Origin of the sequence: Pseudomonas sp. MWU12-2345 (assembly GCF_023242385.1) — a bacterium.
Lineage (GTDB): Bacteria > Pseudomonadota > Gammaproteobacteria > Pseudomonadales > Pseudomonadaceae > Aquipseudomonas > Aquipseudomonas gingeri_D.
The window spans coordinates 114,067-171,737 of record NZ_JALLJA010000005.1 but is presented as its reverse complement, the minus strand read 5'-3'; the positions used below and the strand labels follow the sequence as shown (position 1 = coordinate 171,737).

Sequence of the window (57,671 nt, the reverse complement as noted above, 5' to 3'; positions counted from 1 at the left end):
CCTGTTGCAGGAGTTCTCCCTGTCGTCCCAGGAAGGCGTGGCGCTGATGTGCCTGGCCGAAGCCCTGCTGCGTATCCCGGACAAAGGTACCCGCGACGCGCTGATCCGCGACAAGATCAGCACCGGCAACTGGCAACCGCACCTGGGCAACAGCCCGTCGCTGTTCGTCAATGCCGCCACCTGGGGCCTGCTGCTGACCGGCAAGCTGGTCGCCACCCATAACGAAACCGGCCTGACCTCGTCCCTGAGCCGCATCATCGGCAAGAGCGGCGAACCGATGATCCGCAAGGGCGTCGACATGGCCATGCGCCTGATGGGCGAACAGTTCGTCACCGGCGAAACCATCGCCGAAGCCCTGGCCAACGCCAGCCGCTTCGAAGCCAAGGGCTTCCGCTATTCCTACGACATGCTCGGCGAAGCGGCCCTGACCGAGCACGACGCGCAGAAATACCTGGCGTCCTACGAGCAGGCCATCCACTCCATCGGCAAGGCTTCCCACGGTCGCGGCATCTACGAGGGCCCGGGCATCTCGATCAAGCTGTCGGCCCTGCACCCGCGCTACAGCCGCGCCCAGTACGAACGGGTGATGGACGAGCTGTACCCGCGCCTGCTGGCACTGACCCTGCTGGCCAAGCAATACGATATCGGCCTGAATATCGACGCCGAAGAGGCCGACCGCCTCGAACTGTCCCTCGACCTGCTCGAACGCCTGTGCTTCGAACCGCAGCTGAGCGGCTGGAACGGCATCGGCTTCGTGATCCAGGCCTACCAGAAACGCTGCCCCTATGTGATCGACTACGTCATCGACCTGGCCCGTCGCAGCCGCCATCGCCTGATGATCCGCCTGGTCAAGGGCGCGTACTGGGACAGCGAGATCAAGCGCGCCCAGGTCGAAGGCCTGGAGGGCTATCCGGTCTACACCCGTAAGGTCTACACCGACGTTTCCTACATCGCCTGCGCACGCAAGCTGCTGTCGGTACCGGAAGTCATCTACCCGCAGTTCGCCACCCACAACGCCCACACTCTGTCGGCCATCTACCATATCGCCGGGCAGAACTATTACCCGGGCCAGTACGAATTCCAGTGCCTCCACGGCATGGGTGAACCACTGTACGAACAGGTAGTAGGCAAGGTTTCCGAAGGCAAGCTGAACCGTCCGTGCCGGGTGTATGCGCCGGTCGGCACCCATGAAACCCTGCTGGCCTACCTGGTCCGTCGTCTGCTGGAAAACGGCGCCAACACCTCCTTCGTCAACCGTATCGCCGACCAGTCCATCTCGATCCAGGAGCTGGTGGCCGATCCGGTGGCCAGCATCGAGCAGATGGCGACCCTGGAAGGCGGCTTCGGCCTGCCACACCCGCGTATTCCGCTGCCGCGTGACCTTTACGGTCGTGACCGGGCCAACTCCGCCGGCATCGACATGGCCAACGAGCATCGCCTGGCATCGCTTTCCTGCGCCCTGCTGGCCAGCGCCCACAATGACTGGAAAGCCGTGCCGCTGCTGGGCTGTGTCGCCAGCAGCGAAACCCCGGTGCCAGTGCTCAACCCGTCGGACCATCGCGACCTGGTCGGTTATGTCCAGGAAGCCACTGCCGAAGATGCCGACAATGCGATCCAGTGCGCCCTGAACGCCGCGCCGATCTGGCAGGCTACCCCGCCCACCGAACGGGCGGCCATCCTGGAACGCGCCGCCGACCTGATGGAAGGCGAGATCCAGCCGCTGATGGGCCTGCTGGTCCGCGAAGCCGGCAAGACCTTCGCCAACGCCATCGCCGAAGTCCGTGAAGCCGTGGACTTCCTGCGTTACTACGCGGTGCAGGCGCGCAACGATTTCAGCAACGACGCCCACCGCCCGCTGGGCCCGGTGGTCTGCATCAGCCCGTGGAACTTCCCGCTGGCGATCTTCAGCGGCCAGGTGGCCGCAGCATTGGCGGCCGGTAACCCGGTACTCGCCAAGCCCGCCGAACAGACCCCGCTGATCGCCGCCCAGGCCGTGCGCCTGCTGCTCGAAGCCGGGATTCCCGAAGGCGTGGTGCAACTGCTGCCAGGCCGCGGTGAAACCGTCGGCGCGCGCCTGGTGGGCGACGACCGGGTCAAGGGGGTGATGTTCACCGGTTCCACCGAAGTGGCGCGCCTGCTGCAACGCAATGTCGCCGGTCGCCTGGATACCCAGGGCCGACCGATTCCGCTGATCGCCGAAACCGGCGGGCAGAACGCGATGATCGTCGACTCCTCGGCGCTGACCGAACAGGTGGTGATCGACGTCGTGTCCTCGGCCTTCGACAGCGCCGGCCAACGTTGCTCGGCCCTGCGTGTACTGTGCCTGCAGGAAGATTCCGCCGACCGCGTGATCGAAATGCTCAAGGGCGCCATGGCGGAATGCCGCCTGGGCAACCCGGAACGCCTGTCGGTGGATATCGGCCCGGTGATCGACGCCGAAGCCAAGGCCGGTATCGAGAAACATATCCAGGCCATGCGCGACAAAGGCCGCACCGTCTATCAGGTGGCCATCGCCGAAGGCGAGGAATGCAAGCGCGGCACCTTCGTGATGCCGACCCTGATCGAACTGGAAAGCCTCGACGAACTGCAGCGGGAGATCTTCGGCCCGGTGCTGCACGTGGTGCGCTACAAGCGCAAGGACATCGACCAGTTGATCGCCCAGATCAATGCCTCCGGCTACGGCCTGACCCTCGGCGTGCATACCCGCATCGACGAGACCATTGCCAAGGTGATCGACAATGTCCACGCCGGTAACGTCTATGTGAACCGCAATATCGTCGGCGCCGTGGTCGGCGTGCAACCATTCGGTGGCGAAGGCTTGTCGGGCACCGGACCGAAAGCCGGTGGGCCGCTGTACCTGTATCGCCTGCTGTCGACTCGGCCAACGGATGCCATCGAACAGTCCTTTGCTCGGGGCGATGCCCTGGCCGCACCGGACCTGCGTCTGCGCGAAGCTTTGCTCAAGCCGCTTCACGCCCTGAAGGCCTGGGCCGAGAGCCAGAAGCTGGCGGACCTCGATGCGCTGTGCGCGGCCTTTGCGGCGCAGTCGCAAAGCGGGATTACCCGAGTGCTCAACGGCCCGACCGGCGAGCGCAACAGCTACGCCATCCTGCCTCGCGAGCATGTGCTGTGCCTGGCGGACATCGAAGGCGACCTGCTGACGCAACTGGCGGCGGTATTGGCCGTGGGCGGCTCGGCGGTCTGGCCGGAAGGCGAATCGGCCAAGGCGCTCTACGGGCGCTTGCCGAAAGAAGTGCAGGCGCGCATCCAGCGTGTGGCCGACTGGACCAAGGACGAGGTGCTGTTCGACGCGGTGCTGCATCACGGCCATTCCGACCAGTTGCGCGGGGTCTGCCAGCAGATTGCCCAACGTAGCGGCGCGATTGTCGGTGTGCACGGTTTGTCCCAGGGCGAAACCGGCATTGCACTGGAGCGCCTGGTGATCGAGCGGGCGTTGAGCGTCAACACCGCGGCGGCGGGCGGTAACGCCAGCTTGATGACCATCGGTTAAGCCGGGCGGAAGGTCTGGCTCCGCAATGGGCGCCAGGCCTGACGACTTCACCCAGCGGAAAATCGCCTTCGCGGGCAAGCCCTGCTCCTACAGTCCCGTGTCGTACACAAAATCAGAGGATGACAAAAAACTGTAGGAGCAGGGCTTGCCCGCGAATAGGCCGGCCCAGACAACACACCTCCCTGAATTCTGCCCCTCCATCACCCACATCAATCTTGCTAGGCACCGCTTATTCAGCCGCCTAGACTCGGCGCACTCCCCCACAGGTAGGCCGCCATGTCCGAGATGCTGCTCAGTTCCCGCAATCTGGCTTTCGAGCTGTACGAAGTCCTCGATGCCGAGGGCCTGACCCAGCGCGAGCGATTCGCCGAACACTCCCGGGAAACCTTCGACGCCGCCATCGGCACCGCCCGCACCATCGCCGAGAAATTCTTCGCTCCGCACAACCGCAAGAACGACGAAAACGAACCGCGCTACGAAAACGGCGAAGCCATCCTGATCCCGGAAGTGAAACCGGCCGTCGACGCCTTCCTCGAGGCCGGCTTTCTCAACGCCGCGCGCAGCTTCGAAGATGGCGGCATGCAACTGCCGACCCTGCTGTCCCAGGCCTGTTTCGCCCACTTCCAGTCGGCCAACGCCGCCTCGACCTCCTACCCGTTCCTGACCATGGGCGCGGCGAACCTGATCGAGAGCTTCGGCAGCGACGAGCAAAAGCGCCGCTTCCTGCAACCGATGATCGACGGCCGCTTCTTCGGCACCATGGCCCTGACCGAGCCCCACGCCGGCTCTTCGCTGTCGGATATCCGCACCCGCGCCGAACCGGCCACCGACGGCAGCTACCGGCTCAAGGGCAACAAGATCTTTATTTCCGGCGGCGACCACCCGCTATCGGAAAACATCGTGCACATGGTCCTGGCAAAACTGCCGGACGCCCCACCCGGAGTGAAGGGCATCTCACTGTTTATCGTGCCCAAGTTCCTGGTCAACGACGACGGCAGCCTCGGCCCGCGCAACGATGTGCTGCTGGCCGGGCTGTTCCACAAGATGGGCTGGCGCGGCACCACCTCCACGGCGCTGAACTTCGGCGATAACGGCAACTGTGTCGGCTATCTGGTGGGCAAGCCGCACCAGGGCCTGAGCTACATGTTCCAGATGATGAACGAAGCGCGGATCGGCGTCGGCATGGGCGCGGTGATGCTCGGCTATGCCGGTTACCTGTATTCCCTGGAGTACGCCCGGGAACGCCCCCAGGGCCGCCTGCCCGACAGCAAGGACCCGAGCACCGCACCGGCTTCGATCGTCCAGCACGCCGACGTCAAGCGCATGTTGCTGACCCAGAAGGCCTACGTCGAAGGCGCCTTCGATCTCGGCCTGTACGCCGCGCGGCTGTTCGATGACACCACCACACTGACCTCCGAGATAGAGCGCCGCCAGGCCCATGAACTGCTCGACCTGCTGACTCCCATCGTCAAATCCTGGCCCTCGGAGTTCTGCCTCAAGGCCAATGAACTGGCGATCCAGATTCTCGGCGGCCACGGCTACACCCGCGAATACCCGGTGGAACAGTACTACCGCGACAACCGGCTGAACCCGATTCACGAAGGCACCCACGGCATCCAGTCCCTCGACCTGCTGGGGCGCAAGCTGGCGCAGAACGGCGGGGCCGGCTTGAAGCAGCTGATCCGACTGATCGCCGACACCGCCAAGCGCGCCGCCGCCTATTCCTCCCTGGATACCCTGCGCCAGCCGCTGGAGGATCTGGTCGCACGCCTGCAAAGCGTGACCCTCGGCCTGCTGACCGACCTGGCCCAGGGCAAGGTCAACAGCAGCCTCGCCAACTCGGCGCTGTACCTCAAGGCGTTCGGCCACACGGTGATTGGCTGGCGCTGGCTGGAACAGGCGGTGCGCGCCGAGGAAGGCCTGGCCAGGGGCAATCCGGCGGACCTGCCCTTCTACAAAGGCAAGCTGCAAGCCGCGCGCTACTTCCTCACCTGGGAAGTCCCGGGCTGCCATCATGAGCTGGCCATTCTCGAAGCGCGGGACGATACCTGCCTGTCGATGCAGGACGCCTGGTTCTAAAGCTTTTGACAGCGGTACATTTCAACAGGTTAGAATCGCTGGCACGCAGACTGCATGGTCAGTCTGCGCCCAGCCTTTGCAAGCTTTCCTGGAGTACTGCCTTTGAATGCGACGACCATCAACAGCCTGTTCTTGATCGGCGCGTTGCTGGTAGGCGCAAGCATTCTGGTGAGCTCGCTGTCCTCGCGCCTCGGCATCCCGATCCTGGTGATCATCCTCGCCGTGGGCATGACCGCCGGCGTCGACGGCGGCGGCATCATCTTCGACAACTACCCCACCGCCTACCTGGTCGGTAACCTCGCCCTCGCCGTGATCCTGCTCGACGGCGGCCTGCGCACGCGGGTCGCGAGTTTCCGCGTGGCGCTCTGGCCGGCGTTGTCGCTGGCCACGGTCGGGGTGCTGATCACCACCGGGCTGACCGGCATGGCCGCCGCCTGGCTGTTCAACCTGAATATCATCCAGGGCCTGCTGATCGGCGCCATCGTCGGCTCCACGGACGCCGCCGCGGTATTCTCGCTGCTGGGCGGCAAGGGCCTCAACGAACGGGTCACCGCCAGCCTGGAAATCGAGTCGGGCAGTAACGACCCGATGGCGGTGTTCCTTACCGTGACCCTGATCGACATGCTCGCCAGCGGCCAGACCGGCCTGCACTGGAGCCTGCTCGGCCATCTGATTCGCGAATTCGGCATCGGCGGCATCATCGGCCTCGGTGGCGGCTGGCTGATGCTGCAACTGGTCAACCGTATCAACCTGGCCAACGGCCTCTACCCGATCCTGGTGATCAGCGGCGGCCTGGTGGTCTTCGCCCTGACCAACGCCCTGCACGGCAGCGGCTTCCTCGCCGTGTACCTGTGCGGCCTGGTGATCGGCAACCGCCCGGTGCGCAGTCGCCACGGCATTCTGCATATGCTTGACGGCATGGCCTGGCTGGCGCAGATCGGCATGTTCCTGGTGCTGGGCCTGCTGGTCACGCCCCATGACCTGCTGCCCATCGCCCTGCCGGCCCTCGGCCTGGCCCTGTGGATGATCCTGTTCGCCCGGCCGCTGTCGGTGCTGGTCGGCCTGCTGCCGTTCAAGGCCTTCCATGGACGGGAAAAGGCGTTTATTTCCTGGGTCGGCCTGCGCGGCGCGGTCCCGATCATTCTTGCGGTGTTCCCGCTGATGGCCGGCCTGCCCCACGCACAGCTCTACTTCAACCTGGCGTTCTTTATCGTGCTGGTGTCGCTGCTGGTGCAAGGCACAAGCCTGCCGTGGGTAGCCAAGCTGCTGAAGGTCACGGTGCCGCCAGAACCGGCGCCGATCTCCCGGGCCGCCCTGGAAGTGCATGTCACCAGCGAGTGGGAGCTGTTCGTCTATCGCCTGGGCGCTGAAAAATGGTGCATCGGCGCCGCCCTGCGCGAGTTGAAAATGCCCGAGGGTACGCGTATCGCCGCACTGTTCCGTGGCCAGCAACTGCTCCATCCGTCGGGTAGTACCACCCTGGAAGTCGATGACCTGCTCTGCGTGATCGGCCATGAACACAACCTCCCGGCCCTCGGCAAGCTGTTCAGCCAGGCGCCGCAGCGCGGCCTCGACCTGCGCTTCTTCGGCGACTTCGTGCTCGAAGGCGACGCCCAGCTGGGCGCGGTCTCGGCCCTCTATGGCCTGAAACTCGAAGGCGTCGACCCGAATACCCCCCTGGGCAGCTTCATCGCCCACAAGGTCGGCGGCGCGCCCATCGTCGGCGACCAGGTGGAGTGGAACAACACCCTGTGGACTGTCGCGGTCATGGACGGGAACAAGATCGGCAAAGTCGGCGTCAGATTCCCCGAAGGAAGTCGCCCGGGTCCGGGTCTCTTCCTCTAAACTGCCCACTTTCTTCACGCTGCTCGACCGGTACTTATGTCTTCCTTGCGCACTTTTCTTGCCATGGCCCTGCTGGGCCTGAGTCTTTCCGTCGGCGCGTTGCAAGCAGCCGAACCGCCCACCAGTGCATCGGTCCAGCAAAGCCTGGACAGGATCGCCGACCGCAAGCTCGCCGACGCCGATCAAAAGGCCCTGCAAGCCGTGCTGCAGCAGACGCTGACCTGGCTGTCGAATCAGGACGACTATGAAAAGCGCCTGGCCGCGACCAAGCAGCAAGTCGCCGACGCGCCGCGCCAGACCGTCGAAAACCAGCGTGAACTGGCGCGCCTGAAAGTCACCAAGGTGATCCCGGTGGCCCAGCGTTATGCCAACCAGTCGGTGTCGCAGCTGGAACAGCTGCTGACCGAGCGCACCACCCAACAGGGCGATCTGCAAAAAGCCCTGGCCGATGCCAACAGCCTGATCATCACCGCCCAGACCCGCCCCGAGCGCGCGCAGTCGGAAATCAGCACCAGCCAGACACGCATCCAGCAGATCAACAACACCCTCAAGCAGGGCAAGGACAACGGCAAGACCCTCAACAGCGACCAGCGCAACCAGCTGACCGCCGAGCTGGGCTCGATCAACGCGCTGATCCTGTTGCGCCGCCAGGAACTGGCCGGCAACAGCCAATTGCAGGACCTGGGCAACAGCCAGCACGACCTGCTGATGGAAAAAACCGCGCGCCTGGAGCAGGAAATCCAGGACATGCAGTCGCTGATCAACCAGAAGCGCCTGGCCCAGTCCCAGCAGACCGTCACCCAGCAATCCATCGAAGCGCAAAAGGCCGGCGACAGCAGCGTACTGGCCACCGAAAGCGCCACCAACCTCAAGCTCTCCGACTACCTGCTCAAAAGCACCGACCGTCTCAACGAACTGACCCAGCAGAACCTGCAGACCAAACAGCAGCTCGACAGCGTGACCCAGAGCGACCAGGCCCTGGACGAACAGATCAGCGTGCTCAAGGGCAGCCTGTTGCTGTCGAAGATTCTCTACAAGCAGAAACAGGCCCTGCCGCGGCTGCAAGTGGACAAGAACCTGGCCGATGAAATCGCCGATATCCGCCTCTACCAGTTCGAGGTCAACCAGCAGCGCGAACTGATCAGCAGCCCGGCCACCTATGTCGACAACCTGCTGGCGACCCAGCCGCCGGACCAGGTCAATGCGCAACTGCGCAGGACCCTGCTGGACCTGGCGGTGACCCGTAGCGACTTGCTCGAGCGCCTGAACCGCGAACTGAGCGCCCTGCTCAACGAATCCATCACCCTGCAACTGAACCAGAAACAACTGCTCAGCACCGCCCAGAGCCTGCGCGCGACCCTGGACGAGCAGATGTTCTGGATCCCGAGCAACAAGCCCCTGGACCTGGACTGGATCGAAAGCGTGCCGGCACGCCTGCAAAAGCAGGTCACCACCCTGCCCTGGGCCTCCAGTTTCAGTGAGCTGACCGACGGCCTGGCCCAGCATCCACTGCTGTTCCTGCCCTTGCTGCTGCTGATCGGTGCCCTGCTGTGGCGGCGCAAGTCGCTGTATGCGCGCCTGAGCAAGGTGCACAAGGATATCGGCCACTTCAAACGCGACAGCCAGTGGCACACACCGCTGGCGATCCTGGTCAACGTCGCCCTGGCGATGCCGGTCGCCCTCGGGCTGGCCCTGTGCGGCTATGCCCTGCAGATCGACGCCCGCGGCCAGAACGCCAGCCTCGGCGCCGCGCTGCTGCAAATCGCCCTGGCCTGGCTGGTGTTCTACACCGCCTACCGGATTCTGGCGCCGGGTGGCGTGGCCGAACTGCATTTCCGTTGGGAAAAACCCCAGGTCGAATTTCTCCAGGGCTGGGTGCGCCGACTCGGTTTCGTGGTCCTGGCCCTGGTGGCCATCGTCTCCGTCGCCGAGCTGCAACCGGCCTCGCTGGCCGGTGACGTGCTGGGGATCGCCGTGGTCCTGACCTGCTACGGCCTGATGGCCTGGCTGCTCAGTCGCCTGCTGCTGGGCACTCCAAACCGCGGCAGTGCCTCGTTGTTCCGCAAACTGGTCGGCGTGATCTTCACCGCCATGCCCATCGCGCTGTTTATCGCCGTGTGCTTCGGCTACTACTACACCGCCCTGAAACTCAGCGACCGACTGATCGAGACCCTGTACCTGCTGATGCTCTGGCTGGTGATCGAAGCGACCTTCGCTCGCGGCCTCGGGGTTGCGGCCCGGCGCCTGGCCTACCAGCGCGCCCTGAGCAAACGCCAGGCGGCCAAGGAGGCCGGCGATGGCGAACCGCTGATCGAAGAGCCGACCCTGGACATCGAACAGGTCAACGAACAATCCATGCGCCTGATCCGCCTGGCCCTGCTCGGCGGTTTCGTGGCGGCGCTGTACTGGGTCTGGGCGGACCTGATCAGCGTGTTCTCCTACCTGGACAACATCACCCTCTACGAATACACCAGCGGCACCGGCGCGACCATGAGCATGGTGCCCATCAGCATCGGCAACGTCATCGGGGCCCTGGCGATCATCGGCATCACCTTCGCCCTGGCGCGCAACCTGCCGGGCCTGCTGGAAGTGCTGGTGCTGTCCAAGCTCGAACTGGCCCAAGGCAGCGCCTACGCCACCACCACCCTGCTGTCCTACGTGATCGCCGGCATCGGCTTTGTCTCCACCCTCTCGACCCTTGGCGTGAGCTGGGACAAGTTGCAGTGGCTGGTGGCGGCGCTGTCGGTAGGCCTGGGTTTCGGCATGCAGGAAATCTTCGCCAACTTCATCTCCGGCATCATGATCCTGTTCGAACGTCCGGTGCGGATCGGCGACACCATCACCATCGGCACCCTGTCGGGCACGGTCAGCAAGATCCGTATCCGCGCCACCACCATCACCGACTTCGACCGCAAGGACATCATTGTCCCGAACAAGACTTTTATCACCGGACAACTGATCAACTGGTCGCTGACCGACACCGTCACCCGCGTGACCCTCAAGCTCGGCGTCGACTACGGTTCGGACCTGGACCGGGTCAAGGAGCTGCTGCTCAAGGCCGCCCGCGATAACCCCCGAGTGTTGAAGGAACCCGAGCCCCACGTGTACTTCCTGAACTTCGGCGAAAGTACCCTGGACCACGAACTGCGCATGCACGTGCGCGACCTGGGTGACCGCAACCCGGTGGTCGACGAGGTCAATCGCTTTATCAACCGCGAGTTCAAGAAAGAGCACATCAACATCTCGTTCCGGCAGATGGAGGTCTACCTCAAGAACCTGCAGGGTCAGGAATACAAGCTGGTGCCGGTGGAAGGCGAAGCGCCTGGGCCCGTGTCAAAGACGCCGGCCGAGCCGGAGCAGTTGCCACCGCCGGACAAGCTTGACTGAAACTCGACCAGCGCGGCGCTCATGCCGTTTGTATGAGGCCGCTGGCGTCTGCCGGCTAATCCCAGCAGAATACTCGGACATTCTGCTGGAGCCGGCCGTTTGAAAGCCCTCGACGAACTGACCTTCGATAACCGCTTCGCCCGCCTGGGCGATGCGTTTTCCACCCATATCCTGCCCGAGCCCCTCGACAATCCGCGTCTGGTGGCAGTGAGTCCGGCGGCCATGGCCCTGCTCGACCTGGACCCGGCCATTGCCGAGGAACCGGTGTTCGCCGAGCTGTTCGGCGGGCACAAGCTCTGGGCCGAAGCCGAGCCGCGGGCCATGGTCTATTCGGGGCATCAGTTCGGCTCCTACAACCCGCGCCTGGGTGACGGTCGCGGGCTGTTGCTGGGCGAGGTCTACAACACCGCGGGCGAGCATTGGGACCTGCACCTCAAGGGCGCCGGGCAAACACCGTATTCGCGCATGGGCGACGGCCGCGCGGTGCTGCGCTCGTCGATCCGCGAGTTCCTCGCTTCCGAGGCCCTGCATGCCCTGGGTATTCCCAGCAGCCGCGCGCTGTGCGTGATCGGCTCCGACACGCCGGTGTGGCGCGAGAAACAGGAACGCGGCGCCATGGTCCTGCGCATGGCGCCCAGCCATGTGCGCTTCGGTCATTTCGAATACTTCTACTACACCAAGCAGCCGGAGCAGCAGAAGCAGCTCGGCGAGCACGTGCTGGCCATGCATTTTCCCGAATGCCTGGAACAGCCGGAGCCGTACCTGGCGATGTTCCGCGAGATCGTCGAGCGTAATGCCGAGCTGATCGCCAAGTGGCAGGCCTACGGTTTCTGCCACGGCGTGATGAACACCGACAATATGTCGATCCTGGGTATCACCTTCGATTTCGGTCCGTTCGCCTTTCTCGACGATTTCGATGCGCACTTCATCTGCAACCACTCCGATGACCAGGGCCGCTACTCGTTCAGCAACCAGGTGCCCATCGGCCAGTGGAACCTCAGTGCACTGGCCCAGGCCCTGACGCCCTTCATCAGTGTCGAGGCGTTGCGCGAGGCGTTGGGCTTGTTCCTGCCGCTGTACCAGGCCCACTACCTGGACCTGATGCGCCGCCGCCTCGGCCTGACCAGCGCCGAAGACGACGACCTGAAGCTGGTGGAAAACCTGCTGCAACTGATGCAGGCCGGCGGGGTCGACTACACCTTGTTCTTCCGCCGCCTGGGGGATGAGTCTGCCGCCCTGGCCACGGCGCGACTGCGGGATGACTTTATCGATCTCAAGGGTTTCGACGCCTGGGCCGACCGCTACAAGGCCCGGGTCGCCCGCGAGCCGGACCAGGATGAATCCCGGCGCAAGGCTCGGATGCACGCGGCCAACCCGCTGTATATCCTGCGCAACTACCTGGCGCAGAAGGCCATCGATGCGGCGGAAAATGGTGACTACTCAGAGGTACGGCAACTTCACGAAGTACTGAGCAAGCCGTTCGAGGAACAAGCGGGCATGGAGCCCTACGCCGAGCGGCCACCGGAGTGGGGCAAGCATCTGGAGATCAGTTGTTCGTCGTGAGCCGGCTCAGATAAAGGTCTGCTCCCGCACCCCAAAACGCTCGGCCAACCAGCGGATCTGGCGCAGGTTGAGCTGACGCTTGCCGCTGAGTATCTCGGAAACCACCGATTGCGGCCCGACCCCGGGCAGGTCGCTCTGGTTCAAGCCATGTTCACGCATCATCTCCCGCAGTACATCGGCCCCACTGGCCACCGGCATCGGCCAGTGCTCCTTGTCATAGGCCTCTATGTAATCACTGATGATGTTCACCAGACTCATGAGCGGGTTCGATTCGTCTTCGCCAATGACGCCCAGCAACTCGTCGAGAATGCCCACCAGGGCATCGTAATCGGCCTCGTTTTTTGGTTTGCGCAGCAGTGGCTCCACGAACGGCCAGTGCTCGGAAGCCTGCTTGATGACAGCATTCATCAACACGTCTCCTTCCATTTACCCTTGTCATATTCGCGATGATCCAGCACATGCTTGATATATAGCTGCTGGGCACCGTAGTGCACACCCGCAATCAGGCGCAGCTTGTTCCCGCCAATATCAAACACATGCAAGCGACCCACCTTGTCTGTCGCTGGGAACATCGCCTTGAGCGCCGAAAAGCTTTCAGGACTGCTCCCCTTGATCCTTCGGCACCAGGCATCCAACGCACTGGCAGTGTCGGGCCATCTTGCCTTGGCTTCCCGAATCCGCTTCTCGGTAATCACACGCATGCAATATCCTTATCGCATCTTGCTATGAAGATTATCCGTCAAACCAGGTTATCGCAATTTGCGATTGTCAAAATCTGACCGACGGCTCATTCCCTGAGGCTAGATCCTGAAGGTAAAACGCGCCGTTTGAATATGTGAGGACATGCAACACACCCTTGGCCCCCTTGATAAAGCGCGCCCCAGACTCCAGTTCAAGTTCATTGGCCACTACCCGGGAACCCTTCCATGTCCGCCCCCCTCTTGATCCCCTGCCCCCGTTGCAACGGCCTCAACCGCATCCCCGCCGAACGCCTGGGCGACCAGCCGAAATGCGGGCGCTGCAAAGCCGCGGTCTTGCTGGACAAACCGTTCGAATTGAAACAGGGCGACTACGTCAGCCAGATCAAGGGCGACCTGCCGTTGCTGGTGGACGTGTGGGCGGACTGGTGCGGGCCGTGCAAATCCTTTGCGCCGGTGTTCGAACAGGCTGCGGCGCAACTGGCCGGCAAATGCCGCCTGGCCAAGCTCGACAGCGAGGCCAACCCGCAACTCTCGGCACAATTGGGGATTCGTTCGATTCCCAGCCTGATCCTGTTCAGAAATGGCCAGGAAGTAGCGCGCCAGAGCGGCGCCTTTCCCCTGCCGCAGTTGATGGCCTGGCTGCGCAGCCAAGGTATCTGAGGCTCGCGCAGCCGGCAGGCGCAAAACGCAAAGGGGCGTTAAGCGTTTTTCTCCAGCAGCGTGTGCAACTCGACGAACTGCTGGGTCAGCTTGTGCCGCGGATCGAAGTGGATCAGCGGCCGGTTGGCTTCATGGGACTCGCGCATCTTCACCGAACTGGCGAGGTACACCGGCAACACCGGCAAGCCCTCGGCGATCAGGCTGTCGAGCATCTGCTGCGGCAGGCTCGCCCGGGCCTGGAACTGGTTGACCACGATCCCTTCCACTTGCAGATCTTCGTTGTGGTCTTCCTTCAACTCTTCGATCTCGGCCAGCAGGCCATACAGCGCCTGACGGGAGAAGCTGTCGCAATCGAAGGGAATCAACACGCGATCGGCGGCAATCAGCGCAGACACCGCATAAAAGTTCAGCGCCGGCGGCGTATCCAGGTAAATGCGGTCGTAATCTTCCGACAACTCGTCCAGCAGTTTGCGCAGCTTGTTGATCTTGTGTTTCGCCTCGAGCTTGGGCTGCAGATCCGCCAGCTCGGCCGTGGCGGTGATCACATGCAGGTTGTCGAAAGGCGTCTCATAGATATCCACCTGGTTTTTCTTCGAGAACGGCCCGGACGAGAGGATCTGCTTGAAGAAGTCCGCGATACCCATGGGAATATCCTCGCCGGTGAGCCCGGTGAGGTATTGCGTGGAGTTGGCCTGGGCATCGAGGTCCACCAACAGGGTCCGATAGCCCTCGCTGGCGCTGACCGCCGCCAAGTTGCAGGCAATGCTCGACTTACCGACCCCGCCTTTCTGATTGAACACCACACGCCGCATGACAAGACCTCCGTGTATCAATGAATCACCGAGTGTAGAGGGCTTGACCGCTGCCGCGCCACCTTGGCAGGACGAGGACTACCTCTCACACCGCAATAACTTCACCAATCCAGGGTATTTTCCCTTTAAGCCGGGAAAGCTCTGACATACGTATCCGAAAAAATACGAATAATAGCCAGTTGCTAGCTCTCCCTTCGCATAACTGCAAATTTAATCGTGCAAAATGTGACCAAAAATTTGCTACAGGCCTTGTGCACCGGGATAATGCGCGCCACTTGGCCATCGCGCCACGCCAGGGTTGGTAGGGGTTCAGGGATCAACCATAGCGTTCAAGGAAGCCCGCAGGGGCGGGAAGACATTCAGTGATCAATTTCAACATCGCCCAATGGCGCGCCTGGGCCCCGGGCCTGGAAAGTGTGGACGACTGGCAGGCCTGGAGCCGCCAGCCCTGCGTGCCCGCGCCCAGCGATGCGGCTCCGGATGTGTCTTTCCTGCCGGCCATGCAGCGCCGCCGCCTCGGCCGTATGGCGCGCATGGCGTTCAGCGTCGGCTGGCCGCTGGCCGAAGGGCACGCGCAATTGCCCCTGGTGTTCATCTCCCGACACGGCGAAACCCCGCGCACCTTCGAGATCCTCAGCGACCTGGCGGCCGATCAGCCATTGTCGCCGACCCAGTTCAGCCTGTCGGTGCACAACGCGGTGATTGGCCTTTGGTCGATCCTGCGTGGCTCGACCTGCGAAATGACCGCCCTGGCCGCCAATGGCGATGGCCTGGAGCACGGCATGCTCGAGGCCGCCGCGCTGCTCGATGAAGGCGCCCCGGCGGTCCTGCTGGTGATCACCGAAGAACAACCGCCCGAAGCCTACCGCCGCTGGATCGACGACGTGCCGTTTCCCTACGCCCTCGGCCTGCTGCTGACCCCGGGCGACGAGTGGCAACTGTCCCTCGCGAGCGCCACGGACGAACAACCGCCGACCGAGTGGCCCCATGCCCTCGATCTGTTGCGTACCCTGCTCGGCCAACACGCCTCCTGCCAACACCAATGGAAGTCCCGGGTATGGAATTGGCAACGCCGACCATGACCAAACCTTGCGACGCCTATTACTGGCGTCTGCTGGCCACCGCCTTGAGCTTCGCCCTGTTCGGGCTGGGCGGCCTGTGCCTGCGACTGGTGATATTCCCCTTGCTCGGCTGCCTGCCGGGCGATGCCGAACGTCAGCGCCTGCGCGCGCGACAAACAGTCAGCCGGCTGTTCTGGCTGTTCATCCGCTTCATGGCCCGCACCGGCGTACTGACCTATGAAGTCGAAGGCGCGGAAAAACTCGGTCGCCCCGGCCAGATGATCATCGCCAACCACCCGTCGCTGATCGATGTGGTGTTCCTGATCGGCCTGGTGCGCCATGCCAACTGCGTGGTCAAGCAGAGCCTCTGGCAAAACCCCTTCACCCGCGGGCCGGTACGCTCCACCGAATACATCAGCAACGACGGCAGCCTGGACATGCTCGAAGCCGCCGCCAGCGCCCTGCGAGACGGCCAGACCCTGATCGTTTTTCCCGAAGGCACCCGAACCACACCGGGCACGGCACCCGCCTTTCATCGCGGCGCCGCCGCGATTGCCCTGCGGGGTGCGAGAATCATCACCCCGGTCGTGATCAAGGTCAGCCCCACCACCCTGACCAAGGCCGAACCCTGGTATCGCATTCCGCAACGCCGGGTGCACTTCAGTTTCAGTGTCGGCGCCGATATAGACCCACAAGGCTTTGCCGCGCAGGGCCCCGCGCCCCAGGCCTCGCGCAAACTCAACGATTATCTGCACCATTACTTCATTAAGGAGCTCGCCTCAGATGAGCGATCCAACCCCCGCCCTGCACCTTGAGATCAAAGAGCTGATCATCGAGGCCCTGGGCCTGGAAGACATCAGCGCGCAAGACATCGGCAACGAGCAAACCCTGTTCGGCGAAGGCCTGGGCCTGGATTCGGTGGATGCCCTCGAACTCGGCCTGGCGATCCAGAAGCGCTACGGCATCAAGATCGATGCGGACGCCAAGGACACCCGCGACCATTTCTCCAGCGTGGCCAGCCTTGCGGCTTTCGTCACGGCAAAACAGGCAGCGTGAGGCCGTACCATGCAAACCCGTGACGACATCTTCAACACCCTGCGCGATGCCTTGGTCGAACTCTTCGAACTCGAACCCGAACGTGTCACCCTGGACAGCAACCTGTACCAGGACCTGGAAATCGACAGCATCGATGCCGTGGACCTGATCGACCATATCAAGCGTCAGACCGGCAAGAAAATCGCCGCCGAGGAGTTCAAGTCGGTGCGCACCGTCAACGATGTGGTCGAGGCGGTCTTTCGCCTGGTGCAACCGGCCGCATGAAACGCCTGATCGGCCTGGGCCTGCTCCTGGCGGGCCTGCTGTACCCCTTTGCGGTGTATTTCGGCATGGAGCACTTTGCCCCCTGGCAGTTCGGGCTGTTGCTCGGCGGCCTGTGGCTGGCCCGGGTCCTGACCGATGAGCGGCGCCCCGGCAGCCTGTGGATGGCGCTCAGTGCCATCGCCTTCTGCGGCTTGCTGGCGTTGCTGAACAGCCCGCTGCTGCTGCGCTGGTACCCGGTGCTGATCAGCGCCTTCATGCTCGGGCTGTTCGGCCTGAGCCTGAAATTCGGCCCACCGATAGTCGAGCGACTGGCCCGTCTGCGGGAGCCGCAGTTGCCGGATGTGGCCATTAACTATACGAGGCAGGTGACCCGCGTCTGGAGCCTGTTCTTTCTCTGTAACGGCCTGATCGCCGCCGCCCTGACCCTCTGGGCGCCGCTGAACTGGTGGATGTTGTACACCGGCCTGATTTCCTATGGGCTGATGGGTTTGCTGTTCGCCATTGAGTGGCTGGTACGACAACGGGTAAGAGGCCGCGCATGAACTGGATAAACCTTGAGCAGTTGTTGCTCAAGTCGCATGGACCGCGAGCGGTCACCCTGGGCCCGTCGCTGGATCATGCCGGGCTGTCACTGCGGGCGTTAAGCCTGGCGGCCGGCTTGCAGGCGCGTGACGTCAAGCATATCGCCGTGCACCTGGAAGATGCCGGGGAACTGGCCATCGCCCTGCTCGGTGCCTGGCGCGCAGGCGTTCGGGTGCTGTTGCCCGCCGACCTGCAAGAGCAGACCCGCCAACGCTGGGCGGCGGATGTCGACCTGTGGCTGACGGATAGCCACACCCTCGAAGCGCTCTGCGGCGAACCCTTGAGCCCGGCCGTGCTCGATCTTGATGATTGCCACCTGAGCCTGTGCACCTCCGGCTCCAGTGGCGAACCCAAGCGCATCGACAAAAGCCTGCGCCAATTGGCCAATGAAGTGCAGGCCCTGGAACAGCTGTGGGGCGCCGACCTCGAGCAGGCCTGCATTATCGGCAGTGTCGCTACTCAACATATCTATGGCCTGCTGTTCCGTGTGCTCTGGCCGCTGTGTGCCGGACGGACCTTTGTGCGCAAGCAATTGGCCTTCCCGGAAGACCTGCAACGCGCCAGCCGTGAACACCCGCAATTCACCTGGGTGGCGAGCCCGGCCCTGCTCAAGCGCATGGGCGACAACCTCGACTGGCCGGCCCTGAGCCAGGTGCGCCGGGTGTTTTCTTCCGGCGGTGCACTTCCGCCCGAGGCCGCGTCCAGTCTGCAACAACGCTTGCGACAATGGCCGACGGAAATTCTCGGCAGCTCGGAAACCGGCGGTATCGCCTGGCGCCAGGGCGATCCGCTGTGGCGCCCTTTTGCCGACGTACAACTGAGCCAGGACCCGGACGGTGCCTTGCAGGTGGCTTCGCCTTACCTGCCGGCCGGTCATATCGAGCAAACGGCGGACGCCGTACGCTTCGAAGCCGATGGCCGTTTTGAACTGCTGGGCCGATTGGACCGCATCGTCAAACTGGAAGAGAAACGCATCTCCCTGCCGATGCTGGAACAGGCCCTGGTGGAGCACGACTGGGTCGCCGAAGCGCGCCTGGGCGTGGTGCAGGAAAACCGCGCCTACCTCGGCGCGCTGCTGGTGCTCTCCGAACAGGGACTGCATATCCTGCGTAACCAGGGTCGGCGTACGCTGACCGAGGCCCTGCGCAAACATCTGCTCGGCCATTGCGAAACCCTGGCGCTGCCGCGCCGCTGGCGGCTACTGCGGCAGCTGCCGCTGAACCCCCAGGGCAAATTGCCCCAAGCCGAAGTCCAGGCCCTGTTGCAGGCGCCGCGCCCCAAAGGTCCGGAAGTGCTTTCGCAACACGAAACAGATGGCGAATGGCTGTTGCAGTTGGCCGTGCCGCCGGACCTGGCCTACTTCAGCGGACACTTCCCGGTCACTCCGGTGCTGCCCGGCGTGGTGCAAGTGGATTGGGCGCTGGAGCTGGGTCGCGAACGACTCGAACTGCCGGAAAAATTCGCCGGCATGGAAGTGCTGAAGTTCCAGCAACTGGTGCGACCGGGCGACCAGCTCGAACTGAGCCTGCGCTTCGACCGTGAGCGCAGCAAACTGCACTTCGCCTTTCGCAATACCAAGGCCGCCTGCTCCAGCGGCCGCATCGTGCTGGAGGCGGCCCATGCATAAGCCCTGCGCCGTTATCCCGGTCTACAACCATGAGGCCGCCGTGCCCGCTGTTCTCGAAGCGGTGCTCGCCGCCGGCCTGCCCTGCGTGCTGGTGGACGATGCCAGCAGCCCGACCTGCGCGGCGGTCCTGGAACAACTCGCCGAACGCGAACACGTTTCCCTGGTGAAACTACCCGTCAACCAAGGGAAGGGCGGCGCGGTCATGAGCGGAATGCGCGAGGCCGCCCGGCTGGGCTTCAGCCATGTCCTGCAGGTGGACGCCGACGGCCAGCACGACCTGCAGGACATCGCGGTCTTTCTCGACGCCTCGCGCCAGCACCCCGAAGCGCTGATCTGCGGCTACCCGCAATACGATGACAGCGTGCCCAAGGGCCGGCTCTATGCCCGTTACCTGACCCATGTCTGGGTCTGGATAAACAGCCTGTCGTTGCAGATCCGCGACTCCATGTGCGGCTTCCGGGTCTACCCGCTGCCACCGGTGCTGGCGCTGATCAATTCGGTGAAGGTGGGCAAACGCATGGACTTCGACTCGGACATTCTCGTGCGCCTGTCCTGGCGCAACCAACCCATGCGCTGGTTGCCGACCAAGGTCCACTACCCCCTGGACGGCCTCTCGCACTTTCGGATGTTCCACGACAACGCGCTGATTTCCAGCATGCACACCCGGCTGTTCTTCGGCATGCTGGTGCGCCTGCCGAGCATCCTCTGGCGACGGTGGCGGGCATGAGCGACGCACAAAAGCATTGGGCCGACCGCCAGGAACGCGGCAGCTTCTGGTTGATGAAACTCACCGCCTTCGGCGTCAAGGTCCTCGGCCGCCGGATGCTCAGCCCGGTGCTGCACGGTATCGTCCTGTACTTTTTCCTGTTCGGCCGCAGCGCCCGGCAGAGTGCCTGGCACTACCAGCAGCGCCTGGCCGACTGGAGCGCTCAAAGCGCCCTGCGGCCGACCCGCATGAATGTCTTCCGGCAGTTCATGGCCTTTGCCGACTCGTTGCTGGACAAACTCGACGTGTGGAACGGCAAGCTGCGCCTTGAGCAGCTCGAGATCGTCGACCCGGCCCGGCTGCGCGATCAACTGCGCGGCGAGCGCGGGCAGATGCTGGTGGGTGCGCACCTGGGCAATCTGGAAGTCTGCCGCGCCCTCGCCGAACTGGGGGAAAAGGTCACCATGAACGTGCTGGTGCACACCAAGCACGCCGAGCGCTTCAACCGCTTGCTGGGCGAAGCCGGGGCGACCAACCTGCGGCTGATCCAGGTCAGCGAACTGAACCCGGCGGTGATGCTGCAACTGAGCCAGCGCCTGGATCGCGGCGAGTGGCTGGCGATTGCCGGCGACCGTGTGCCACTCCATGGCGGACGCCATGTACGAGTGGATTTCCTCGGCCAGCCCGCTGCGTTCCCGCAAGGTCCATGGCTCCTGGCCGGCCTGCTGAAATGCCCGGTCAACCTGCTGTTCTGCGTGAAACTCCAGGGCCGCTACCGCATCACCCTCGAACCCTTCACCGAGGCCGTGCAGTGGAAACGCAACGACCGCGAACAGGTGATCGCCCAGTGGGCCGCCCGTTACGCCGAGCGCCTGGGCCATTACTGCCTGCAGGCACCGTACCAGTGGTTCAACTTCTACCCTTTCTGGAAATCCGATGACAACGCATCCGCTTGAGCCGGTCACCTTCGGCGAACTCCCGCTGCGCATCGAAGACGTGCTGGCCCTGGCCAACCGTCAGGTGCCGACGCAACTGCAAGGCGACCCGGTGTTCCGCCAGCGCATCGCCAAGGGCGCGCAGTTCCTTGATTCGTTGCTGGACAAGGAAGGCGTGATCTACGGCGTCACCACCGGCTACGGCGATTCCTGCGTGGTGGCGGTGCCGCTTCAACACGTTGAAGCGCTGCCGCGTCACCTCTACACCTTCCACGGTTGCGGCCTCGGCGAGTTGCTCGATCCCCAGGCCACCCGCGCGGTGCTGGCGGCGCGTTTGCAGTCGCTGTGCCACGGCGTGTCCGGCGTGCGTGTGGAACTGCTGGAACGCCTGCAGGCGTTCCTCGACCTGGACATCCTGCCACTGATTCCCGAAGAGGGCTCGGTCGGTGCCAGTGGTGACCTGACGCCACTGTCCTACGTGGCCGCGACCCTCTCCGGCGAACGCGAAGTGCTGTTCCGCGGCGAGCGCCGCCAGGCCAGCGACGTGCACCGCGAACTCGGCTGGGACCCGCTGGTACTGCGGCCCAAGGAAGCCCTGGCATTGATGAACGGCACCGCCGTCATGACCGGCCTGGCCTGCCTGGCCTTTGCCCGCGCCGACTACCTGCTGCAACTGGCAACCCGCATCACCGCCCTCAACGTAGTGGCGCTGCAAGGCAACCCGGAACACTTCGACGAGCGCCTGTTCGCCGCCAAGCCGCACCCGGGGCAGATGCAAGTCGCCGCCTGGCTGCGCAAGGACCTCGCCATCGATGCGCCGACCGCGCCGCTGCACCGTTTGCAGGATCGCTACTCGCTGCGCTGCGCACCCCATGTCCTCGGCGTGCTGGCCGACAGCCTGGGCTGGTTGCGTTCGTTTATCGAGACCGAACTGAACAGCGCCAACGACAACCCGATCATCGACGCCGAAGAAGAGCGCGTGCTCCACGGCGGGCACTTCTACGGCGGGCATATCGCCTTTGCCATGGACAGCCTCAAGACCCTGGTGGCCAACGTCGCCGACCTGCTCGATCGGCAGCTCGCGCTGCTGGTGGACGTGCGCTACAACCACGGTCTGCCGAGCAACCTGTCCGGTTCCAGCGCCGAACGCGCGATGCTCAACCATGGCTTCAAGGCTGTGCAGATCGGCGCCAGTGCCTGGACCGCCGAGGCCTTGAAAAACACCATGCCGGCCAGCGTGTTCTCGCGCTCCACCGAATGCCACAACCAGGACAAGGTGAGCATGGGCACCATTGCCGCCCGCGATGCGATCCGCGTGCTGGAACTGACCGAACAGGTCGCCGCCGCCACCTTGCTCGCCGCCAACCAGGGCGTCTGGCTGCGTAGCCAGGCCAGCGATGCGCGGCCGCTGCCGCCGGCCCTGGCGGCGATGCACGAAGCCCTGGCAAAGGACTTCCCCCCGGTCATCGAAGACCGCGCCCTGGAGGCCGAACTGCGCCTGTGCCTGAAACGCATCGCCGAGCAACACTGGAGGCTGCATGCGTAGCCGCGGCGTACTGCATGTCGATACCGAGATCCTGGTGCCGTTTTTCGACGTCGACACCATGCATGTGGTCTGGCACGGCCATTACGTGAAGTACCTGGAAGTCGCCCGCTGCGCGCTGCTGGACCATATCGGCCACAACTACACGCACATGCTCGAATCCGGCTACGCCTGGCCGGTGATCGACCTGCAACTGCGCTATGTGCGCGGCGCGGTGTTCGGCCAGAAAATCAATGTGCGGGCCAACCTGGTGGAGTGGGAGAACCGTTTGAAGGTCAACTACCTGATCACCGACCTGGCCAGCGGCGAACGCCTGACCCGCGCCAGCAGCGTGCAAGTGGCTGTGGATATCCAGAGTCGGGAAATGCAACTGGCCTCGCCCAAGGTCTTCGTCGACGCCGTCGAGAAGGTACTCGCATGAACATTCAGGTACGCCGCAAAACCTGTAGGAGCCGGCTTGCTGGCGATAGCGTCCGCAAGATCACCGCAAGGCTCAAGGGTCTCATAGCCGGCAAGCCAGCTCCTACACGGTTCGCGTGCTTGCTGAGTCTTTTGTTCGGCCTCGGCCTCGGCCTGTCCGCCCACGCCTCGGCCTTCGACCTGCAACAGCTGAGCGAGCAACTGGCCAAGCCCTCGGTGATCCACGGCAGCTTTATCCAGGAAAAACACCTGCGCGCCCTGCCGCAACCGCTGACCAGCAAGGGCACCTTCGTTCTCGCCAAGGACCACGGCCTGCTCTGGCTGCTCAAGACCCCGCTGCAGCAGGACTACCGCATCAGCGCCAAGGGCATCGCCCGACGCGACCCGAGCGGCTGGCAGATGGTCCCGAACAAAAGCGCCGGGGCCGAACAGAACCGCCTGTTCATCGCCGTGCTGCAAGGCGACAGCAGTGGACTGCAACGGGATTTCGAACTGCAACTGCAAGGCGACGCCCAGCACTGGCAACTGACCCTGGTGCCGCGCTCGGTGCTGCTCAAGCAGATCTTCACCCGGATCAATATCGACGGCGGCGAACTGGTGCAACGCATCGAACTGCTGGAAACCCAGGGCGACAGTACGGTCCTGCGCATGCAGGACAGCAGCGCCACCCTGCCCCTGAGCGATGCGGAGCAGCATGACTTTGCCGAGTGAACGCCTGCTCCCGCGCCTGTTCCTGATCCTGCTGCTGGCAGTGCTGGCGCTCGCCGGCTGGCAATGGCGCCATGGCGCGCCGGTGTCGGCCGACCTGATGGAACTGGTGCCGGGCTCGGCGCCCAACGCCCTGGAGCTCAAGGCCGAACAGCGCATGCAGGAACCCTTGAACCGGGAAATGCTGGTGCTGGTGGGCCAGGCCGATCGCCAGAAAGCCATTGCCCTGGCGCAACAGCTGGGCGAGCGCTGGCAGGCCAGCGGACTGTTCGAAACCGTGCAGTGGAGCTTGCAGGCCGACCTGCCGGCCTTGCGCCAACAACTGCTGGCCAGCCGCCTGGCGATGCTGACCCGCGCTGACCGACAGCAACTGATCGACCACCCGGCGGCGTTTATCCAGCAACGGGTCCAGTCGCTGTTCGATCCCTTTGCCGGCATCAGCCTGGTGCCGAGCCAGGACGACTGGCTCGGCCTGACCGGGCGCATCCAGGACAGCCGACCGAAACCCGGCGCAGTGCAATTCGATATCGGCAGCGGCACGTTGATCGCCGAGGCCGACGGCAAAAGCTGGGTGTTGCTGCGGGCCCGGACACGGGGTAATGCTTTTGACATGAAGCTGCCGATACAGGTCGCCGAACTGCTCAAGCACAGCCGCGAGGAAGCCGCCCAGGCCGACGCCCAACTGCTCGCCGCCAGCGGCCTGCTGTATGCCGCCGCCGGCCAGCAACAGGCCACCCGGGAAATCACCTGGGTCGGCGGTGGCGCCACCTTCGGCATTCTCCTGCTGCTGTTGCTGGCCTTCCGCCGTTGGCGGGTATTGCTGGCCTTCGTCCCGGTACTGGTGGGCATGCTGTTCGGCACGGTGGCCTGCGTGATGCTGTTCGGTCATCTGCACGTGATGACCCTGGTGCTGGGGGCCAGCCTGATCGGCGTGGCCGTGGACTACCCGCTGCATTACCTGTCCAAGAGCTGGAGCCTGAAACCCTGGCACAGCTGGCCGGCCCTGCGCATTACCCTGCCCGGCCTGAGCCTGAGCCTGGCCACCAGTTGCATCGGTTACCTGGCCCTGGCCTGGACGCCGTTTCCGGCCCTGACCCAGATTGCCGTGTTCTCCGCTGCGGGCCTGGTGGGCGCCTACCTGACCGCCGTGTGCCTGCTGCCGGCGCTGCTCAAGGGCTCCGACCTGCGTCCGGCGCAATGGCCGCTGCGGGTCTGCGAAGTCTTGCTGAAGGTGCGTGAAGCATTGCTGCGCAAGGTCGGCAGCCGGTTGTTGCTGGCGCTGCTGGTGCTGTTCTGCGCCGGTGGCCTGTGGCACCTGACCAGCAAGAACGATATCCGCCAATGGGTCGGTGCGCCGCCGCAATTGCAGGCCGAGGCCCAGGCCGTCGCAAGGATCACCGGCTACCAGCCCACCAGCCAGTTCTTCCTGGTTCGCGGCGCCGATCAACAGCAGTTGCTGGAGCGCCAGGCCGCACTCGGCGAACGTCTCGATCAACTGGTGAGCCAAGGCAAGCTCCAGGGCTATCAGTCACTGGACCAGGTGGTCAGCCTGCCCCGGGAACAACAACAGTTGCAGGGCTCGCTCAAGCAACTGCCGGGGTTCTGGCAACCCTTGCTCGACCTCGGCGTACCGGCCGCTGCCTTGCAAAGCGAACTGGCACAGCTGCAAGCCCTGCCGATCCAGGATATCGACAGCGCCCTCAAAGGCCCGCTGTCCGAGCCTTGGCGCCTGCTCTGGCTCGGCGTGCAAACCGACGGCGTGGCCGGCATGGTCAGCCTGCGCGGCCTGAACAACGCCGACCTGCTGCGGGCGCAAACCGACGGCCTGCCGGGGGTAAAGCTGGTGGACCGGCTGGGCGAGTTGAACAAGGTCTTCGCTGCCACCCAGGTCAGCGCCGCCGAACTGAAACTGGCGTCCTGTGTGCTGATTGTGCTGTTGCTGATCCTTCCGTTCGGCCTGCGAGGCGCCTTGCGGATCGTCGCCCTGCCGCTGCTGGCGGCCCTGTGCAGCCTGGCCAGCCTCGGTTGGCTCGGCCAGCCGCTGACGCTGTTCAGCCTGTTCGGCCTGCTGCTGGTGACCGCCATCAGCGTCGACTACGCCATCCTGATGCGCGAGCAGATCGGCGGTGCCGCCGTCAGCCTGCTGGGCACCTTGCTGGCCGCCCTGACCACCTGGCTGTCGTTCGGCCTGCTGGCGATTTCCAGCACCCCGGCGGTGAGCAACTTCGGCCTGGCGGTGAGCCTGGGGCTGGCCTTCAGCTTCCTGCTCGCGCCCTGGGCCGCACGCCCAACTGACAAGACCGCGACACCGCAAGCTGATCACTCGGTCACGACTGTCGACCCGAGCCCTATCCCTTCGAAACCTTCGAACCCCGCAAGGAGCCTGTGTGCCAGCGATTGAAATGGAACATCGAGAAGTCGTGGTGATTGGCGCGGGCCCTTCCGGCGCCATCGCCGCCGCCTTGCTCAAACGCAATGGCCACGACGTGCTGATCGTCGAACGCCAGCACTTCCCGCGCTTTTCCATCGGTGAGAGCCTGCTGTCGCACTGCCTGGACTTCGTCGAAGAAGCCGGCATGCTCGACGCCGTCAACGCCGCCGGGTTCCAGTTGAAGAACGGCGCGGCCTTCGCCTGGGGCGAACACTACAGCGCCTTCGATTTCGGCCAGACCTTCAGCAACGGCAAGCCGACCACCTTCCAGGTCCAACGCGCCGACTTCGACAAACTGCTGGCGGACCAGGCCGCCCTGCAAGGCGTGGAAATCCGCTACGGCGAGGAAGTCGTCAGCGTTGATTTCGACCGGCCACAACCGCAGTTGCGGGCCCGTCGCGAAGACGGCAGCGAGTATTTGATCGAAGCACGTTTCGTCCTCGATGCCAGCGGCTACGGCCGGGTGTTGCCGCGCCTGCTCGACCTCGAAGCACCCTCGAGTTTCCCGGTACGCCAGGCGGTCTTCACCCATATCGAAGACCGTATCGAACATCCCGCTTTCGAGCGGGAAAAGATCCTGATCACCACCCACCCGCAACAGCGCGATATCTGGTTCTGGACCATTCCGTTCAGCAACGGCCGCTGCTCCCTTGGCGTGGTCGCCGCCGCCGAGCACTTTGCCGGACGCACCGAGGACCTGGATGCCTGCCTCAAGGGCTTCGTTGCAGAAACCCCGAGCCTGCAAGCCGTGCTGGAAAACGCCCTGTGGGATACCCCGGCGCGGACCATCGGCGGCTACTCGGCCAACGTGAAAACCTTGCACGGCCCGGGCTTCGCCTTGCTGGGCAACGCGGCGGAATTCCTCGACCCGGTGTTCTCCTCCGGCGTGACCATCGCCATGCGTTCGGCGAGCATGGCCGCCGGCCTGCTGCACCGCCAACTGCAAGGTGAAAGCGTCGACTGGCAGACCCAGTTCGCCGAGCCGCTCAAGCGCGGTGTCGAAACCTTCCGCTGCTACGTCGAAGGCTGGTACGCCGGGACCTTCCAGGATGTGATCTTCCATCCCGGCAGCTCGCCGGAAATCCGCGCCATGATCAGTGCGATCCTCGCCGGCTATGCCTGGGACGAGCGCAACCCTTTTGTCAGTGAACCCCGACGCCGCCTGCGGATGCTGTCGGAAATCTGTGCGAGTACCCCGACATGAGCCATCCGTACCTGAGCGACACCTACGTCGCGGAAACCCGCTTCGGCTTCTGGTTCCTGCGCAGCCATACCTGGCAGCACCACGTGCTGCGGGTGGCGATCAACGACCTGCGTGGCCTGTTCAGCGAGGCCCTGCCGGCCAACCCGGTGGTACTCGATGCCGGTTGCGGCCAGGGCAAGTCCTTCCAGTACTTGCAGCAAACCTTCGCCCCGGCGCGACTGATCGGCCTTGACGCCGATCCCCACAGCCTCAAGCTGAGCGGCGAAGAAGCACAACGCCGTGGCCTGGAAGTCGAGCTGATCGGCAGCGACTGCGCGACCCTCGATGTGCCCTCGCAAAGCGTCGATATCCTCTTCTGCCACCAGACCTTCCACCACCTGGTGCAGCAGGATCGCGCCCTGGCCGAGTTCTATCGGGTGCTCAAGCCGGGCGGCTACCTGCTGTTCGCCGAGTCCACCGAAGCCTATATCGACACCTGGGTGATTCGCTGGCTGTTCCGCCACCCCATGCATGTGCAGAAAAGCGCGGCGCAGTACCTGGACATGATCAGCGACCAGGGTTTCGAATTCACACCGCGGAACGTCTCCTACCCGTACCTGTGGTGGAGCCGGTCCAAGGACTTCGGGCTGCTGGAGCGCCTGCGCCTGAAGAGCCCGCCGCCCGTGGGCCGGCGTGAGGAAACCCTGGTCAATGTGGTCGCCCGCAAACCCCTTGGCGAGACCGTCGAATGATCCGCGCCCTGTTGCTCGGCTGCCTCCTGCTGCTGAGCGCCTGCGCCAGCCGCGCGCCGCTGCCCGTGCACGCGCCGACGCTGGCGTTACCGCTGCAATTGCATATCGAGCGTGAACAGGCCGGGCAACGCCAGGACTGGTTGCTGGTGATCCAGCGTGAGGCGCACGGCCTGCGCTGGTCACTGATGGACCCACTGGGCATTCCCCTGGCCCGCCAGCGCCTGCAGGACGGTGAATGGCAGGCCGACGGCTTGCTGCCGCCCAATCCCCAGGCTCGCGAACTATTCGCCGCCTTGCTGTTTGCCCTGACCCCGGATGCCGAGCTCGCGGGCAACTACCCGAGCGCGCAACGCCAAAACGCGGAACGCGTCCTCGACGCCCGCTGGCGAGTCAGCTATCGCCAGCCGCTGGACTTCACCCTGAACCTGCCGGAGAGTCTGCGCTACCGAATCAGTCCGTTGAGCGAGGCTGCCCCATGACCGCCTACCTGAACGCCCTCGGCGTCATCTGCGCGCTGGGCCGCGACAAGCAGAGCGTGGCGCGCAACCTGTTTGCCGGCGACTGCTCGGGTATGCGTCCGGAAAGCGGCTGGGTGCCCGAACGCATCCTGCCGGTGGCCGCCGTGCAAGGCGAACTGGCAGCGATTCCCGCTGAACTGAGCGCCCAGGCCAGCCGCAACAATCAACTGCTGATGGAAGCCACCCTGCAAATCGCCGAGCCGATCCAGCGTGCCATCGACACCTATGGCCGCGAACGCATCGGCATCGTCCTGGGCACCAGCACCTCGGGCATCGATGAGGCCAGTCGTGGCATCGCCAGCTATCTGAAAGAGGGGCACTTCCCCGACGGCTACGACTACCAGCAACAGGAACTGAGCGCCCCGGCGGCCTTCCTCGCCGACTGGCTGCAACTGCGCGGCCCGGCCTACGTGATCTCCACCGCCTGCACCTCCAGCGCGCGGGCCCTGATGAGTGCCCGGCGCCTGCTCGACCTGGGCCTGTGCGACGCAGTGCTCTGCGGCGGCGTCGACAGCCTGTGCCAGCTGACACTCCGTGGCTTCAGCTCGCTCGAAGCCGTGTCGACGCAGCGCTGCAATCCGTTTTCGCTGAACCGCAACGGCATCAATATCGGCGAAGCGGCGGTGCTGTTCCTGATGAGCAAACGCGCCGACGACGGCCCGGCCATTGCCCTGCTCGGTGCTGGCGCCAGTTGCGACGCCCACCATATTTCCGCCCCCGACCCGACCGGCCAGGGCGCCGTGCAGGCCATGGGCAAAGCGCTGAAGCAGGCCGGCCTGCAACCGCAAGACATTGACTACCTGAACCTGCACGGCACCGCCACCCAGCACAACGACGCCATGGAAAGCCTGGCCGTGTCCACGTTGTTCCCGACAAGCCCGCCTTGCTCCTCGACCAAGCCCATGACCGGCCACACCCTGGGCGCCGCCGGCGCGCTGGAAGCGGCGTTCTGCTGGTTGAGCCTGAGTGCCGACAACCCGTCCGCCGCCCTGCCGCCGCACCTCTGGGACGGCCAGGCCGACCCGGCGCTGCCACCCCTGAACTGGGTCAAGCCGGGCGACCGCCTCAAACCCCATCCACTGCGCCGCCTGATGAGCAACTCCTTTGCCTTCGGCGGCAACAATGTCAGCCTGATTATCGGAGACGCCCCATGATCGATTGGCCGCTCGCCGAATTGCTGCCCCATGCCGGGGACATGATCCTGATCGACCAGGTCCTGTCCTGCGACGAAGAACAGATCCACACCCGCCTCACCGTGCGCCCGGACGGCCTGTTCAACCGCGAGGACGGCAGCCTGCCGGCCTGGGTCGGGATCGAACTGATGGCCCAGAGCGTCGCCGCCTATGCCGGTTGCCGCGCCCGTGGCGAAGGCAAACCGGTGGAGCTGGGTTTCCTACTCGGCACCCGTAAATTCGACTGTAATGTGGAACACTTTCCCGCCGGCAGCGAACTGCGCATCCATGCCCTGCGCTCGCTGGAAGACGACAACGGCATGGGCGTGTTCGAATGCCACCTGACCGGTCCCGACATCCATGCCACCGCGCGCCTGAACGTGTTCCGTCCACCCCAGGCCGCCGCTTATCTATCCGAATCACAGGAGTCGCGTCATGACTGAATCCATCCTGGTCACCGGCTCCAGCCGCGGTATCGGCCGTGCAATCGCCCTGCGCCTGGCCCGCGCCGGTTTTGACCTGGTGCTGCATTGCCGCAGCGGCCGCGCCGATGCCGAAGCCGTGCAGGCCGAAATCGAAGCGCTGGGGCGCCAGGCCCGCGTGCTGCAATTCGATGTGTCCGACCGGGAAGCCTGTCGCACCCGCCTGGAAGCCGACGTTGAAGAACATGGCGCCTACTACGGCGTGGTACTCAACGCCGGCCTGACCCGTGACGGCGCTTTCCCGGCCCTGTCCGAAGAAGACTGGGACCTGGTCCTGCGCACCAACCTCGACGGTTTCTACAACGTGCTGCATCCGGTAATGATGCCGATGATCCGTCGTCGCGCCCCGGGGCGAATCGTCTGCATCACCTCGGTATCCGGGCTGATCGGCAACCGCGGGCAGGTCAACTACAGCGCCTCGAAGGCCGGCCTGATCGGCGCCGCCAAGGCCCTGGCCATCGAGCTGGGCAAACGCAAGATCACCGTCAACTGCGTTGCTCCGGGCCTGATCGACACCGCCATGCTCGATGACAATGTGCCGGTGGAAGAACTGCTGAAAATGATCCCGGCGCAACGCATGGGCACCCCGGAAGAAGTTGCCGGCGCGGTGAACTTCCTGATGTCCGCGGAAGCCTCCTACATCACCCGGCAAGTGCTGGCCGTCAACGGAGGCCTGTGCTGATGAAGCGCGTCGTCGTCACCGGCATGGCCGGCATCACCTCCCTGGGCAACGACTGGGCCAGCATCGAAGCCAACTTCCGCGCCAACCGCAGCGGCATCCGCTACATGGCCGAGTGGGAGCGCTTCACCGAACTGAACACACGCCTGGCCGGGCCCATCGATGATTACGCGGTGCCGTCGCGCTGGACCCGCAAGCAACTGCGCAGCATGGGCCGGGTCTCGCGCTTCGCCGTCGGCGCGGCGGAAATGGCCCTGGCCGATGCCGGCCTGCTGGGCAACGAGATCATCCGTGACGGGCGCATGGGCGTGGCCTGCGGTTCGTCCACCGGCAGCACCGACGAGATCAAGGCCTTCGGCATGATGCTGATCAACTCCGTGGCCGAAGGGCTCAACGCCAACTCCTACGTGCGCATGATGCCGCACACCACGGCGGCCAATATCAGCATCTTCTTCGGCCTGACCGGGCGCCTGATCCCCACCTCCAGCGCCTGCACCAGCGGCAGCCAGGGCATCGGCTATGCCTACGAGGCGATCAAGTTCGGGCGCCTGCCGCTGATGCTCGCCGGCGGTGCCGAGGAGCTGTGCCCCACCGAAGCCATGGTGTTCGACGCGCTCTACGCCACCAGCCTGAAAAACGATGCGCCGCAGAGCAGCCCGCGTCCCTACGACAGCGGCCGTGACGGTTTGGTGATCGGTGAAGGCGGCGGCATGCTGGTGCTTGAAGAGCTGGAACATGCCCTGGCCCGTGGCGCGCATATTCATGCGGAAATCGTCGGCTTCGGCAGCAACGCCGACGGCCAGCACGCCACCCGCCCGGAGCAGAGCACCATGCGCCGGGCCATGGAACTGGCCCTGGAAGATGCCGGCCTGACGGCGGACGCCATCGGTTATGTGAACGGCCATGGCACCGCCACCGAGCAGGGCGATATCGCCGAGACCCTGGCCACCAGCAGCCTGTTCGGCAGCCGCATGCCCATCAGTTCGCAGAAGAGTTTCCTCGGCCATACCCTGGGCGCCTGCGGGGCGCTGGAATCCTGGTTCAGCATCGAGATGATGAACCGCGACAGCTACATCCCTACCCTGAACCTCGACCAGATCGACCCGCAATGCGGCGAGCTGGATTACCTGCGCGGCGAATTCCGGCAGATGAGCAACGAGTATGTGATGAACAACAACTTTGCCTTTGGCGGCGTGAACACGTCCCTGGTGTTCCGCCGCTGGCGTTGATTTTTTTAAACCTCTGGAGAAAACGGAATGTCTTCCCTGCTTCGTACCGCACTTGTCACCCTGGCCCTGCTGACCATGGCCGGCTGTACCAGCAAACCCATCGTCAACCCGAGCCGCACCCTCACCCCGCAGGTCCAGGCCAGCCAGGACGAGGTGAAACAAGCGATTGTCACCGCCCTGACCAAACGGGAGTGGACCGTGCAGCGCGTCAACCCGGGCCAGGTCCAGGCCGAGATCACCGTGCGTGAGAAATTCCACGTCGAGATCGACATCAACTATAGCGCCAGCGGCTACACCATCGCCTACCGCGACAGCAGCGGCATGGGTTACCAGGACGGCAAGATCCACCGGAACTACATCCGCTGGGTGAGCTTTCTGGACCAGGACATCCTCGCCGAACTGCGGGCCCATCATGACCACCCGTCGGCACGTGCGATCGGTGTAGGCGAGGCGCAGCCGCTGTCCCAGTAACGGCGCTTAGTCCCTGCATCGCAAGAGTCTGTGGGAGCGGAGCTTGCCCGCGAAGAGGCCCTTGAGGCCGCTAAAAGCTTTACGGGCAAGCTCCGCTCCCACAATATTCGCGTCGTTCAGTAGACTGGTATTCGACGCTCGATTGCTATGGTGGCTGTGCGTGGGAGACCTTCGGGTCTGCCGAGTCCTATATCCTCGGTCTTGCACACCTGCGCACAGCTGCCACCCTTCTGCGTGCAAGCGATGGGTTGCAGTTCCAATTATTGATATAGGGACTCAACCATGAGCAAAACAACTCCCGCACCACCTGTCCAGGATCCCAACGCCTTCCCTTCTGCCGACCGGTTCAAGGATCAGGCCGCCATCCAGCGTGCTCTTGATCACTATCTGCCCAGCCCAACATCTGCATCGCCGGGCGCTATCCGGCTGCCTAACACCAAATCAGGTCGAAGCCTGGAAGAATCCCTGGTTCACGTCTCCGAGTTGCTGACCTGCGCAGCGGCCACCGCCTACGAATCCGGCGATGGTCTCAGCGGCTCCAAGCGGGCGCTGGCGTTCTCGGCCATGCATCTGGTGGAAATGGCGAAAGCCGAGCTGGATCAGTCATTGGATAATCTGCCGCTGCACTAGACGGTTACACCCTTGTGGCGAGCGGGCTTGCCCGCTCGCCACAGGACCGCGCTCGGCTTCAGACCCCCTTAAGCCTGCGGCACCGCTCGACGCGTCAGCAACTCGATAAACGCCTTGGCCATCGGTGACTTCTGGTCCTTGCGCTGGACCAGCCACACCGCCGACACCGCATCCGGATCAAGCAACGGTCGATAGACCACGCCATCAATCCGAATCCTCTGATAAGACGCCGGCAACACCGACACCCCCAACCCCGCCGCCACCAAGCCGATAATGGTCATCGCCTCCCCCGCCTCCTGGGCAAAGTGCGGGCTGAATCCTGCCTGTCGCGCCAAGGTCAGCAACTGCGCATACAAACCACTGCCATAACTGCGCGGGAAAAACACAAAGGGCTCCAGCGCCAGCTCGGACAAATACATCCCGTCCTCGCTGCCGCCGGCCAAGGGATGCTTGGCACTGAGTACTGCCACCAGCGGCTCATGCATCAGTTCCACAACACTCAGCGCATCCGGTAACGACAGAGGCCGCATCAAGCCCACCTCAATGGACTCATCCATCAAACCGTCGGCAACCGTCTTGCTGCTCATCTCCCGCAGGTTCAAATGCACCGCCGGAAATGCCTGGCGAAAGGCAAAGATTGCCTGGGGAATTGTCGAGTTGAACGGCGCCGATGAGGTAAACCCGATCTTCAGTTCCCCCAATTCCCCCAACTGCGCCCGCCGCGCCACATCCGCCGCCTTGTCCACCTGCGCCAGCACCAACCGCGCCTCTTGCAGAAACAGGCGACCCGCCTCACTCAACTCGACCCGACGATTGGTCCGGTCGAACAGCCGCGCCCCCAGCTCCTGCTCCAGTGCCTGGATCTGCTGGCTCAACGGCGGCTGGGAAATCCCCAGCACCTCGGCGGCGCGGCCAAAATGCAGTTCTTCGGCCACCGCGATGAAGTAGCGCAAATGCCGCAATTCCATGAATACCTCATCAAGTCGTAAAACCTATCAAACAGGTCGAACAATATATTGGAAAGAATAGTTAGCCAGCTATATGCTTTTTCCATTGCCTGACCGGCTGCTCCCCCCGAGGTCCCCCGTGAAAACTGCTGTCGCTCCCTTCGCCCACGAGATTCCCCCCACTGCGCTGGACGATGTGGTCGCCCAACTCAACGACACCTATATCGAAAAAGGCACTCCGGCGTTTATGCGCACGGTACTGGCGCTGTTCTCCGGCGGCTTCGCGACCTTTGCCCTGTTGTACTGCGTACAGCCGATGATGCCGGTGCTGTCCAAGGAGTACGGGATCAATGCCGCCCAGAGCAGCCTGATCCTCTCCGTGGCCACCGCCCTGCTCGCCATCGGCCTGCTGATCACCGGACCGATCTCCGACAGCCTCGGGCGCAAGCCGGTGATGGTGGTGGCGTTGTTCGGCGCCGCGCTGTTCACCATCCTCGGCGCGTTGATGCCCAACTGGCAGGGCGTGCTGGTGATGCGGGCCCTGGTGGGACTCTCCCTCAGCGGCCTGGCAGCGGTGGGCATGACCTACCTGAGCGAGGAAATTCATCCCAAGCACATCGGTCTGGCGATGGGCTTGTATATCGGCGGCAACGCCATCGGCGGGATGAGCGGGCGACTGATCACCGGCGTGCTGATCGACTTTGTCAGCTGGCATATGGCGATGCTGGTGATCGGTGTCCTGGCGCTGATCGCGGCGACGGTGTTCTGGAAGATCCTGCCGCCGTCGCGTAATTTCCGCGCCAGCCAATTCAACACCCGCAGCCTGATCGACGGCTTCACCGTGCACTTTCGCGACGCCGGCCTGCCGTGGCTGTTCCTCGAAGGCTTCCTGCTGATGGGCAGCTTCGTCACCCTGTTCAACTACATCGGCTACCGCCTGCTGGCCGATCCTTACAACATGAGCCAGGCATTCGTCGGCTTGCTGTCCATCGTCTACCTGTCGGGCATCTACAGCTCCGCGAAGATCGGCGCCCTGGCCGACAAGCTGGGCCGGCGCAAGGTGCTCTGGGGCATGATCCTGATGATGCTGGTGGGCATCGTCCTGACCCTGGTCACCCCGCTGCCGGTGGTGGTATTCGGCATCCTGCTGTTCACCTTCGGTTTCTTCGGTGCTCACTCGGTGGCCAGTAGCTGGATCGGCCGTCGGGCGCTGAAAGCCAAGGGACAAGCCTCGTCGCTCTATCTGTTCTGCTACTACGTCGGCTCCAGCGTGGCCGGGACCCTGGGCGGGGTGTTCTGGCACTACGGCGGCTGGAACGGCATCGGCCTGTTTATCGGTGCTCTGCTGGTGGTGGCCTTGCTGGTGGCGTTGAAGCTGGCACGGTTGCAGGCGTTGCCGGGTAATGCAACAGCCTAATCAGCACGCCACGCAACCTGCGCCACCAGCAGCTTGTCGCGCTTCTCCAGGCTCAACGACTGCAACACCGCGCCCGATTGCTCGGTCTGGTCCAGCCACTGCAGCAAGGCCAATACATTGCCACTGAGGGTGACCCGCAGTGACTGGCCATCCTGGTCCAGTTGCTGCAACTCCAGCCCTGCCGCCGCCACCGTTTCACTTAGCCGGTTCGACAGGGACCGCGATGGGTTCGAGCGCTGAGCCGTCGGCTGGGCACGCTGTACTTCGGCGGCCAATAACAGACGTTGCTGGTACAGGCGCTCACCCCTTTCCAGACGCTGTTGCGCCGGTTGCCAGCCCCCACTGAACAAACTCACCACCGCCAGGAAAACCCCCAATCCAATCAGCATCCGTCGATCCCGAAGGCCGAGGCCCTGCCACCGTTGCATCAGCGCCGCCGGTACCGCCAATGACCTGATCATCCGTTCTTCTCCTCCAACATCAGCACCGCCTGCACTCGCTCACGGTCCTTGCTGGCGCTGCCCAGCCTGATCGGTAAACCGCTGCCCTGGCCGCGCTCGCGCAAGCGCTCAAGATCGGTGAAGCTGCCGGCCGTCAGCAACAACGTCCAGCCCGAGCCGGCCCGGTATTCGATACGCTGAACCTCAACGCTGCTGCCTCCGATCACCTGTTCGATCAGTTGCACCAGACGGCCCATCTGGCTGCCGGGCTGATCGGTCTGACCCTGCAAGGCCTTGAGCTGGGCCGCCAGATCGACAATCCGGGTTTGCTCGGGATACAAACGCTGGAAGCGCTGCACACTCTGCTCGTACAACTGCCCCGCAGCGCTTTCCAGATAATGGGCACGGGCCAGGGTAAAACCCCAGGACACCGCGAACAGCGCCAACGCCGACAGCACCAGCGTGCCCAATGGCCAACGCGCCCGCACCTGACGAAACTCACCTTGCAGCAAGTCCAGCCCGCGCGAATGACCGGCCACCAGCAACGCCGCGATATCGGCCTGCCGATCAGCGCCCATCCAGCACAACCCATCCGGCAATCGTGATCGCAGTACTTCCAGATCCTCAGGCGACAGCGCAAGTCGGGCCTCGATAGCCCCACCCACCAACCAGCGTCCAGCCCACCAGACGCCATAGGCCTGATCATCCGGCAGCAAGTCCGCATCCACCTTGACGCTTTCCACTTGCAGCCCCGAATCACGCAACAACGCCAGGATCGCCTTGAAGCGCTCCTTGTTGATCGCCAGCAGCGGGTAGCGTGAATCCTTGTCCGCCGCACCGACCGCAAGGTGCAATCCATCCAGCTCCTCGGCCAAGCGCTCCTCGACGGCGTAGGCCAACGCCTGAACCGTGGGCTTGCGTCGACCGGGCCAGGGCTCGCTGCGCAAGCCGCTACAGATTTCCATGGGCAGGATCACCCGCACCGACTGCCCCGACAGAAACGTCGCCGCCTCCGCCAGGGTGACCACGCGGTACTCGCCGCCCGCCTGCCAATAGCCAAACGGCCAGCCGGCGTCACAGCCAGCCAGGCCTTCGGCCGTGAGATAAAGCCAATTGCTCATAACAGGGTTTCACCTTGAGTCGGGGCCAGGAAGCGGCGTTGCAGGACACGCAGGCGAAGGCTGTCGCGAGGCCGCTCCAGATCGCTGACCAGCCGCAGTCGCGCCGCGCCCGCGCCGACCTCGACCGTGACCCGGAACCAGCGGCTGTCGACACCCAGGCCATGGCTGGCAATACCCAACCCATCCAGCCCCGGCGCACGGGTAAATTCATGGGCATCGGCATAACCTTGCGCCGGGCGCTGGGCGACAGCGTCCCGGGCACTGGCCGCCGTCATGCCTTCCAGCGTCGCCAGCAGCGTGGCCGAGGCGGTATTGATGTTCAGCCTGGCCTCGGGCGGCAGCAACGCGACGAAGGGTTGCAGGCGCTGCAAAAGATCCTGGTCGACACCGGGCAACAGGCGCAGCTGGCTGGTGTCGCTGACCTCGGTACCCCGTAGCGACGCCAGGTCGAATGCCGGGATCTCCAGCGCCGCCAGCAACCGGGCCCAGCGCTCCAGGCTGATTTCATCAGCCTTGCCGGGCAGGAGCAGGCGGGTCAGGTTGAACCGCCCGGCCAGGTCTTCGATCTCGATCCGCACCTCGACACCCGGCAGCTCGGACGGCAGCGATGGGCTCGCCCAGGGCTGGGCCAGATGGATGGTCTTCTCCTCAAGCCGATCAGGCTCCTGCAACAACTCCCGCGCCCAACTCTCCGCGGCAATCGCCCACTGACGCAGTTGCACCTGATGGATATGCTGCGCGCTGCTCTGCATGGCCCGCGTATGACTGCGCAAGAGGCCACCGACCACGAACAGGGCCAGGGTCATGATCAGCAGCACACTGATCAGCGCCACGCCACGCTGGCCGGTGCGGTTCATGAGCCCTCCGGCAACAGGATGACGCGACGGATCTGTTCGAAGCGACCAACGGACAGGGTGATTTCCAACGCTCGCGGATGCACCGGGGAACGGCCCGGCGTCGACGCCCCCTCAGCGCGCCAACCGGCCTTGTCCACATACAGACGCCACTGCAAGGCACGCACCTCCTTGAGCACCGGCAGCTTGTGAGTCTCGGGCAGATCAAGGCTACGGCGATAACGCCACAAGGTGCCCTCCTCCAGGCGATAGGCAATCTCCTGGCGCTCGCTGCGGGGCTCATCCAGCGGGTTGCGCGTATTGCCGCGCTGCAGGTTCAACTGTCCCCCGCCCAGTGTCACGGCCACGCCTTCTTTGGGGATAGTCGCCTGCATGACATCGCGCTCCAGCACCGCCATCGCCCGCTGCAGGCCGCGCAAGCCCTGCTCGTGCTCATTGACCCGGGCCTGGGTCAGCAGCACGCCTTCGTACAGGCGATAACTGGCCAGGCCGATCAGGCTGAAAATCGCCAGGGCAATCACCAGTTCGACCAGGGTAAAGCCGGCCTGTCTATTCATTCCGGGCCCGCAACCAGGCATTGGCGTGGTGCAACGGCGGCCCGCCATTGCCCAGCCGCACGATAATCTCGACCTTGAGCAAGCGCGGGTCCGAGGTCGGCGTGACAATCTGCTCCAGGCGCCATTCGCGCTGATCGAAGCGCAGGCTTTGCTGTTGTCGTCCCTTGGCCGGGGGCGCCTGCAGGCGCAGTTCATTCAACTGATTGTCCGCCAGCCAGGTGGCGAACAAACGCTCCTGCAAGGTGCCGCTCTGCTGCACCACGAACTGGCTGGCGGACAGCACGCTGGCCGCCAGCACGGCAAAGATCGCCAGGGCGATCATCACCTCCAGCAAGGTAAATCCCGATTCAGCTTTCATCGATGGCCGGATCACCGAGGCCGTCACCGGACACACTCAACCAGCGCCGCTGCGCGGACTCGTAATGCAGGGTGAAGGCACTCATTTCGTCGCTGCTCAGCACCAGCAATTGCGGCTGGTTCACCCGGTCGCCCAGTTTCAGCGGACGACCCTCCAGCTCCAGGCGAAAATACAGGCCGTCGGGCAAGCGATAGGCCGCCCCCGCCGGGCGCCAGTCGGGCCGTTCGAAGACCATCACCTGATAACCCTCGGCACCGATCCGCAAGCCATATTCCTGACTGTTGACCACCGCGTACTCACGCAACTGTTGCAGCAGGTGCACCAGGGCACCGGCCTCCTGGCGGGCCTGACGCACCGGGCTGGGGTTCATGCTCACGGCGATCATGCCGGCCAGCACGCCGATCACCACCATGGACACCAGCAACTCCAGCAGGGTGAAACCACGGGAACGTGTGGGCATGGATCAATCACTCCAGTTGCCGATATCGGCGGCAAACTCTTCGCCGCCGGACACGCCGTCGGAGCCAAAGGAATAAAGGTCATAACCCTTGGTCCGGGTGCCCGGACTCAGGTATTGGTAGGGCGTGCCCCAGGGATCCACCGGCAGGCTTTTCAAGTAGCCCTGGGGGTTCCAGTTCCGCGGTTCGGGCACGCCCAGCGGCCGCTTGACCAGCGCCTCGAGGCCCTGCTGGGTCGAGGGGTACTGGAAATTGTCGAGGCGGTACATTTCCAGCGCGGTGCCAATGGCTTTGATATCGGCCCGGGCCGCGGTGACCTTGGCCTGGTCCGGGCGGCTCATGAACTGCGGCAGCACCATCGCGCCGAGTACACCGATAATCACCACCACGACCATGATTTCGATCAGGGTGAAACCACCTTGTCGCTGTGTTCCAGAGGTTTTCATAAGATCAGTTCACCAGTTGGTTGAGGCTAAGAATCGGCAACAGAATCGCCATGACGATCAACAGCACGATGACGCCCATCAGCACCAGCATCGCCGGCTCGAACAGGCTCACCACCAGGGCGATCCGCGCCGCGAGGGTTTTCTCCTGCTGTTCGGCGGCGCGGGCGAGCATGCGGTCGAGCTCGCCCGCGCGCTCGCCGCTGGCGATCATGTGCAGCATCAGCGGCGGGATATCGCCGCTGCGCTCCAGGCCACGGGTCAGGGTGCCGCCCTCGCGCACCGAGCGCGCGACCTCGCCCATGCGCGCGCGAATCGGCAGGTTGCCGATCACCGCCGCGGCGATTTCCAGGGCGTCCACCAGGGGCACGGCGCTCTTGCCGAGCAGCGCCAGGGTGCTGGCGAAACGGGACGCTTCCATCGCCTTGAGGACTCCGCCGATCAGCGGCGCCCGCAACAACCAGGCATGCCAGCGCCAGCGCACGGCGGGCCGCGCCAGCACCCAGCGCACCAGCAAGGCCAACGCCACCAGCCCGACCAGCAGCAGCCAGCCGTAACGCTGCAGGCCGCTGCTCAGGGCAATCAGGCCTTGGGTCAGCAGGGGCAGGGCCTGGCCATTGTTGATAAAAACCTTCACCACATCCGGTACCACATAGCCGAGCAATCCAGCGACGATGGCCAGCGAGGCAAACAGCAGGATCATCGGATAGACCAGCGCCATCTGGATCTTCTGCCGGGCCTGCTGGCGGGCCTCGGTGTACTCGGCCAGTTGTTCGAGCACCGGGCCCAGGTGTCCGGAGCGTTCGCCGGCGGCGATGCTCGCGCGGAACATGTCCGGGAACGCCTTGGGGAAACCGGCGAGCGCCGAAGCCAGGTCATAACCTTCCATGACTCGGCTACGCAGCGCCGCCAACAGGTTGCTGACCCGACGTTTTTCGCTCTGCGCCGCCACCGCCCGCAACGCCTCTTCCAGGGGCAGGCCGGCCTGGATCAGGGTCGAGAGTTGCAACGTCAGCAAGGCCAGTTCACTGGCTTTCAAGCCGGCCGAACGATGGGCGCCGTTGCCCGCACCCGTCTGGCCGCGAGCACTTTTCAGCTGCGTGGGCAACAGGCCGCGCTCACGCAGCAACTGGCGGGCATGGCGCGGGCTGTCGGCTTCCTGCTGACCGCGACAGCGCCGACCGTTGGCATCCTGGGCCTGGTAATCGAACGTCGGCATCCTCAGTCCTCCTGGGTCACACGCAGCAGTTCATCGAGACTGGTGCTGCCTTCGAGAACCAGCCGCTGGCCATCCTGGAACAGGCTGCGCGAGGCCGTCCGGGCTTCACGGACCAGCTCGGGCTCACTGGCGCCGTTGTGGATAAGTACCGCCAGGGCCGGGGTGATGCCGATCAGTTCGTAGAGCCCGATACGACCGCGATAGCCTTGCTGGCAGTGCTCGCAGCCCGTGGCCCGGAACAGCCTCGGCGGATGGTTCGAGTCGACACCCAGGCGCCGGCAGGCGGCCGCATCCGCCACATAGGCGCTCCGGCACTCGCGGCACAGGGTACGGACCAGGCGCTGGGCCAGCACCCCGACCAGGGACGAGGCCAGCAGATAGGCATCCACGCCCATGTCCAGCAACCGCGTAACCGCGCCCACCGCGCTGTTGGTGTGCAGGGTCGACAGCACCAGGTGCCCGGTCAGCGAAGCCTGCACGGCGATCTCGGCGGTTTCGCGGTCGCGGATCTCACCGACCATGACCACGTCCGGGTCCTGGCGCAGGATCGCCCGCAAGCCACGGGCAAAGGTCATCTCGACCTTGGGATTGACCGGCGTCTGGCCGATGCCCGGCAGGTGATACTCGATGGGGTCTTCGACGGTGAGGATATTGCGGGTCTGGTCGTTGAGGCTGCTCAGCGCCGCATAGAGGCTGGTGGTCTTGCCCGAGCCGGTGGGGCCGGTGACCAGGAAGATGCCGTGGGGTTTGCCGAGAATATGCCGGAAGCGCTCCAGGGTCTGCGGCGGCATGCCCAGGCGTTGCAGGTCGAGACGTCCGGCCTGTTTGTCCAGCAGGCGCAGGACCACCCGTTCGCCATGGGCCGAGGGCAAGGTGGAAACCCGCACATCGACTTCGTGCCCGGCCAGCCGCAGGGCAATCCGTCCGTCCTGGGGCACGCGCTTCTCGGCGATGTCCAGCCGGGCCATGACCTTGATCCGCGACACCAGCAGGTTGGCCAGCTCGCGCCTTGGCTTGAGCACTTCACGCAGTTGCCCGTCGATGCGCATGCGCACCGACAGGCTGTGCTCGAAGGTCTCCAGGTGTACATCCGAGGCTTTCTCGCGCACCGCTTCGCCGAGCAGCGCGTTGATCAGCCGGATGATCGGCGCGTCGCCTTCCTGCTCCAGCAGGTCGGCGGTCTGCGGCAGTTGCTCGGCCAGGCTCATCAGGTCGAGTTCATCGTCCAGGCCCTGGGCCACCTGCTGCGCGGCGCTATGGCCATCGCTGTAGGCCGCCGCAAGGCGGGCGGCGAATACCGGCTCGTCGAGCACTTGCAACGGCAGTACGCCGGCGATCAGGCGGCGGGCTTCGGACACGGCGGTCAACGGTGTGTCGGCACGAATCGACAGGCACGCGCCCGCGCCTTGCGGTTCCAGCAAGACCCCGTAGCGGCGGGCAAAGCCGAACGGCAGGCGCGGCTTCATGGTGCCCCGACCTTCTGCCGTCGCAGGTCTATCGCCGGCTCGCTGCCAGAACCATCGAACAGTTCCCGGGCCTCGCGCGGCAACAGCAGTGAGTTGCTCTTCCCATCGGCGGGTTGACTGAGCTGGCGCAAGCTGTTGTAGCGCTGCTCGCTGACTTCGGAGATATCCTCTTTGGAGCGGACGATGGTCGGCCGCAGGAATACCATCAGGTTGGTTTTTTCATGCTTTTCGCTGTTCCAGCGAAACAACGCCCCCAGGTAGGGGATATCCCGCAGCAGCGGCACACCGCTTTCCTGGACACGGACGCTGTCCTTGATCAGCCCGCCGATCACGATGATCTCGCCGTCATCGGCGAGGATGGTGCTTTTCAGGGTGCGCTTGTTGGTGATCAGGTCACCGGGAACCACCGTATTCGGGGCGAGTTCGGAGTTTTCCTGTTCGACCTGCAGACGCAGGGTCGCCCCTTCGTTGATATGCGGGCGGACCTTCAGCTTGATCCCGATATCATGGCGCGTGACCGTATTGAAGGGCCGCTCGGTATCCGTACCGGTCTGGTAGGAACCGCTCTGGAACGGCACGTTCTGACCCACCAGGATCTCCGCCTCCTGGTTGTCCAGGGTCAACAGACTGGGGGTGGAGAGCACGTTGTTGTGGGAATTGCTCGCCAGGGCGGACACCAGCATGCCGAAGCGGTCGTTGCCGATGCGCAACACGGCACCATCGGGCAGCTTGGCTTCGGTGCCCTTGAAATCCGACACGGGAATATGGGTTCCGGCAAAGACGACCCCGCCCTGGGCACTCCCGGTATTGGCGCCCCACTGCACACCCAGGGCCTCGTTGATATCGCCGGAAATCTCGACAATGGCCGCATGGATCAACACCTGCGAACGCGGCTGGTCGAGTTGGCGAACAATGTTTTCCAGGGTGCGGATCTGGCTCGGCTCGGCGATCAGCACCAGGGCGTTCTGGCTTTCATCGGCCTTGACCAGGGCCTTGGCGGCAGCCGCGTCCCGGCTGGCGGCAGCGCCGGCTTCCTGAGCAAGTCCCTGGCCCATGGCCTCGAGCACCTCGGCCAGTTGCTTGGCATCGCTGTGACGCAGACGGATCACCCGTGCATTGTCGGTAACGGCCGCCGACGGGGTATCGAGGGAGCGGGCCAGGTCAGCCAGGCGCTTGCGTACGTCCTGGGTGCCGATGATCACCAAACGGTTGTTGCGCGAATCGGCGATGACCTGGCTCCCCGACTCAGCGCCTTGCCGCCCCAGGGATTGCTCCATCATCCGCGCCAGCTCATTCGCCAGCCCGTGACGCAACTGGATGACCTCATGGGCATTCTTCTGCCCGAGGTCCAACTGCCGGACGATCTTCGCGATACGGCGGACGTTGGCCGCGCTATCGGTGATGACCAGGGCATTGGCCGACGCCGACGGGCCGACATAACCGTTGACCGAGACCAGTGGCCGCACCAGCCCGGCGATATCCGCCGCGACGCTGCTGCCCAGCGCCACCACCTCGGTGACGAACTGGCCGCCCTGGGCGCTGGCACTGTCGGCACTGCTGGCGCGGGTGCGGGCATCGGCCACAGGGGCAATAAGAATGCGGTCGCCTTCGTCGATCACCGTGAAGTTATGCGCGTCGAGCACCGAATAGAACAACCGGCGTACCCCTTCACGGTCCAGGGCCTGCTCGGAGAGGACGGTGATCCGCCCCTGCACCCGGGGGTCGAGCACCACAGTGGTGCCGAGAATCGAGGACATTTCCCGCACCACGTCGCGCAACTCGGCATCGTTCATCGCCAGTTGCCATTGCGGCTCATCGGCCAGTGCGCCCGACGCCAGCAGCAGGCTGACGATCAGGCTCAAGAGCTTCAGGCAGCACCGGCCGGACTCGAAAAATCTGTTCATTTACTCACTCTGACGCGGCGTGGCCGTCGGTCGCAGATAAAGGGAAGAAGTCGGGGCGACGGCGTCAGGAACGGGCCCCTTGAGCACCTGCAAGGTGGTACGGCCCGGCGGATCCAGGGCCAACAGCTCCTCGCGACCATTGCGCCAGAGCACCACCCGGCCGCCCTCGATCCGGCGCAGGACGCTGCCGCCCGGCAGGCTTTCACCCACCCGGTAGATCCGCTGGCCCTCGGCCCCCGCCAACAGCGCACGGGAGTCGCCCGTGCTGGAGACAAAGCTGGCCCGCAACTTCAAGGGCTCGGCACTGCGGGCCAAGGCCCCCTGGGCGGCCAGCCCCATCACCGTGGCAACGGCGGCATGATTGAGCGGCGCACGTTCGGCAGGCGCGGCTCGGTTGTTGGCCTGCTCGGTGGGTAACGTCGGCAATGTCTGACGGAAGACCCGCTCGCCCCACAACGACAGCGCGGCATAACCCAGCGGCAACGCACATAGCGCCAGGCTCAGGACACCCATTCGGTCCTTGAAGGTTCGCGCACTCACCACAGCATCCGCCTGAGTATTCGATGACCGGAAACTTCATGGCGGATAACCGCGCCAATATGCAAAACCACCAAGACCGCCAGAACAACGCAGGAAATATCGTGGATTTTTTTGAAAACAGCGATGAGCCCGACACTTTCAACCGGTGCGGGTATCAAGAAAAGATCAAATAGATTGATGGCCCGGTCCATCATCATGACTCCGGTTGCCAATACGATGGCGGTCACCAGATAAATAACTTTATGAACCCAAAAAGCCGTCCACTGCGCAAGTGTTCGGTCAGTCTGTCCTCTCGAAAAAAAAGAAAGAAAAACCCTGATAATAAAAAACGGAATAAACAGCGCCGTGAGAGACACATTAAAAGAACCTACGACCGCTTTAAGCGCCGGCGAAGTACTCAAAAAGGCCATATAAAAGCCACTGATCAGCGCCCATAAAATAACGACGGCTGACAACCAGTGAAGAAAAATTTGCGTTCTAGAGTAAAACAATTTCGCTCACCCAAAACCCGGTAACAATATCGCCCATAAACCGAATACGCCGGGCTGCCCAGCAGCCCGGCGCTGAACGCCAGGGGTTATTTAGCGATCCAGGCATCCGTCCAGCTTGATCCGACACCGGGTACATAGTGATGGCTGTCGATCTTGCACCAGTCACCTACGGGGAGCGGCTTGCATTCGTAGACGTTACCGTCCCTGGACAAGACCTTGGTCCCGGGCTGATAACTTGCAATACCTTGCGGATATTTGAAGTCGTAATCCTGGCTGCCACCCTCACCGCCGAGCTCCACGGATGCCAGATCCTGACGAGTGGTACGGCCATCGACGGTCACGCCGATCAACTTGAGCTGGTGGATACCCGGCTCGCTATGCACGTCCATGTTCAGCCAGGTGCTGCCGGCCTCCACGAGTTGTGTCAGGGTGCCCACTGGAACTGGATTGTTGGCGGCATCGAAGAGCTCGGCCTTGATATCCATTTTACGGTTGGTTAGCACCGGGAAAGGCATCGCCAAGCGTCCTTCCTTGAGCTCAAAATTGGTGCCGATAGCGGAAATCCGCATGCTCGCATCAGCGTCTTCCTGCATCAGCACATCGAGCTCATAACGATTCACACCGCTTTCAGCCTTGGCGAACAGCTGGTTAACACCCTTGATCGGTTCGATGGCACCGTCTTCGCCACGGACACCGGCACGGACCAGCGTCTGGCTCCGGTTGATTTGCTCGGCCAGCTTGAACGACCAATTCTCCGGCTTGCCGTCCTCGCTGTCGGCGATGGTGATTTCAGTGCTGTACTCGGCACTTTCGCCCTCACCGGTCATGGCGCGGGCCTTGACCTTGTCGCCGGCCAACAGGGCCTGGGTCGGTGTGATATTACCGACGGTTTTCCAACCATCCGGCGCCTGTTCCTCGGCCACGATATTCACGTCGACCACGTTGTGGAACGCGCCGCCGGTGTCAGCCACGGTCCACATGCCGAGGATCACGTGATACCCGCTCTTGTCGGCAGGAATCTCGCACGGGTGCTTCTCGCGAGCTGGCCCGTCACTGCCCTGAGGCTGATCGGTGGGCAACCGCCCGCCCGCATCCACGGAGCAGAACGGAGTCAGGTCGAACGAAGCGCGTGTCAGGGCCTGGTTGGCGTTCCAACCGTTCCTTGTGATGAAGTACTCATACTTGGTCGCCGGGTGAGTGGCCCTGTAGTACCAGTCAAAGTTGATCGTACGGTCCGTGATTTCGGTCTTGTACCAGCGGCTCGCCGACTGGATATCCAAGGGCGAGAACAACGCGATCCCACCACTGGCGATCTTGCCGTCAGCCACCCCGCCATTGGGGAAACCCTTGGTGGTTTCACCGACGCTTTGCGGCTCGTACTGCGCTTGACCGCAGTCATTGTTCAAGCCCTTCTGGCAGGCAAACGCCCGGGACGGCGGATCATTCAGATAACCGTGCGCGGCGACATGCTGTGAGGCGACCAGGGTCGCGATCACCGCCAGGGAAGAGACACACCCCGACGCCTTGCCAAGTGCCGACATCTTTCTTTTCATGCGATTCAACTCCAGACTTATCCTGTTTATCGGGTTGCCGGACATCCCTCCAAGATGAACGACTCCCTTTCTACTTCCATCGGTGTTCAATCAATCCGAGCCGCCGTCCTGACTGCAAAGATCAACCGCGAAAGTTCCACGCCCCACCGGCGTCACTTCTTGGGTTTCTTACAAAAACCATTCTTACAAAGACATCCTCGTCCGCCGGACAAACGCCAGCGCCGTATAAACGATTACATTCAAAAATATTGACTATCAGAAATCTGGAGTCTTGAGTGCCGCTCCACACATTGAATGTCGGAGTACGCATTGTACGAACTTACATTTTTTTATATGTAGGAAAGATCCCATGAAGACGCGCGACAGCTCTGCACTTCACTTATTCACACGAGCGCCTCGATTTTGCCTAAGATTCTGTAACTAGACGCGACAAACCTTGAAGACATAGAACAAATATCTCCGTATTAACGTTCAGAAAAAGAATACTCCGACATCTCATGGAAGAAGACGGTATGGCATTTTGACAATCCGACCAGATGTCCGGATGGCGATCCGAATATATGACGCCGAATGAACCGGTAGCATCAGGAAAAGCAAAAACGCGAAGGACTAAACGCAAAAACCCCGCCGAGGCGGGGTCATTGAGAAAACGCGGGGAAGATCAGCGATGGTACTGCGCGGAGAACTCGTGCACCGCGTTGATAAACGCACCGGCATGTTCCGGGTCGACTTCCGGCGTGATGCCGTGGCCGAGGTTGAACACATGGCCGGAACCTTCACCGTAGCTGGCGAGAATACGCGCCACTTCGGTACGGATGGCCTCGGGCTTGGCGTAGAGCACGGTCGGGTCCATATTGCCCTGCAGGGCGACCTGGTGACCGACGCGACGACGGGCTTCGCCCAAATCGCAGGTCCAGTCCAGGCCCAGGGCATCGGCCCCTGCCTCGGCGATGCTTTCCAGCCACAGGCCGCCGTTCTTGGTGAACAGGATCACCGGCACCTTGCGCCCTTCGTGCTCGCGGATCAGGCCGCTGACGATCTTGCGCATATAGGCCAGGGAGAACTCCTGGTAGGCCGCTGCCGAGAGGTTGCCGCCCCAGGTGTCGAAAATCTGCACGGCCTGGGCCCCGGCGAGGATCTGGCCGTTGAGGTAGGAAGTGACCGACTGCGCCAGCTTGTCCAGCAGCAGGTGCATGGCCTGTGGGTTGTCGTAGAGCATGGCCTTGGTCTTGCGGAAGTCTTTCGACGAACCGCCTTCGACCATGTAGGTGGCCAGGGTCCAGGGGCTGCCGGAGAAACCGATCAGCGGCACGCGGCCATTGAGTTCGCGGCGAATGGTGCTGACCGCGTCCATGACATAACCCAGGTCCTTCTGCGGATCGGGGATCGGCAGGGCCTCGATATCGGCCAGGGTGCTGACGACTTTTCTGAAGCGCGGGCCTTCACCGGTTTCGAAGTACAGGCCCTGGCCCATGGCGTCGGGAATGGTCAGGATGTCGGAGAAGAGGATCGCGGCGTCCAGGCCCGGATAACGGTCCAGGGGCTGCATTGTGACTTCGCAGGCGAACGACGGGTTCATGCACAGGCTCATGAAGTCGCCGGCCTTGGCGCGGCTGGCGCGGTATTCCGGCAGGTAGCGACCGGCCTGGCGCATCATCCACACAGGAGTGACGTCCACGGGTTGCTTGAGCAGGGCACGCAGGAAACGGTCGTTCTTCAGGGCAGTCATGTCGGCATCCGGAGAAAAAGTGCGGGCATTTTCTCAGAGCGCGACGCAAAAGGCACGGCAAGAGCCGTGCCTTTTGTCTATCGGGTCAATTTGTCGCGGGCATCAGGCGATGCGCACCCCTGTAGGAGCGAGCTTGCTCGCGATGGTGGCTCAGGCGCCGCGGGGCATCAGGTGCCCCGCGTCATCGTTGACGTCCATCGCGAGCAAGCTCGCTCCTACAGTGGGTCAGGTACCGATCAGAGACCGAGGTAGTCGAGGATCCCTTCGGCGGCATTGCGCCCTTCGAAGATCGCCGTCACCACCAGGTCGGAACCGCGCACCATATCGCCACCGGCAAAAATCTTCGGATTGCTGGTCTGGTGCTTGAACTGGGCCTGCTCCGGAGCCACCACGCGGCCCTGGCTGTCGGTCTCGATGCTGAACTGCTCGAACCATGGCGCCGGGCTCGGACGGAAACCGAAGGCGATGACCACGGCGTCGGCCGGGATGATCTCCTCGGAGCCCGGGATCGGCTCTGGGCTGCGACGGCCACGGGCGTCCGGTTCGCCGAGACGGGTCTCGACCACCTTCACGCCTTCGACCTTGTCTTCACCGACAATCGCGATCGGCTGGCGGTTGTAGAGGAACTTCACGCCTTCTTCCTTGGCGTTCTTCACCTCTTTGCGCGAACCGGGCATGTTCGCCTCGTCACGACGATAGGCACAGGTCACCGACTTGGCGCCCTGGCGGATCGAGGTGCGGTTGCAGTCCATCGCCGTATCGCCACCACCCAGTACCACGACCTTCTTGCCCTTCATGTCGACGAAATCTTCCGGCGACTTTTCAAAGCCCAGGTTGCGGTTGACGTTGGCGATGAGGAAATCGAGGGCGTCGTAGACGCCCGGCAGATCCTCACCGGCAAAGCCGCCCTTCATGTAGGTGTAGGTGCCCATGCCCATGAACACGGCATCGTATTCGGCGAGCAGTTGCTCCATGGTCACATCCTTGCCCACCTCGGTGTTGAGGCGAAACTCGATGCCCATGCCGCTGAAGACTTCGCGACGATTGCTGAGCACGGTCTTTTCCAGCTTGAACTCGGGGATGCCAAAGGTCAGCAGACCGCCGATTTCCGGGTTCTTGTCGAACACCACTGGGGTCACCCCGCCGCGCACCAGCACATCGGCACAGCCCAGGCCCGCAGGCCCGGCACCGATGATCGCGACGCGCTTGCCGGTCGGCTTGACCTTGGACATGTCCGGACGCCAGCCCATGGCGAACGCGGTGTCGGTGATGTACTTCTCCACCGAACCGATGGTCACCGCGCCAAAACCGTCGTTGAGGGTGCAGGCACCCTCGCACAGACGATCCTGCGGGCACACCCGGCCGCAGACTTCCGGCAGGGTGTTGGTCTGGTGGGACAGCTCGGCGGCGGCGAGGATATTGCCCTCGGCCACCAGCTTCAGCCAGTTGGGAATGAAGTTGTGCACCGGGCACTTCCATTCGCAATACGGGTTACCGCAACCCAGGCAGCGGTGGGCCTGGTCGGCCGACTGCTGGGGTTTGAAGGGTTCGTAGATCTCCACGAACTCTTTCTTGCGCTGACGCAACAGTTTCTTCTTCGGATCCTTGCGCCCGACATCGATGAACTGGAAGTCGTTACTCAGACGTTCAGCCATTACAAAAACCTCATCAAACTCTTCAGGCGCATATCACTGCGGGTTCGCACGGATGCTGGAAAGCAACGATTTCAGGTTGGCAGCCTTGGGCTTGACCAGCCAGAAACGACGCAGGTAATCATCAAGGTTTTCAGCGAGGTTGCGACCCCATTCGCTGTTGGTTTCCTCGACGTATTCGTCCAGCACATGCTGCAAGTGGTTGCGATAGGATTCCATCGCTTCGCCGCTGATCCGCTGGATCTCGACCAACTCGTGGTTGACCTTGTCGACGAAGGTGTTGTCCTGGTCGAGCACGTAGGCGAAACCGCCGGTCATGCCCGAACCGAAGTTGTAGCCCGTCTTGCCCAGAACCGCGACAAAACCACCGGTCATGTATTCGCAGCAGTGGTCGCCCGTGCCTTCGACCACGGTGTGGGCACCGGAGTTACGCACCGCGAAACGCTCACCCGCCGTACCCGCCGCAAACAGCTTGCCGCCGGTTGCGCCGTACAGGCAGGTGTTGCCGATGATGGCACTGTCTTGAGTCTTGTAGATGCTGCCTTTAGGCGGAACGATCACCAGCTTGCCGCCGGTCATGCCCTTGCCCACGTAGTCGTTGGCGTCACCTTCGAGGTACATGTGCAGGCCACCGGCGTTCCACACACCGAAGCTCTGACCCGCCGTCCCTTTGAAGCGGAAGGTGATCGGCGCCTTGGCCATGCCCTGATTGCCGTGACGACGGGCGACTTCACCGGAGATCCGCGCGCCGATGGAACGGTCGCAGTTGCAGATATCCAGGGAGAAGTCCGCGCCGCTCAAGTCGTTGATCGCCGGCAGGGCCATCTCGACCATCTTCTCGGCCAGCAGGCCCTTGTCGAAGGGCGGGTTGCGCTCGACCTGGCAGAACTGCGGCTTGTCCGCCGGGATGTGATCGCTGCCCAGCAGCGGCGTCAGGTCCAGGTGGTTCTGCTTGGCGGTTTCGCCTTTGAGGATTTCCAGCAGATCGGTACGCCCGATCAGTTCCTCAAGGGTACGTACGCCGAGCTTGGCCAGCCACTCACGGGTTTCTTCGGCGACGTAGGTGAAGAAGTTCACCACCATGTCGACGGTACCGATGTAGTGGTCCTTGCGCAGCTTCTCGTTCTGGGTCGCAACGCCGGTGGCGCAGTTGTTCAGGTGGCAGATACGCAGGTACTTGCAGCCCAGGGCGATCATCGGCGCGGTGCCGAAGCCGAAGCTTTCGGCGCCAAGGATGGCCGCCTTGATCACGTCGAGGCCGGTTTTCAGGCCGCCGTCGGTCTGCACCCGGATCTTGCCGCGCAGGTCGTTGCCACGCAGGGTCTGGTGGGTTTCGGCCAGGCCGAGTTCCCACGGAGCACCGGCGTATTTGATCGAGGTCAGCGGTGAGGCACCGGTGCCGCCGTCATAACCGGAAATGGTGATCAGGTCGGCATAGGCTTTCGCCACACCGGCGGCGATGGTGCCGACGCCGGCTTCCGCCACCAGTTTCACCGAGACCAGCGCCTTCGGGTTGACCTGTTTCAGGTCGAAGATCAGCTGCGACAAGTCCTCGATGGAGTAGATGTCGTGGTGCGGCGGAGGCGAGATCAGGGTCACGCCGGGTACCGCATAACGCAGCTTGGCGATCAGGCCGTTGACCTTGCCGCCGGGCAGTTGCCCGCCTTCGCCGGGCTTGGCGCCCTGGGCCACCTTGATCTGCAGCACTTCGGCGTTGACCAGGTATTCCGGGGTCACACCGAAACGGCCGGTGGCCACCTGCTTGATCTTCGAGCTCTTGATGGTGCCGTAACGTGCCGGGTCTTCACCCCCTTCGCCGGAGTTGGAACGCGCACCGAGGCGGTTCATGGCTTCGGCCAGGGCTTCGTGGGCTTCCGGCGACAGGGCGCCGAGGGAAATCCCCGCCGAGTCGAAGCGCTTGAGGATCGACTCCAGCGGTTCGATTTCGCTGATCGCCAACGGCGTCTCCAGGGTTTTCACCTGGAACAGGTCGCGGATCATCGACACCGGACGGTTGTCCACCAACGCGGTGTATTCCTTGAACTTGGCATAGTCGCCCTGCTGCACGGCGGCTTGCAGGGTGCTGACCACGTCCGGGTTGTAGGCATGGTATTCGCCACCGTAGACGAACTTCAGCAGGCCGCCTTGCTGGATCGGCTTGCGCGCGCTCCAGGCTTCGCCGGCCAGCAGTTTCTGTTCGGCTTCGAGGTCGACGAAACGCGCGCCCTTGATCCGGCTCGGCACACCACGGAAGCTCAGGTTGACCACTTCCTCGGCCAGGCCGATGGCTTCGAACAGTTGCGCACCACGGTAGGACGCGATGGTGGAAATCCCCATTTTCGAGAGGATCTTCAACAGGCCCTTGGTGATGCCCTTACGGTAGTTCTTGAACACTTCGTAGAGATCGCCCAGCACTTCGCCGGTACGGATCAGGTCGCCCAGCACTTCATAGGCCAGGAACGGATAGACCGCCGACGCACCGAAGCCGATCAGCACGGCAAAGTGGTGCGGGTCGCGCGCGGTGGCGGTTTCCACAAGGATGTTGCTGTCGCAGCGCAGGCCTTTCTCGGTCAGGCGGTGGTGCACGGCACCGGTCGCCAGGGACGCGTGCACCGGCAACTTGCCCGGGGCGATATGGCGGTCGCTGAGGACAATCTGGGTCCGCCCGGCGCGCACGGCTTCTTCAGCCTGGTCGGCGATGTTGCGCACCGCCGCTTCCAGCCCGACGCTCTCGTCGTAGTTCAGGTCGATGACCTGGCGAGCGAAACCCGGACGCTCGAGGTTCATCAGCGAGCGCCACTTGGCCGGGGAGATCACCGGCGAGCTGAGGATCACCCGCGAGGCGTGTTCCGGCGACTCTTCGAAGATGTTGCGCTCGGCACCGAGGCAGATCTCCAGCGACATGACGATGGCTTCACGCAGCGGGTCGATCGGCGGGTTGGTCACCTGGGCGAACTGCTGGCGGAAATAGTCGTACGGCGTGCGCACGCGCTGGGACAGCACCGCCATCGGCGTGTCGTCGCCCATGGAGCCGACCGCCTCGTAGCCCTGCTCGCCCAACGGACGCAGCACCTGATCGCGCTCTTCGAACGTGACCTGGTACATCTTCATGTACTGCTTGAGCTGCTCGACGTTGTAGAACGCCGAACCATGGTCGTTGTCTTCCATGGTCGCCTGGATACGCAGGGCGTGTTTACGCAGCCACTGCTTGTACGGGTGGCGCGACTTCAGGCGGTTGTCGATGGCATCGGTATCGAGGATCTGGCCGGTTTCGGTGTCCACGGCAAAGATCTGCCCAGGACCGACACGACCCTTGGCAATCACGTCTTCCGGCTGGTAGTTCCACACGCCGATTTCCGACGCCAGGGTGATATAGCCGTTCTTGGTGGTCACCCAACGGGCCGGACGCAGGCCGTTGCGGTCGAGCAGGCAGACCGCGTGACGACCTTCGGTCATCACCACGCCCGCCGGGCCGTCCCACGGTTCCATGTGCATGGAGTTGAATTCATAGAACGCGCGCAGGTCGGCGTCCATGGTGTCGACGTTCTGCCACGCAGGCGGAATCAGCATCCGCACGCCACGGAACAGGTCGATACCGCCGGTCACCATCAGCTCAAGCATGTTGTCCATGCTCGAGGAGTCGGAACCGACACGGTTGACCAGCGGGCCCAACTCGTCGAGATCGGGGATCAGGTCGTTGGCGAACTTGGTGCGCCGGGCCTGAGCCCAGTTGCGGTTGCCGGTGATGGTGTTGATCTCGCCGTTGTGCGCCAGGAAGCGGAACGGTTGCGCCAACGGCCATTTCGGCAGGGTGTTGGTGGAAAAGCGCTGGTGGAACACGCAGATCGCGGTTTTCAGGTTCGGGTCGCTGAGGTCCGGATAGAAGGCGGTGAGGTCCGCCGGCATCATCAGGCCTTTGTAGATGATGGTCTTGTGGGAAAAGCTGCAGATGTAGTGATCGGTGTCGGCGGCATTGGCCACCGACGAGCGACGACGGGCACTGAACAGCTTGATGGCGAAGGCCTGGTCACTCAGGCCCTCGCCGCCGATGAACACCTGCTCGATCTGCGGCAGACGCTCCAGGGCCAGGCGGCCGAGGACGCTGGTATCGATCGGCACCTTGCGCCAGCCCACCAGTTGCAAGCCGGCCGCGAGGATTTCGCGATTCATGTGTTCGCGGGCGGCTTCGGCTTTGACCGGGTCCTGGTTGAAGAACACCATGCCCACCGCATATTGCTTGGGCAAATCGCTACCGAATGTCGCTTTGGCGACAGTGCGCAGGAACTGGTCCGGCTTCTGGATCAGAAGGCCGCAACCGTCACCGGTCTTGCCGTCGGCGTTGATCCCACCGCGGTGGGTCATGCAGGTCAGGGCCTCAATGGCCGTCTGCAACAGGTGATGACTGGGTTCGCCCTGCATATGGGCAATCAGGCCGAAACCACAGTTATCCTTGAATTCATCTGGTTGGTACAGACCTGCTTTCATAGACACTTTCTCACCAGGCTGCCTCTTTATCGAGGCAAATTTCTTTTCAATTCAACCGCTTACCATCCACGCCGAACGTACGCCGGCTTTGCAGGGGCAAAAGGGAGGTCATTGTACACACCGACATTCACGCTCACAAATTTAGCGACGAAATGTCGAAAATTCATGTCGCATTTATGAAAGGTTTAAAGCGATATCTCGTGCTAGTCAAAACATTTTTGAATTTTGACCGTGACGACTCAAACCCACTGTGACGCAGACACCACAAGGCACGCGGCTTTGGAAGCAGCATGCCCTTGCGGAAATTTTGAGGTGCCGGGAAGGCGGCCTGGATAAGGCCGCCGATTCTTCAGCGAGTTGTGGCCAGGTCCTGTTGGACGCTGGCGACAGTACGAGGCCAAGGTTTACCAGCCTGAACCTTCGCTGGCAAGGCCTTGATGGCGCTGACGGCCGCATCGCGGCTGCCGAAGCTGCCGTAGGTGATCACGTAAAGCGGCTTGCCGTTAAGTACTTTCTTGAAATAACGGTACTCGCCGCCCTGCTCCTTGACGAAATTCTGCGCGGTGGTCTCGGAACTGGTGCCGAGGATCTGCACCACATAGTTGCCCGGCGCCTGGCCGGTGTACCAGCTGTGGCCGGTCGCGGCAGCCTTGGCTACCACGGCTGGCTTCTCAACGGCCTTCTCCGGCGCCTTGGCGACCGGCTTGGGCACCGGAACCGGGGTCTGGGCCGGTTTGGCGGTCGCTGCCTGGGCCGGCACTGGTTTGGCTACCGGAGTCGGTGTCGGGCCTGCTGGCACGCCGACAGGCGGCGCGGTGGTGGTGACGGTCGGCGGCTTGGCCGGACCACCGTCAACCGGAGGCGCGATGCCATCATCGCCTTCAATACTGCCACCCGCCGCTTCAGCCAGCGGACCGCGCATCACCGGCTGCGACTGGCCGACCAACGGTAGCGGCATCGGCTGCGAATTGCCGGCGAATTCCACCGTCGGATTACCCGAGGCGTTCGGTTTCGGCGCCTGCCCCAATGGCAGCTGCGCCTGCTCGCTGGCGGTTGTGCCGGCGGTGGCCGGCGCCTTGTTGCGCCCCGGAATCATCCAGGCCGCCGCGACGGCAACCACCACCACGGCGGACAACGCCAATACCTGCTTCTTAGGCATCTTGAACCCCATACTTGGACGCTTCACCGCGGAGCGGCTGGCGATCATCGCTTCGATCATGGCGTCACGGGCGACCTGGTTGATGTTGCCAGGCCAACCTTCGGCGCTTTCGTGAATCTCAGTGATCTGCTCAGCGGAAAAAAGTTCGATTCCCTGACCCGCGCCATCAAGACGCTGGGCCAGGTATTCACGTGTTTCTTCTTCGGTGTAGGGCTGCAATTCGATCACGTGGAAGCGTTCTTCCTCCGCGCCGTGCTGCTCCAGCGCCGCGATCAGCGACGATTCACCGAACAGGAAGACATGCGGGCGACCTTCCGGCGCGCCGGCCGCCAGGGCCAGCAGGGCCTCGACAGCGGAGTCGTCGAGCGACTCGGCATCGTCCACCAGCAGGTAGACTTCCTGGCCGGTCAGCGCCAGTTGCACCACCTGCTTGAGGATCTCCTGGATCTCGGCCTGGGCGACATTCAGCGCCTGGGCGATCTGGCGCAGCACACCGCCTGCGTCGCCGGCACCGCGCGCAGAGACCACCACGCTTTGTACCGACTGTTTGTTGGTACTCGCCACCAGCGCCTGGCGCAGCAGGGTCTTGCCGCTGCCCTGGGGGCCGGTGACCACCAGCAGCAACTGGCTGTAGCGGGCCAGGTGGTGCAATTGCCCGAGCACCGGCTTGCGCTGGGCGGGGAAGAATTTGAAGCCAGGCACCCGGGGAGCGAAAGGGTCGTGACTTAACTGGTAATGGCCGAGGAAAGCCTCGTCGGCATGCAAACTGGTCATCGGAATCCTATCAACCTTTAAGCTGAGCCAGAGTGCGGTAGTCCGCCCCCAGCGTGGCCTGTAGAACTTCTTTCGGATAATCGTCGGTTACCACGGCTTCGCCCATTCGGCGCAACAACACCAGGCGCAGGCGACCGTCGATCACTTTCTTGTCAATTGCCATGTGTTCGAGAAAATCGGCTTCGGTCATTTCTTCCGGCGGAATCACCGGCAAGCCGGCACGCTGGAACAGGCGAATACCGCGATCACGCTCCTGGGCACTGATCCAGCCCAGCCGCATGGACATTTCCAGCGCCATCACGGTACCCGCCGCCACGGCTTCACCGTGCAGCCAGACACCATAGCCCATGTGGGTTTCGATGGCATGGCCGAAGGTGTGCCCGAGGTTGAGGGTGGCGCGTACGCCGGACTCGCGCTCATCGGCACCGACCACCGCGGCCTTGGCCGCGCAGGAGCGCTCGATGGCGACGGTCAGGGCACTCTGGTCAAGGGCGCGCAACTGGTCGACGTGCTCTTCCAGCCAGGTCAGGAACGGCTCGTCGCAGATCAGGCCGTACTTGATCACTTCCGCCAGGCCCGCCGACAGCTCGCGCGGCGGCAGGGTGTTGAGGGTGGTGGTGTCGATCAGCACCACATTGGGCTGATAGAAGGCACCGACCATGTTCTTGCCCAGCGGATGGTTGATCCCGGTCTTGCCGCCCACCGACGAGTCGACCTGGGACAACAGGGTGGTCGGCACCTGGATGAAATCCACGCCGCGCTGGTAGCAGGCCGCGGCAAAGCCGGCCATGTCGCCGATCACCCCGCCGCCGAGGGCGATCACGGTGGTGCGGCGGTCATGACGGGCGGTCAGCAGGCCGTCGAAGATCAGTTGCAGGGTTTCCCAGGTCTTGAAGGCCTCGCCATCGGGCAACACCACCGAAACCACGGAATAGGCTGACAGACTGCGGGTCAGACGCTCGAGGTAGAGCGGAGCGACGGTTTCATTGGAGATGATCGCAACCTGCCGACCGGCAATGTGCGGCGTCAGCAGCCCAGGCTGGTCCAGCAGCCCTTCGCCAATGTGAATCGGGTAGCTACGCTCGCCAAGATCGACC

At 63.5% G+C, this 57,671-nt stretch carries 49 protein-coding genes and 1 pseudogene (2 of these 50 only partly in view); 28 read left to right on the top strand and 22 right to left on the bottom strand.

Features of this window, described 5'->3' with window-relative positions; translation table 11 throughout:
• The 5 genes from putA to selO all read left to right on the top strand — a co-directional run.
• Positions 1–3,511: the 3' portion of a trifunctional transcriptional regulator/proline dehydrogenase/L-glutamate gamma-semialdehyde dehydrogenase gene (putA, locus tag M5C71_RS12970; RefSeq protein ID WP_248767982.1), read on the top strand. The gene continues 443 nt to the left of window position 1, outside the view; only the last 3,511 of its 3,954 coding nucleotides appear in the window; its start codon lies off the left edge, out of view; it ends in the stop codon at positions 3,509–3,511.
• Positions 3,512–3,787: 276 nt separating this feature from the next.
• Positions 3,788–5,590 carry an acyl-CoA dehydrogenase gene (locus M5C71_RS12965; RefSeq protein ID WP_248767981.1) on the top strand — a complete coding sequence of 601 codons (1,803 nt, stop codon included), beginning with the start codon at positions 3,788–3,790 and terminating at the stop codon, positions 5,588–5,590.
• A 102-nt stretch (positions 5,591–5,692) separates the two neighbouring features.
• Entirely contained in the window at positions 5,693–7,435 is a 1,743-nt protein-coding gene (locus tag M5C71_RS12960; protein WP_103498018.1) for a potassium/proton antiporter, read from the top strand.
• 36 nt (positions 7,436–7,471) lie between these two features.
• Positions 7,472–10,822: a mechanosensitive channel MscK gene (gene mscK / locus M5C71_RS12955; RefSeq protein WP_248767980.1), complete on the top strand. Its 3,351-nt coding sequence runs from the start codon at positions 7,472–7,474 to the stop codon at positions 10,820–10,822.
• A 99-nt stretch (positions 10,823–10,921) separates the two neighbouring features.
• A complete protein-coding gene (selO, locus tag M5C71_RS12950) occupies positions 10,922–12,385 on the top strand; it encodes a protein adenylyltransferase SelO (RefSeq protein WP_248767979.1) in 1,464 nt (487 codons plus the stop codon).
• Between the two features lie 6 nt (positions 12,386–12,391).
• On the opposite strand, the gene M5C71_RS12945 is transcribed toward selO, so the two are convergent.
• Together M5C71_RS12945 and M5C71_RS12940 are read right to left on the bottom strand one after the other, a co-directional pair.
• The gene (locus M5C71_RS12945; RefSeq protein ID WP_103498015.1) at positions 12,392–12,793 is read right to left on the bottom strand and encodes a transcriptional regulator; all 402 of its coding nucleotides are present in this window, start codon (positions 12,791–12,793) and stop codon (positions 12,392–12,394) included.
• Positions 12,793–13,086, bottom strand: a complete 294-nt coding sequence (locus M5C71_RS12940) for a type II toxin-antitoxin system HigB family toxin (protein WP_248745329.1) — start codon at positions 13,084–13,086, stop codon at positions 12,793–12,795. The genes M5C71_RS12945 and M5C71_RS12940 overlap by 1 nt, the downstream gene beginning before the upstream one ends.
• 225 nt (positions 13,087–13,311) lie before the next feature.
• On the opposite strand from M5C71_RS12940, the gene trxC reads away from it, so the two are divergent.
• Positions 13,312–13,746 carry a thioredoxin TrxC gene (gene trxC, locus M5C71_RS12935; RefSeq protein WP_248767978.1) on the top strand — a complete coding sequence of 145 codons (435 nt, stop codon included), beginning with the start codon at positions 13,312–13,314 and terminating at the stop codon, positions 13,744–13,746.
• 38 nt (positions 13,747–13,784) lie between these two features.
• Here the strand turns inward: trxC and M5C71_RS12930 are convergent, their stop codons facing one another.
• A complete protein-coding gene (locus M5C71_RS12930) occupies positions 13,785–14,558 on the bottom strand; it encodes a ParA family protein (RefSeq protein ID WP_177101458.1) in 774 nt (257 codons plus the stop codon).
• A 362-nt stretch (positions 14,559–14,920) separates the two neighbouring features.
• Between M5C71_RS12930 and M5C71_RS12925 the strand changes: the two genes are divergently transcribed.
• The 21 genes and pseudogenes from M5C71_RS12925 to M5C71_RS12825 all read left to right on the top strand — a co-directional run bounded on the left by M5C71_RS12925 (position 14,921) and on the right by M5C71_RS12825 (position 33,007).
• Complete coding sequence (locus M5C71_RS12925; protein ID WP_103498011.1) at positions 14,921–15,640, top strand: beta-ketoacyl synthase chain length factor; 720 nt, start codon at positions 14,921–14,923, stop codon at positions 15,638–15,640.
• Entirely contained in the window at positions 15,616–16,434 is an 819-nt protein-coding gene (locus tag M5C71_RS12920) for a lysophospholipid acyltransferase family protein (protein WP_103498010.1), read from the top strand. The genes M5C71_RS12925 and M5C71_RS12920 overlap by 25 nt, the downstream gene beginning before the upstream one ends.
• Positions 16,403–16,675, top strand: coding sequence for a phosphopantetheine-binding protein (locus M5C71_RS12915; RefSeq protein ID WP_100940448.1), 273 nt, complete (start codon positions 16,403–16,405; stop codon positions 16,673–16,675). Before M5C71_RS12920 ends, M5C71_RS12915 begins: the two co-directional genes overlap by 32 nt.
• Before the next feature lie 9 nt (positions 16,676–16,684).
• A complete protein-coding gene (locus tag M5C71_RS12910; RefSeq protein WP_100940447.1) occupies positions 16,685–16,939 on the top strand; it encodes an acyl carrier protein in 255 nt (84 codons plus the stop codon).
• The gene (locus M5C71_RS12905) at positions 16,936–17,481 is read left to right on the top strand and encodes a hypothetical protein (protein ID WP_103498009.1); all 546 of its coding nucleotides are present in this window, start codon (positions 16,936–16,938) and stop codon (positions 17,479–17,481) included. The genes M5C71_RS12910 and M5C71_RS12905 overlap by 4 nt, the downstream gene beginning before the upstream one ends.
• Positions 17,478–19,148: an AMP-binding protein gene (locus M5C71_RS12900; protein ID WP_248767977.1), complete on the top strand. Its 1,671-nt coding sequence runs from the start codon at positions 17,478–17,480 to the stop codon at positions 19,146–19,148. Before M5C71_RS12905 ends, M5C71_RS12900 begins: the two co-directional genes overlap by 4 nt.
• The gene (locus tag M5C71_RS12895) at positions 19,141–19,875 is read left to right on the top strand and encodes a glycosyltransferase family 2 protein (RefSeq protein ID WP_103498007.1); all 735 of its coding nucleotides are present in this window, start codon (positions 19,141–19,143) and stop codon (positions 19,873–19,875) included. The genes M5C71_RS12900 and M5C71_RS12895 overlap by 8 nt, the downstream gene beginning before the upstream one ends.
• The gene (locus tag M5C71_RS12890; RefSeq protein ID WP_103498006.1) at positions 19,872–20,810 is read left to right on the top strand and encodes a glycosyl transferase; all 939 of its coding nucleotides are present in this window, start codon (positions 19,872–19,874) and stop codon (positions 20,808–20,810) included. Before M5C71_RS12895 ends, M5C71_RS12890 begins: the two co-directional genes overlap by 4 nt.
• Positions 20,791–22,335 carry an aromatic amino acid ammonia-lyase gene (locus tag M5C71_RS12885; RefSeq protein WP_248745336.1) on the top strand — a complete coding sequence of 515 codons (1,545 nt, stop codon included), beginning with the start codon at positions 20,791–20,793 and terminating at the stop codon, positions 22,333–22,335. The genes M5C71_RS12890 and M5C71_RS12885 overlap by 20 nt, the downstream gene beginning before the upstream one ends.
• Positions 22,328–22,753 (top strand): acyl-CoA thioesterase, encoded by a 426-nt coding sequence (locus M5C71_RS12880; protein WP_248767976.1) that lies wholly within the window; start codon positions 22,328–22,330, stop codon positions 22,751–22,753. The genes M5C71_RS12885 and M5C71_RS12880 overlap by 8 nt, the downstream gene beginning before the upstream one ends.
• Positions 22,750–23,463, top strand: coding sequence for an outer membrane lipoprotein carrier protein LolA (locus tag M5C71_RS12875; RefSeq protein ID WP_248767975.1), 714 nt, complete (start codon positions 22,750–22,752; stop codon positions 23,461–23,463). The genes M5C71_RS12880 and M5C71_RS12875 overlap by 4 nt, the downstream gene beginning before the upstream one ends.
• Positions 23,447–25,741: pseudogene (locus M5C71_RS12870) on the top strand (hypothetical protein); the annotation flags it as partial. The gene M5C71_RS12875 and the pseudogene M5C71_RS12870, both read left to right, overlap by 17 nt.
• A 106-nt stretch (positions 25,742–25,847) precedes the next feature.
• Entirely contained in the window at positions 25,848–27,095 is a 1,248-nt protein-coding gene (locus M5C71_RS12865; protein ID WP_248745337.1) for an NAD(P)/FAD-dependent oxidoreductase, read from the top strand.
• Positions 27,092–27,826 carry a class I SAM-dependent methyltransferase gene (locus M5C71_RS12860; RefSeq protein WP_248767974.1) on the top strand — a complete coding sequence of 245 codons (735 nt, stop codon included), beginning with the start codon at positions 27,092–27,094 and terminating at the stop codon, positions 27,824–27,826. The genes M5C71_RS12865 and M5C71_RS12860 overlap by 4 nt, the downstream gene beginning before the upstream one ends.
• Positions 27,823–28,305: a DUF3261 domain-containing protein gene (locus tag M5C71_RS12855; protein WP_248745339.1), complete on the top strand. Its 483-nt coding sequence runs from the start codon at positions 27,823–27,825 to the stop codon at positions 28,303–28,305. Before M5C71_RS12860 ends, M5C71_RS12855 begins: the two co-directional genes overlap by 4 nt.
• A complete protein-coding gene (locus M5C71_RS12850; RefSeq protein ID WP_103497999.1) occupies positions 28,302–29,498 on the top strand; it encodes a beta-ketoacyl-[acyl-carrier-protein] synthase family protein in 1,197 nt (398 codons plus the stop codon). The genes M5C71_RS12855 and M5C71_RS12850 overlap by 4 nt, the downstream gene beginning before the upstream one ends.
• Positions 29,495–29,959, top strand: a complete 465-nt coding sequence (locus M5C71_RS12845) for a hotdog family protein (RefSeq protein WP_103497998.1) — start codon at positions 29,495–29,497, stop codon at positions 29,957–29,959. Before M5C71_RS12850 ends, M5C71_RS12845 begins: the two co-directional genes overlap by 4 nt.
• Positions 29,952–30,680: a 3-oxoacyl-ACP reductase FabG gene (gene fabG, locus M5C71_RS12840; protein ID WP_103497997.1), complete on the top strand. Its 729-nt coding sequence runs from the start codon at positions 29,952–29,954 to the stop codon at positions 30,678–30,680. The genes M5C71_RS12845 and fabG overlap by 8 nt, the downstream gene beginning before the upstream one ends.
• A complete protein-coding gene (locus M5C71_RS12835; protein ID WP_248767973.1) occupies positions 30,680–31,906 on the top strand; it encodes a beta-ketoacyl-ACP synthase in 1,227 nt (408 codons plus the stop codon). Before fabG ends, M5C71_RS12835 begins: the two co-directional genes overlap by 1 nt.
• 27 nt (positions 31,907–31,933) lie before the next feature.
• On the top strand, positions 31,934–32,377 hold the full coding sequence (locus tag M5C71_RS12830) for a hypothetical protein (protein WP_248767972.1): 444 nt from the start codon (positions 31,934–31,936) through the stop codon (positions 32,375–32,377).
• A gap of 282 nt (positions 32,378–32,659) precedes the next feature.
• Positions 32,660–33,007 (top strand): DUF3077 domain-containing protein, encoded by a 348-nt coding sequence (locus tag M5C71_RS12825; protein ID WP_247263110.1) that lies wholly within the window; start codon positions 32,660–32,662, stop codon positions 33,005–33,007.
• Positions 33,008–33,075: 68 nt separating this feature from the next.
• On the opposite strand, the gene M5C71_RS12820 is transcribed toward M5C71_RS12825, so the two are convergent.
• Positions 33,076–33,975, bottom strand: coding sequence for a LysR family transcriptional regulator (locus M5C71_RS12820; protein WP_248745343.1), 900 nt, complete (start codon positions 33,973–33,975; stop codon positions 33,076–33,078).
• Between the two features lie 118 nt (positions 33,976–34,093).
• On the opposite strand from M5C71_RS12820, the gene M5C71_RS12815 reads away from it, so the two are divergent.
• Complete coding sequence (locus tag M5C71_RS12815) at positions 34,094–35,371, top strand: MFS transporter (protein ID WP_103497994.1); 1,278 nt, start codon at positions 34,094–34,096, stop codon at positions 35,369–35,371.
• Here M5C71_RS12815 and gspM read toward each other — a convergent pair.
• The 18 genes from gspM to aroB form a co-directional block, all read right to left on the bottom strand.
• Positions 35,368–35,832: a type II secretion system protein GspM gene (gene gspM / locus M5C71_RS12810; protein ID WP_103497993.1), complete on the bottom strand. Its 465-nt coding sequence runs from the start codon at positions 35,830–35,832 to the stop codon at positions 35,368–35,370. The genes M5C71_RS12815 and gspM overlap by 4 nt on opposite strands.
• A complete protein-coding gene (gene gspL / locus M5C71_RS12805) occupies positions 35,829–36,932 on the bottom strand; it encodes a type II secretion system protein GspL (RefSeq protein WP_248767971.1) in 1,104 nt (367 codons plus the stop codon). Before gspL ends, gspM begins: the two co-directional genes overlap by 4 nt.
• Positions 36,929–37,789 carry a type II secretion system protein GspK gene (locus M5C71_RS12800; protein ID WP_248767970.1) on the bottom strand — a complete coding sequence of 287 codons (861 nt, stop codon included), beginning with the start codon at positions 37,787–37,789 and terminating at the stop codon, positions 36,929–36,931. The genes gspL and M5C71_RS12800 overlap by 4 nt, the downstream gene beginning before the upstream one ends.
• The gene (gene gspJ, locus M5C71_RS12795; protein ID WP_248767969.1) at positions 37,786–38,343 is read right to left on the bottom strand and encodes a type II secretion system minor pseudopilin GspJ; all 558 of its coding nucleotides are present in this window, start codon (positions 38,341–38,343) and stop codon (positions 37,786–37,788) included. The genes M5C71_RS12800 and gspJ overlap by 4 nt, the downstream gene beginning before the upstream one ends.
• Positions 38,336–38,701 (bottom strand): type II secretion system minor pseudopilin GspI, encoded by a 366-nt coding sequence (gene gspI / locus M5C71_RS12790; protein WP_103497989.1) that lies wholly within the window; start codon positions 38,699–38,701, stop codon positions 38,336–38,338. Before gspI ends, gspJ begins: the two co-directional genes overlap by 8 nt.
• Positions 38,691–39,161 (bottom strand): type II secretion system minor pseudopilin GspH, encoded by a 471-nt coding sequence (gene gspH, locus M5C71_RS12785; RefSeq protein WP_103497988.1) that lies wholly within the window; start codon positions 39,159–39,161, stop codon positions 38,691–38,693. The genes gspI and gspH overlap by 11 nt, the downstream gene beginning before the upstream one ends.
• Before the next feature lie 3 nt (positions 39,162–39,164).
• On the bottom strand, positions 39,165–39,605 hold the full coding sequence (gene gspG / locus M5C71_RS12780; protein WP_152737747.1) for a type II secretion system major pseudopilin GspG: 441 nt from the start codon (positions 39,603–39,605) through the stop codon (positions 39,165–39,167).
• Between the two features lie 4 nt (positions 39,606–39,609).
• A complete protein-coding gene (gene gspF / locus M5C71_RS12775) occupies positions 39,610–40,821 on the bottom strand; it encodes a type II secretion system inner membrane protein GspF (protein WP_103497986.1) in 1,212 nt (403 codons plus the stop codon).
• Positions 40,822–40,823: 2 nt separating this feature from the next.
• Complete coding sequence (gspE, locus tag M5C71_RS12770; protein ID WP_248767968.1) at positions 40,824–42,287, bottom strand: type II secretion system ATPase GspE; 1,464 nt, start codon at positions 42,285–42,287, stop codon at positions 40,824–40,826.
• Positions 42,284–44,191: a type II secretion system secretin GspD gene (gene gspD / locus M5C71_RS12765; RefSeq protein ID WP_103497984.1), complete on the bottom strand. Its 1,908-nt coding sequence runs from the start codon at positions 44,189–44,191 to the stop codon at positions 42,284–42,286. Before gspD ends, gspE begins: the two co-directional genes overlap by 4 nt.
• Positions 44,192–44,731, bottom strand: coding sequence for a type II secretion system protein N (locus M5C71_RS12760; protein ID WP_247263111.1), 540 nt, complete (start codon positions 44,729–44,731; stop codon positions 44,192–44,194).
• On the bottom strand, positions 44,728–45,222 hold the full coding sequence (locus tag M5C71_RS12755; protein WP_103497983.1) for a cytochrome b/b6 domain-containing protein: 495 nt from the start codon (positions 45,220–45,222) through the stop codon (positions 44,728–44,730). Before M5C71_RS12755 ends, M5C71_RS12760 begins: the two co-directional genes overlap by 4 nt.
• 86 nt (positions 45,223–45,308) lie before the next feature.
• The gene (locus tag M5C71_RS12750) at positions 45,309–46,775 is read right to left on the bottom strand and encodes a lytic polysaccharide monooxygenase (RefSeq protein ID WP_152737752.1); all 1,467 of its coding nucleotides are present in this window, start codon (positions 46,773–46,775) and stop codon (positions 45,309–45,311) included.
• A 661-nt stretch (positions 46,776–47,436) separates the two neighbouring features.
• Entirely contained in the window at positions 47,437–48,504 is a 1,068-nt protein-coding gene (gene hemE / locus M5C71_RS12745) for a uroporphyrinogen decarboxylase (protein ID WP_121136088.1), read from the bottom strand.
• A 236-nt stretch (positions 48,505–48,740) separates the two neighbouring features.
• Positions 48,741–50,159, bottom strand: coding sequence for an FAD-dependent oxidoreductase (locus tag M5C71_RS12740; RefSeq protein ID WP_103495026.1), 1,419 nt, complete (start codon positions 50,157–50,159; stop codon positions 48,741–48,743).
• A 33-nt stretch (positions 50,160–50,192) separates the two neighbouring features.
• The gene (gene gltB, locus M5C71_RS12735; RefSeq protein WP_103495027.1) at positions 50,193–54,641 is read right to left on the bottom strand and encodes a glutamate synthase large subunit; all 4,449 of its coding nucleotides are present in this window, start codon (positions 54,639–54,641) and stop codon (positions 50,193–50,195) included.
• Positions 54,642–54,990: 349 nt separating this feature from the next.
• Entirely contained in the window at positions 54,991–56,574 is a 1,584-nt protein-coding gene (locus tag M5C71_RS12730; RefSeq protein ID WP_248767967.1) for an AAA family ATPase, read from the bottom strand.
• A 10-nt stretch (positions 56,575–56,584) separates the two neighbouring features.
• On the bottom strand, positions 56,585–57,671 hold the 3' portion of the coding sequence (gene aroB, locus M5C71_RS12725; RefSeq protein WP_103495029.1) for a 3-dehydroquinate synthase. 14 nt of this gene lie beyond the right edge of the window; 1,087 of the gene's 1,101 nt are visible here — the last part of the coding sequence; its start codon lies beyond the right edge, outside the window; its stop codon occupies positions 56,585–56,587.

What these genes read in the sequence shown, in the direction of transcription:
- M5C71_RS12965 (WP_248767981.1), top strand. Translation starts at nt 3,788, where the DNA reads ATGTCCGAGATGCTGCTCAGTTCCCGCAATCTGGCTTTCGAGCTGTAC.
- mscK (WP_248767980.1), top strand. Translation starts at nt 7,472, where the DNA reads ATGTCTTCCTTGCGCACTTTTCTTGCCATGGCCCTGCTGGGCCTGAGT.
- M5C71_RS12945 (WP_103498015.1), bottom strand. Translation starts at nt 12,793, where the DNA reads ATGAATGCTGTCATCAAGCAGGCTTCCGAGCACTGGCCGTTCGTGGAG.
- M5C71_RS12940 (WP_248745329.1), bottom strand. Translation starts at nt 13,086, where the DNA reads ATGCGTGTGATTACCGAGAAGCGGATTCGGGAAGCCAAGGCAAGATGG.
- trxC (WP_248767978.1), top strand. Translation starts at nt 13,312, where the DNA reads ATGTCCGCCCCCCTCTTGATCCCCTGCCCCCGTTGCAACGGCCTCAAC.
- M5C71_RS12930 (WP_177101458.1), bottom strand. Translation starts at nt 14,558, where the DNA reads ATGCGGCGTGTGGTGTTCAATCAGAAAGGCGGGGTCGGTAAGTCGAGC.
- M5C71_RS12920 (WP_103498010.1), top strand. Translation starts at nt 15,616, where the DNA reads ATGGAATTGGCAACGCCGACCATGACCAAACCTTGCGACGCCTATTAC.
- M5C71_RS12915 (WP_100940448.1), top strand. Translation starts at nt 16,403, where the DNA reads ATGAGCGATCCAACCCCCGCCCTGCACCTTGAGATCAAAGAGCTGATC.
- M5C71_RS12910 (WP_100940447.1), top strand. Translation starts at nt 16,685, where the DNA reads ATGCAAACCCGTGACGACATCTTCAACACCCTGCGCGATGCCTTGGTC.
- M5C71_RS12905 (WP_103498009.1), top strand. Translation starts at nt 16,936, where the DNA reads ATGAAACGCCTGATCGGCCTGGGCCTGCTCCTGGCGGGCCTGCTGTAC.
- M5C71_RS12900 (WP_248767977.1), top strand. Translation starts at nt 17,478, where the DNA reads ATGAACTGGATAAACCTTGAGCAGTTGTTGCTCAAGTCGCATGGACCG.
- M5C71_RS12895 (WP_103498007.1), top strand. Translation starts at nt 19,141, where the DNA reads ATGCATAAGCCCTGCGCCGTTATCCCGGTCTACAACCATGAGGCCGCC.
- M5C71_RS12890 (WP_103498006.1), top strand. Translation starts at nt 19,872, where the DNA reads ATGAGCGACGCACAAAAGCATTGGGCCGACCGCCAGGAACGCGGCAGC.
- M5C71_RS12885 (WP_248745336.1), top strand. Translation starts at nt 20,791, where the DNA reads ATGACAACGCATCCGCTTGAGCCGGTCACCTTCGGCGAACTCCCGCTG.
- M5C71_RS12880 (WP_248767976.1), top strand. Translation starts at nt 22,328, where the DNA reads ATGCGTAGCCGCGGCGTACTGCATGTCGATACCGAGATCCTGGTGCCG.
- M5C71_RS12875 (WP_248767975.1), top strand. Translation starts at nt 22,750, where the DNA reads ATGAACATTCAGGTACGCCGCAAAACCTGTAGGAGCCGGCTTGCTGGC.
- M5C71_RS12860 (WP_248767974.1), top strand. Translation starts at nt 27,092, where the DNA reads ATGAGCCATCCGTACCTGAGCGACACCTACGTCGCGGAAACCCGCTTC.
- M5C71_RS12855 (WP_248745339.1), top strand. Translation starts at nt 27,823, where the DNA reads ATGATCCGCGCCCTGTTGCTCGGCTGCCTCCTGCTGCTGAGCGCCTGC.
- M5C71_RS12850 (WP_103497999.1), top strand. Translation starts at nt 28,302, where the DNA reads ATGACCGCCTACCTGAACGCCCTCGGCGTCATCTGCGCGCTGGGCCGC.
- M5C71_RS12845 (WP_103497998.1), top strand. Translation starts at nt 29,495, where the DNA reads ATGATCGATTGGCCGCTCGCCGAATTGCTGCCCCATGCCGGGGACATG.
- fabG (WP_103497997.1), top strand. Translation starts at nt 29,952, where the DNA reads ATGACTGAATCCATCCTGGTCACCGGCTCCAGCCGCGGTATCGGCCGT.
- M5C71_RS12835 (WP_248767973.1), top strand. Translation starts at nt 30,680, where the DNA reads ATGAAGCGCGTCGTCGTCACCGGCATGGCCGGCATCACCTCCCTGGGC.
- M5C71_RS12830 (WP_248767972.1), top strand. Translation starts at nt 31,934, where the DNA reads ATGTCTTCCCTGCTTCGTACCGCACTTGTCACCCTGGCCCTGCTGACC.
- M5C71_RS12825 (WP_247263110.1), top strand. Translation starts at nt 32,660, where the DNA reads ATGAGCAAAACAACTCCCGCACCACCTGTCCAGGATCCCAACGCCTTC.
- M5C71_RS12820 (WP_248745343.1), bottom strand. Translation starts at nt 33,975, where the DNA reads ATGGAATTGCGGCATTTGCGCTACTTCATCGCGGTGGCCGAAGAACTG.
- gspM (WP_103497993.1), bottom strand. Translation starts at nt 35,832, where the DNA reads ATGATCAGGTCATTGGCGGTACCGGCGGCGCTGATGCAACGGTGGCAG.
- gspL (WP_248767971.1), bottom strand. Translation starts at nt 36,932, where the DNA reads ATGAGCAATTGGCTTTATCTCACGGCCGAAGGCCTGGCTGGCTGTGAC.
- M5C71_RS12800 (WP_248767970.1), bottom strand. Translation starts at nt 37,789, where the DNA reads ATGAACCGCACCGGCCAGCGTGGCGTGGCGCTGATCAGTGTGCTGCTG.
- gspJ (WP_248767969.1), bottom strand. Translation starts at nt 38,343, where the DNA reads ATGAATAGACAGGCCGGCTTTACCCTGGTCGAACTGGTGATTGCCCTG.
- gspI (WP_103497989.1), bottom strand. Translation starts at nt 38,701, where the DNA reads ATGAAAGCTGAATCGGGATTTACCTTGCTGGAGGTGATGATCGCCCTG.
- gspH (WP_103497988.1), bottom strand. Translation starts at nt 39,161, where the DNA reads ATGCCCACACGTTCCCGTGGTTTCACCCTGCTGGAGTTGCTGGTGTCC.
- gspG (WP_152737747.1), bottom strand. Translation starts at nt 39,605, where the DNA reads ATGAAAACCTCTGGAACACAGCGACAAGGTGGTTTCACCCTGATCGAA.
- gspF (WP_103497986.1), bottom strand. Translation starts at nt 40,821, where the DNA reads ATGCCGACGTTCGATTACCAGGCCCAGGATGCCAACGGTCGGCGCTGT.
- gspE (WP_248767968.1), bottom strand. Translation starts at nt 42,287, where the DNA reads ATGAAGCCGCGCCTGCCGTTCGGCTTTGCCCGCCGCTACGGGGTCTTG.
- gspD (WP_103497984.1), bottom strand. Translation starts at nt 44,191, where the DNA reads ATGAACAGATTTTTCGAGTCCGGCCGGTGCTGCCTGAAGCTCTTGAGC.
- M5C71_RS12750 (WP_152737752.1), bottom strand. Translation starts at nt 46,775, where the DNA reads ATGAAAAGAAAGATGTCGGCACTTGGCAAGGCGTCGGGGTGTGTCTCT.
- hemE (WP_121136088.1), bottom strand. Translation starts at nt 48,504, where the DNA reads ATGACTGCCCTGAAGAACGACCGTTTCCTGCGTGCCCTGCTCAAGCAA.
- M5C71_RS12740 (WP_103495026.1), bottom strand. Translation starts at nt 50,159, where the DNA reads ATGGCTGAACGTCTGAGTAACGACTTCCAGTTCATCGATGTCGGGCGC.
- gltB (WP_103495027.1), bottom strand. Translation starts at nt 54,641, where the DNA reads ATGAAAGCAGGTCTGTACCAACCAGATGAATTCAAGGATAACTGTGGT.
- M5C71_RS12730 (WP_248767967.1), bottom strand. Translation starts at nt 56,574, where the DNA reads ATGACCAGTTTGCATGCCGACGAGGCTTTCCTCGGCCATTACCAGTTA.